This is a genomic window from Cryobacterium sp. BB307 (assembly GCF_012274275.1).
Classification (GTDB): Bacteria; Actinomycetota; Actinomycetes; order Actinomycetales; family Microbacteriaceae; genus Terrimesophilobacter.
In genome coordinates, this window is the sequence record NZ_JAANZA010000003.1 from 226,979 (window position 1) to 284,156 (window position 57,178).

General features: G+C 68.3%; 50 protein-coding genes and 1 tRNA gene (2 of these 51 cut by a window edge). 20 read left to right on the plus strand and 31 right to left on the minus strand.

Going from position 1 to position 57,178, the window contains the following annotated elements; genetic code table 11:
• From HGK58_RS12635 to HGK58_RS12645, 3 genes are all read right to left on the minus strand, one after another.
• Positions 1-395: the 5' portion of a trypsin-like peptidase domain-containing protein gene (locus tag HGK58_RS12635; protein ID WP_168627969.1), read on the minus strand. The gene continues 1,099 nt to the left of window position 1, outside the view; the window shows 395 of its 1,494 coding nt (coding positions 1-395); the start codon lies at positions 393-395; the stop codon falls past the left edge of the window.
• A 105-nt stretch (positions 396-500) separates the two neighbouring features.
• Positions 501-1,289 carry a hypothetical protein gene (locus HGK58_RS12640; protein WP_168627970.1) on the minus strand — a complete coding sequence of 263 codons (789 nt, stop codon included), beginning with the start codon at positions 1,287-1,289 and terminating at the stop codon, positions 501-503.
• Entirely contained in the window at positions 1,265-1,807 is a 543-nt protein-coding gene (locus HGK58_RS12645; RefSeq protein ID WP_168627971.1) for a hypothetical protein, read from the minus strand. Before HGK58_RS12645 ends, HGK58_RS12640 begins: the two co-directional genes overlap by 25 nt.
• 146 nt (positions 1,808-1,953) lie before the next feature.
• Between HGK58_RS12645 and HGK58_RS12650 the strand changes: the two genes are divergently transcribed.
• Positions 1,954-3,150, plus strand: coding sequence for an aminotransferase class I/II-fold pyridoxal phosphate-dependent enzyme (locus tag HGK58_RS12650; protein WP_168627972.1), 1,197 nt, complete (start codon positions 1,954-1,956; stop codon positions 3,148-3,150).
• Positions 3,151-3,164: 14 nt separating this feature from the next.
• Positions 3,165-3,884, plus strand: a complete 720-nt coding sequence (locus HGK58_RS12655) for a maleylpyruvate isomerase family mycothiol-dependent enzyme (protein WP_168627973.1) — start codon at positions 3,165-3,167, stop codon at positions 3,882-3,884.
• Between the two features lie 6 nt (positions 3,885-3,890).
• Here HGK58_RS12655 and HGK58_RS12660 read toward each other — a convergent pair whose 3' ends face one another.
• From HGK58_RS12660 to HGK58_RS12675, 4 genes are all read right to left on the minus strand, one after another.
• Positions 3,891-4,706, minus strand: a complete 816-nt coding sequence (locus tag HGK58_RS12660) for a carbon-nitrogen hydrolase family protein (RefSeq protein ID WP_168627974.1) — start codon at positions 4,704-4,706, stop codon at positions 3,891-3,893.
• 68 nt (positions 4,707-4,774) lie between these two features.
• Positions 4,775-4,851: transfer RNA gene (locus HGK58_RS12665), tRNA-Met, on the minus strand.
• A gap of 130 nt (positions 4,852-4,981) precedes the next feature.
• Entirely contained in the window at positions 4,982-7,819 is a 2,838-nt protein-coding gene (locus HGK58_RS12670) for a UPF0182 family protein (protein WP_349236221.1), read from the minus strand.
• A 122-nt stretch (positions 7,820-7,941) separates the two neighbouring features.
• On the minus strand, positions 7,942-9,042 hold the full coding sequence (locus HGK58_RS12675; RefSeq protein ID WP_168627975.1) for a PDZ domain-containing protein: 1,101 nt from the start codon (positions 9,040-9,042) through the stop codon (positions 7,942-7,944).
• A 102-nt stretch (positions 9,043-9,144) separates the two neighbouring features.
• On the opposite strand from HGK58_RS12675, the gene HGK58_RS12680 reads away from it, so the two are divergent.
• Together HGK58_RS12680 and HGK58_RS12685 are read left to right on the plus strand one after the other, a co-directional pair.
• Entirely contained in the window at positions 9,145-10,488 is a 1,344-nt protein-coding gene (locus tag HGK58_RS12680) for a zinc-dependent metalloprotease (RefSeq protein WP_168627976.1), read from the plus strand.
• A 212-nt stretch (positions 10,489-10,700) separates the two neighbouring features.
• Positions 10,701-11,588: a TOMM precursor leader peptide-binding protein gene (locus HGK58_RS12685; protein WP_168627977.1), complete on the plus strand. Its 888-nt coding sequence runs from the start codon at positions 10,701-10,703 to the stop codon at positions 11,586-11,588.
• Here the strand turns inward: HGK58_RS12685 and HGK58_RS12690 are convergent.
• Both HGK58_RS12690 and nudC read right to left on the minus strand, forming a co-directional pair.
• Positions 11,494-13,155, minus strand: a complete 1,662-nt coding sequence (locus tag HGK58_RS12690) for an ATP-dependent helicase (RefSeq protein WP_168627978.1) — start codon at positions 13,153-13,155, stop codon at positions 11,494-11,496. The genes HGK58_RS12685 and HGK58_RS12690 overlap by 95 nt on opposite strands.
• A complete protein-coding gene (gene nudC, locus HGK58_RS12695; protein ID WP_168627979.1) occupies positions 13,152-14,108 on the minus strand; it encodes an NAD(+) diphosphatase in 957 nt (318 codons plus the stop codon). The genes HGK58_RS12690 and nudC overlap by 4 nt, the downstream gene beginning before the upstream one ends.
• Before the next feature lie 69 nt (positions 14,109-14,177).
• Here nudC and HGK58_RS12700 point away from each other — a divergent pair, with 69 nt between their 5' ends.
• The gene (locus HGK58_RS12700) at positions 14,178-15,170 is read left to right on the plus strand and encodes a phosphotransferase (protein WP_168627980.1); all 993 of its coding nucleotides are present in this window, start codon (positions 14,178-14,180) and stop codon (positions 15,168-15,170) included.
• 10 nt (positions 15,171-15,180) lie between these two features.
• Here HGK58_RS12700 and HGK58_RS12705 read toward each other — a convergent pair whose 3' ends face one another.
• Entirely contained in the window at positions 15,181-16,491 is a 1,311-nt protein-coding gene (locus tag HGK58_RS12705; RefSeq protein WP_168627981.1) for an MFS transporter, read from the minus strand.
• An 86-nt stretch (positions 16,492-16,577) separates the two neighbouring features.
• On the opposite strand from HGK58_RS12705, the gene HGK58_RS12710 reads away from it, so the two are divergent.
• The gene (locus tag HGK58_RS12710; RefSeq protein ID WP_168627982.1) at positions 16,578-17,420 is read left to right on the plus strand and encodes a LysR substrate-binding domain-containing protein; all 843 of its coding nucleotides are present in this window, start codon (positions 16,578-16,580) and stop codon (positions 17,418-17,420) included.
• 137 nt (positions 17,421-17,557) lie between these two features.
• Here HGK58_RS12710 and HGK58_RS12715 read toward each other — a convergent pair whose 3' ends face one another.
• Both HGK58_RS12715 and HGK58_RS12720 read right to left on the minus strand, forming a co-directional pair.
• On the minus strand, positions 17,558-20,770 hold the full coding sequence (locus tag HGK58_RS12715) for an ATP-dependent DNA helicase (protein WP_349236222.1): 3,213 nt from the start codon (positions 20,768-20,770) through the stop codon (positions 17,558-17,560).
• The gene (locus HGK58_RS12720) at positions 20,763-23,873 is read right to left on the minus strand and encodes an ATP-dependent DNA helicase (protein WP_168627983.1); all 3,111 of its coding nucleotides are present in this window, start codon (positions 23,871-23,873) and stop codon (positions 20,763-20,765) included. The genes HGK58_RS12715 and HGK58_RS12720 overlap by 8 nt, the downstream gene beginning before the upstream one ends.
• A 93-nt stretch (positions 23,874-23,966) precedes the next feature.
• On the opposite strand from HGK58_RS12720, the gene HGK58_RS12725 reads away from it, so the two are divergent.
• Together HGK58_RS12725 and HGK58_RS12730 are read left to right on the plus strand one after the other, a co-directional pair.
• Positions 23,967-24,191, plus strand: coding sequence for a DUF3107 domain-containing protein (locus tag HGK58_RS12725; protein WP_168627984.1), 225 nt, complete (start codon positions 23,967-23,969; stop codon positions 24,189-24,191).
• A gap of 1 nt (position 24,192) precedes the next feature.
• Complete coding sequence (locus HGK58_RS12730) at positions 24,193-24,483, plus strand: hypothetical protein (RefSeq protein ID WP_168627985.1); 291 nt, start codon at positions 24,193-24,195, stop codon at positions 24,481-24,483.
• 126 nt (positions 24,484-24,609) lie between these two features.
• Here HGK58_RS12730 and HGK58_RS12735 read toward each other — a convergent pair whose 3' ends face one another.
• On the minus strand, positions 24,610-25,329 hold the full coding sequence (locus HGK58_RS12735) for a ferritin-like fold-containing protein (RefSeq protein ID WP_168627986.1): 720 nt from the start codon (positions 25,327-25,329) through the stop codon (positions 24,610-24,612).
• A 117-nt stretch (positions 25,330-25,446) separates the two neighbouring features.
• On the opposite strand from HGK58_RS12735, the gene HGK58_RS12740 reads away from it, so the two are divergent.
• A complete protein-coding gene (locus HGK58_RS12740; RefSeq protein ID WP_168627987.1) occupies positions 25,447-26,862 on the plus strand; it encodes a DEAD/DEAH box helicase in 1,416 nt (471 codons plus the stop codon).
• A gap of 156 nt (positions 26,863-27,018) precedes the next feature.
• Here the strand turns inward: HGK58_RS12740 and HGK58_RS12745 are convergent, their stop codons facing one another.
• On the minus strand, positions 27,019-27,867 hold the full coding sequence (locus HGK58_RS12745) for a PHP domain-containing protein (protein WP_168627988.1): 849 nt from the start codon (positions 27,865-27,867) through the stop codon (positions 27,019-27,021).
• 41 nt (positions 27,868-27,908) lie between these two features.
• Between HGK58_RS12745 and HGK58_RS12750 the strand changes: the two genes are divergently transcribed.
• Positions 27,909-28,928 carry an endonuclease/exonuclease/phosphatase family protein gene (locus HGK58_RS12750; protein WP_168627989.1) on the plus strand — a complete coding sequence of 340 codons (1,020 nt, stop codon included), beginning with the start codon at positions 27,909-27,911 and terminating at the stop codon, positions 28,926-28,928.
• 3 nt (positions 28,929-28,931) lie between these two features.
• Positions 28,932-30,404 (plus strand): aminopeptidase P family protein, encoded by a 1,473-nt coding sequence (locus tag HGK58_RS12755; RefSeq protein ID WP_168627990.1) that lies wholly within the window; start codon positions 28,932-28,934, stop codon positions 30,402-30,404.
• Between the two features lie 101 nt (positions 30,405-30,505).
• Here HGK58_RS12755 and HGK58_RS12760 read toward each other — a convergent pair whose 3' ends face one another.
• On the minus strand, positions 30,506-31,006 hold the full coding sequence (locus tag HGK58_RS12760; protein WP_227411683.1) for a general stress protein: 501 nt from the start codon (positions 31,004-31,006) through the stop codon (positions 30,506-30,508).
• A 28-nt stretch (positions 31,007-31,034) separates the two neighbouring features.
• Here HGK58_RS12760 and HGK58_RS12765 point away from each other — a divergent pair, with 28 nt between their 5' ends.
• From HGK58_RS12765 to HGK58_RS12775, 3 genes are read left to right on the plus strand one after another with little or no spacing between them, the layout of a single operon-like run.
• Positions 31,035-32,354, plus strand: a complete 1,320-nt coding sequence (locus HGK58_RS12765) for a CBS domain-containing protein (protein ID WP_168627991.1) — start codon at positions 31,035-31,037, stop codon at positions 32,352-32,354.
• Entirely contained in the window at positions 32,344-32,859 is a 516-nt protein-coding gene (locus HGK58_RS12770; RefSeq protein WP_168627992.1) for a DUF1003 domain-containing protein, read from the plus strand. The genes HGK58_RS12765 and HGK58_RS12770 overlap by 11 nt, the downstream gene beginning before the upstream one ends.
• Positions 32,856-33,956, plus strand: a complete 1,101-nt coding sequence (locus HGK58_RS12775) for a P-loop NTPase (protein ID WP_246865565.1) — start codon at positions 32,856-32,858, stop codon at positions 33,954-33,956. The genes HGK58_RS12770 and HGK58_RS12775 overlap by 4 nt, the downstream gene beginning before the upstream one ends.
• Positions 33,957-33,983: 27 nt before the next feature.
• On the opposite strand, the gene HGK58_RS12780 is transcribed toward HGK58_RS12775, so the two are convergent.
• Positions 33,984-34,634 (minus strand): DUF4386 family protein, encoded by a 651-nt coding sequence (locus tag HGK58_RS12780; RefSeq protein ID WP_168627993.1) that lies wholly within the window; start codon positions 34,632-34,634, stop codon positions 33,984-33,986.
• A 206-nt stretch (positions 34,635-34,840) separates the two neighbouring features.
• Between HGK58_RS12780 and HGK58_RS12785 the strand changes: the two genes are divergently transcribed.
• Entirely contained in the window at positions 34,841-35,986 is a 1,146-nt protein-coding gene (locus tag HGK58_RS12785; RefSeq protein WP_168627994.1) for a histidine kinase, read from the plus strand.
• Complete coding sequence (locus HGK58_RS12790; protein ID WP_168627995.1) at positions 35,983-36,642, plus strand: response regulator transcription factor; 660 nt, start codon at positions 35,983-35,985, stop codon at positions 36,640-36,642. The genes HGK58_RS12785 and HGK58_RS12790 overlap by 4 nt, the downstream gene beginning before the upstream one ends.
• Positions 36,643-36,648: 6 nt before the next feature.
• Here the strand turns inward: HGK58_RS12790 and HGK58_RS12795 are convergent, their stop codons facing one another.
• Together HGK58_RS12795 and HGK58_RS12800 are read right to left on the minus strand one after the other, a co-directional pair.
• The gene (locus tag HGK58_RS12795) at positions 36,649-38,133 is read right to left on the minus strand and encodes an aminotransferase class V-fold PLP-dependent enzyme (RefSeq protein WP_168627996.1); all 1,485 of its coding nucleotides are present in this window, start codon (positions 38,131-38,133) and stop codon (positions 36,649-36,651) included.
• A complete protein-coding gene (locus HGK58_RS12800; RefSeq protein WP_168627997.1) occupies positions 38,126-39,508 on the minus strand; it encodes an MFS transporter in 1,383 nt (460 codons plus the stop codon). The genes HGK58_RS12795 and HGK58_RS12800 overlap by 8 nt, the downstream gene beginning before the upstream one ends.
• Before the next feature lie 25 nt (positions 39,509-39,533).
• Between HGK58_RS12800 and HGK58_RS12805 the strand changes: the two genes are divergently transcribed.
• Positions 39,534-41,081 carry a succinic semialdehyde dehydrogenase gene (locus HGK58_RS12805; protein ID WP_168627998.1) on the plus strand — a complete coding sequence of 516 codons (1,548 nt, stop codon included), beginning with the start codon at positions 39,534-39,536 and terminating at the stop codon, positions 41,079-41,081.
• 90 nt (positions 41,082-41,171) lie between these two features.
• Here HGK58_RS12805 and HGK58_RS12810 read toward each other — a convergent pair whose 3' ends face one another.
• Positions 41,172-41,531 carry a Sec-independent protein translocase TatB gene (locus HGK58_RS12810; RefSeq protein ID WP_168627999.1) on the minus strand — a complete coding sequence of 120 codons (360 nt, stop codon included), beginning with the start codon at positions 41,529-41,531 and terminating at the stop codon, positions 41,172-41,174.
• Between the two features lie 63 nt (positions 41,532-41,594).
• On the opposite strand from HGK58_RS12810, the gene HGK58_RS12815 reads away from it, so the two are divergent.
• Positions 41,595-42,224 (plus strand): O-methyltransferase, encoded by a 630-nt coding sequence (locus HGK58_RS12815; protein ID WP_168628000.1) that lies wholly within the window; start codon positions 41,595-41,597, stop codon positions 42,222-42,224.
• Positions 42,225-42,322: 98 nt separating this feature from the next.
• Here the strand turns inward: HGK58_RS12815 and HGK58_RS12820 are convergent, their stop codons facing one another.
• The 3 genes from HGK58_RS12820 to dapE form a co-directional block, all read right to left on the minus strand.
• Positions 42,323-42,496 (minus strand): DUF3117 domain-containing protein, encoded by a 174-nt coding sequence (locus HGK58_RS12820; RefSeq protein WP_168628001.1) that lies wholly within the window; start codon positions 42,494-42,496, stop codon positions 42,323-42,325.
• 83 nt (positions 42,497-42,579) lie between these two features.
• The gene (locus tag HGK58_RS12825; protein ID WP_168628002.1) at positions 42,580-43,785 is read right to left on the minus strand and encodes a mannosyltransferase family protein; all 1,206 of its coding nucleotides are present in this window, start codon (positions 43,783-43,785) and stop codon (positions 42,580-42,582) included.
• Positions 43,767-44,831 carry a succinyl-diaminopimelate desuccinylase gene (dapE, locus tag HGK58_RS12830; RefSeq protein ID WP_168628003.1) on the minus strand — a complete coding sequence of 355 codons (1,065 nt, stop codon included), beginning with the start codon at positions 44,829-44,831 and terminating at the stop codon, positions 43,767-43,769. The genes HGK58_RS12825 and dapE overlap by 19 nt, the downstream gene beginning before the upstream one ends.
• A gap of 32 nt (positions 44,832-44,863) precedes the next feature.
• On the opposite strand from dapE, the gene dapD reads away from it, so the two are divergent.
• Positions 44,864-45,817 (plus strand): 2,3,4,5-tetrahydropyridine-2,6-dicarboxylate N-succinyltransferase, encoded by a 954-nt coding sequence (gene dapD / locus HGK58_RS12835; protein ID WP_168628004.1) that lies wholly within the window; start codon positions 44,864-44,866, stop codon positions 45,815-45,817.
• 192 nt (positions 45,818-46,009) lie between these two features.
• Here dapD and HGK58_RS12840 read toward each other — a convergent pair whose 3' ends face one another.
• From HGK58_RS12840 to HGK58_RS12875, 8 genes are all read right to left on the minus strand, one after another.
• The gene (locus HGK58_RS12840; protein WP_168628005.1) at positions 46,010-47,302 is read right to left on the minus strand and encodes a citrate synthase; all 1,293 of its coding nucleotides are present in this window, start codon (positions 47,300-47,302) and stop codon (positions 46,010-46,012) included.
• Positions 47,303-47,385: 83 nt separating this feature from the next.
• Entirely contained in the window at positions 47,386-48,480 is a 1,095-nt protein-coding gene (dapC, locus tag HGK58_RS12845; RefSeq protein ID WP_168628006.1) for a succinyldiaminopimelate transaminase, read from the minus strand.
• Positions 48,481-48,484: 4 nt separating this feature from the next.
• Positions 48,485-48,811 (minus strand): ferredoxin, encoded by a 327-nt coding sequence (gene fdxA, locus HGK58_RS12850; protein WP_168628007.1) that lies wholly within the window; start codon positions 48,809-48,811, stop codon positions 48,485-48,487.
• Entirely contained in the window at positions 48,808-49,998 is a 1,191-nt protein-coding gene (locus HGK58_RS12855; protein WP_168628008.1) for a PIG-L family deacetylase, read from the minus strand. The genes fdxA and HGK58_RS12855 overlap by 4 nt, the downstream gene beginning before the upstream one ends.
• Positions 49,999-50,026: 28 nt before the next feature.
• Positions 50,027-50,482, minus strand: coding sequence for a hypothetical protein (locus tag HGK58_RS12860; protein WP_168628009.1), 456 nt, complete (start codon positions 50,480-50,482; stop codon positions 50,027-50,029).
• Between the two features lie 110 nt (positions 50,483-50,592).
• Positions 50,593-52,500 (minus strand): translational GTPase TypA, encoded by a 1,908-nt coding sequence (typA, locus tag HGK58_RS12865; RefSeq protein WP_168628010.1) that lies wholly within the window; start codon positions 52,498-52,500, stop codon positions 50,593-50,595.
• Between the two features lie 70 nt (positions 52,501-52,570).
• Positions 52,571-54,313, minus strand: a complete 1,743-nt coding sequence (locus HGK58_RS12870) for an ABC transporter family substrate-binding protein (protein WP_168628011.1) — start codon at positions 54,311-54,313, stop codon at positions 52,571-52,573.
• 97 nt (positions 54,314-54,410) lie between these two features.
• A complete protein-coding gene (locus tag HGK58_RS12875) occupies positions 54,411-56,186 on the minus strand; it encodes an ABC transporter ATP-binding protein (protein ID WP_168628012.1) in 1,776 nt (591 codons plus the stop codon).
• Between the two features lie 31 nt (positions 56,187-56,217).
• Between HGK58_RS12875 and HGK58_RS12880 the strand changes: the two genes are divergently transcribed.
• Positions 56,218-56,823: a PH domain-containing protein gene (locus HGK58_RS12880; protein ID WP_168628013.1), complete on the plus strand. Its 606-nt coding sequence runs from the start codon at positions 56,218-56,220 to the stop codon at positions 56,821-56,823.
• An 11-nt stretch (positions 56,824-56,834) separates the two neighbouring features.
• Here the strand turns inward: HGK58_RS12880 and HGK58_RS12885 are convergent, their stop codons facing one another.
• Positions 56,835-57,178, minus strand: partial view of an ABC transporter permease gene (locus HGK58_RS12885; RefSeq protein WP_227411684.1) — the 3' portion only. 847 nt of this gene lie beyond the right edge of the window; the window shows 344 of its 1,191 coding nt (coding positions 848-1,191); the start codon falls outside the window, past its right edge; it ends in the stop codon at positions 56,835-56,837.

The window sequence follows — 57,178 nt, forward strand, 5'->3', positions numbered from 1 at the left end:
CACGTCGCGACGCCGGCACCGGATACGCCTCCGACGAGCGCGCCGATCACGAGGGCCGCGACCGTGCCGATGTTGCTGCGCTTCTTCTCGGGCGCAGTGGTCGCCCCAACCGGCGGGTTCAGCCCGTCAGCGCCGTACGGCAGTCCCGGGGGGATCGGCTCGGTGCGCTGCCGTTCCGTAGGCTGCGGCTGGGCGGCGCTGGGCTGAGCGGTCGGGTCGTACTGAGCGGTCGGCTCGGGCTGAGCGATTGGCTCGGGCCCCGACCCTGGGTCGTGCTGCGGTGTACGCGCGTTCTCGATTGGTTCGTGGGGACCTTGGGGAGCCCTGTTCTCCGGCGTAGCGTCGGATGGCTGCCGCGGCCCATCGGGCGTGCCGGGCACAGGGGTGTCGGTCATGAGGAGGCTCCTTCAGCGGACGTGGTGTCCGCAACGAGTCTCAATTTTATTGGGAGGACTCTGTGAGCGCGCCTTTGCTGGCTTGAGGGTCTGCTGAGCGCTGTCTCAACAGCCCGGTCCGGAGGGGTTGGCCGCGCAGTGATGCTCGACCAGCACGGTCTTGGCGTGACCCGCCACCGCGACCAGCCGGTTCGCCGGCACAGGGAGAACACCAGCGATGGGGACCCACTGGGTACTCGCTCCGTAGTGGTACTCGGCCGCGAAATCGATGGTGAGATCGATGACGTAGGTTCCGGGCGACCGGTAGCTGTGGCTGGTCGCGGTCGGCTCGAACTCGCCCAGACCTTGCGCCTGCCAGGTCGCCCCGGGCGTCGCTGTCGACCTGGCGCTGCCATCGCCGTAGGTCCAGTGGTAACGCACCGGTGTGAAGCGCACCGTGGCTGCTTGGCCGAGAAGTTGACCGGATTGCACCTGGACGGATGCTTGCGCGTAGAAGTTCGTGTGGAGCCCGACGACCATCCAGCCGTTCGGCTGCATGCTGTCGGTGCCCGGCGTCGGGCGGAAGTTGACCAGATCCGCGAGCGTGACAGGCGCAGTTGCCGTGTAGTTGTCGCGGCAGACGGCGAAGCCGCAGGTCGTTGTCCCCGTGCCTGAGCCCGTGCCCTGGCCGTTTACGGAGTTCGTTCCGGGTGTGCCGGTTCCGGAACCGCCGCTCGAGTTGCCCGGACTGTTCTGCTCACCGCGGACGACGACCCCGTCACCCTCGATGCCGGCGGAGATGTATGGGCACTCTCCGATCAGCCAGTCAGTGCTTGTGCAGTCCGGTGCAACACCAGCAAGGCCGCTTGGAAATGCGACCAATGCGGCGATCAGCAGGGTTGTGACTGATCCCATGGCGCGCTCCTCGCAAGCAACAAGTGTTTTTCGTTGGTCAAGTCAGACTCGAAGGTGAGCTCAAATAGTTGGCGAGTTGGATTCGGTCTTGAAACACTCCCCACGGAGTCAACGACCTCAATTCCCGAAGCGTCGTAGCAAGCGTAAATCGTCACTGCGATCCCGCCCTTGGCCGGTGCCATCGATTGGAGTTCGGCAGAGTCGAACATCGACAAGCCCCTCGTGATAAGACCGAGTTCACGTAGCCGTTCAAACGATTCCAGTTCGTCCGGTAGTTGATTGGTCGTTACAACCGAAGAGATTCGGTCTGCATCGGCACCACCATCAGCCCGCACTTCATCGGCGACAGCCAGATACCGCTCGTACGCCTCGACCGCTGCGGCGAGCGCCTCTTCGTCCGAGGCGAAGACCGGGTCCACCGCCGGCGGCCGGGCGGTGACCGTCGGTTCATTCGGCACGCAGCCCGCCAGGAGCAACGCCACAGCGGTGAGCGCGACGGCACGCATCCGAAACCCCATGGAGTCACGGTAAATGACACGTCGTCGCGGGCGCGCGAATTCTCCACAGCCGCGATGAACTAGCGAGGGGCCAGAAAAAGGCCCTCCCGGCTCCGGGAAGGGCAGTTTGCGACCCCGAGGGCAGCTCTGGGGCTAGTTTGGTCAGCATGACGGTGCACGGCGCGTGGGAGCGCACTGCCAGAGGAGCAATGCTCCTCGGGGCGGATGGGGAATTGCGTCCGACGATCTTTGCCGAGATGTCCGCCTTGGCCGCCTCGACGGGCGCGATCAACCTCGGTCAGGGTTTCCCGGATGAGGACGGCCCGCCCGAGGTGCTCGAAGCGGCCCGACAGGCGATCAGCGACGGGATCAACCAGTACCCGCCAGGAATCGGCCTGCCCGTACTCCGCAACGCGATAGCCGCCCACCAGAAGCGCTTCTACGGCCTGCCCGTAGACGCGGACCACGAGGTGCTGGTCACCGCCGGCGCAACCGAGGCGCTCACCGCGACCATCCTCGCGCTCACCGACGACGGCGACGAACTCGTCACCCTCGAGCCCTTCTACGACTCATACGCCGCGATCGCGGGCCTCAACCGCCTCAAACACGTCACGGTGCCGCTGCGCGGCGAACACTTCCAGCCGGACCACGACGAACTCCGCGCTGCCGTCACCGACCGCACCCGCATCATCCTGATCAACGACCCACACAACCCGACCGGCAGCATCCTGAAGCGCGAGACCCTCGAACTGATTGTCGAACTCGCGCACCAGCACGACGCCATCATCGTCACCGACGAGGTCTACGAGCACCTGACCTTCGACGAGCCCCATGTGCCGATCACGACGCTGCCCGGCGCGTGGGAGCGGACCGTGACGATCTCGTCCGGCGGGAAGACCTTCAACACGACCGGCTGGAAGATCGGCTGGGTCACCGGCCCGCGCGACTACGTCGAGGCGATTCTCGCGGTGAAGCAGTACCTGACCTTCGTCAATGGGGCACCGTTCCAGCCTGCGATCGCGGTCGGGCTCGGGCTGCCGGACTCCTATTTCGCGGGTGCCGCAGCGGCGCTCAAGGCGAAAAGCGAGCTGCTGTCCGCCGGCCTCGAGAAGGCCGGGTTCACGGTAAGCAGACCGCAGGGCGGGTACTTCGTCATCGCTGACGCCGCTCCACTCGGGTTCACGGATGCCGAGGCCGCTGCCCGAGAGTTGCCGCACCTCGCCGGCGTGGTCGCGATCCCGCTCACCGCATTCGTGCGTCCAGAGAACCGGGGGCCGTACGCATCCAAACTCCGCTTCGCGTTCTGCAAGCGCGCTGACGTGCTCGAACGCGCCGCCGCGCAACTCGCCGAGCTGCGGCGCTGACCTAGGCTCAGCCCATGGACCACCTCCAGCAGTTGCGCGTCGTGACCGCAGCGTTCGAGGCGGATGCCCGCGCCCTCGATCTCAGCCACCCCACCGCCGCGTTGCGCTGGACCGGACACGATCTGGTGGCGCATCTCGGGGAGATCCACCGCTGGGCGGCCGCGATCGTAGCAACCGGCAAGCGCCAGACGCGAACGAACGTGCCCGAACTCACCGAGCCGGCCGCCGACTGGTACGCCGGTGGTCGCCGGATGCTGTTGAACTCACTCGAGTCCCGCCCAGCCAGCGACGCGGTGTGGACACTCAAGCGCTCCGACCGCACAGCCGGCTTCTGGCATCGACGCCAACTGCACGAGACGATCGTGCACCTCTGGGACCTGCGCAGCACCGCAGATCCGGATGCGGCCCCTCCGCCTGAGGTCGACGCCGAAACGCATGCCGAGGGCATCGACGAGCTGTTCGATGTGTTCGTGCCGAAAGCAGCAGAACAGAACCAGGCGTCGCTGCCTGCACCGTTGACGTTGCGCGCGACCGACACCGACCGATTCTGGACCGTGCACCGCGACCTCAGTTGCGACTTCGAGACCTTGTCCCGCTCGACGGTGGTGTCCGGGCCGGCTGGAGCCCTGCTGCTGTTCGCGTGGAACCGCTACACGCCCGCTTCTTCTGCGCTCACGATCACCGGCAACGCCAAAGTGGTCGAGGAGTTCAGGCGCGCGCGCATCCGTCCCTGATCGCGGCTACCAGCGCTCGCTCACCGCATACCGGCGCACCGCGAGCGCGGGGTTGATGCGCCGCACCTCGCCGATGCGCTCCTTAGAGACCCACGCGAGCGCGACATCCGTCGTCTCACCGATCGTAGCCAGCTCGACCCCCATCGGATCGATGATCATGCTGTTGCCCGCCGCGATCGGCGGCGCCTGGTCGGCGGCAGCGACATAAACCGTGTTCTCCAGCGCGCGAGCGGTCACGAGGGTGCGCCAGTGGTGCTCCTTGAGCGGCCCGCGCACCCACTCTGCGGGCACCGCGAGCAGGTCGGCACCGGCGTCAACCAGCCGGCGCGACACTTCGGGAAACCGGATGTCGTAGCAGGTCTGCAAACCGACCGTCAGGTCGTCGACGGCGAACGTCTGGGGCTCCCCCAACTCTCCCGGCGCGATCCAGTCACTCTCCTTCTGCCCGAACGCGTCGTACAGGTGCTGCTTCCGGTAGGTCGCCACCAGCGCTCCAGCCGGATCGACCGCGACGACCATGTTGTGGGCGCGGCCGCCGCCGGCCTCCTCGACCATGCCGGCCACCAGGTGAACGTCGAGCGAATCGGCGAGCTCCGAGAGCGCGGTGACGAAGGCTCCACCCTCGACCGGCTCTGCGGCAGCGACCAGCTCGGGGCCGAGCTCCGGCAGGAAGAACGACGAGTACTCCGGGAAAACGACCAGCCGCGCGCCGCGATCGACAGCGAGTGAGGCCATCCGGCTCACCTGAGCCAGGTTTGCGTCACGATCATTGGTTGGGGCGAACTGGGCGACCGCGACCGCGGTGCCGGGAACATCCGTCATGCAGGCCAGCCTACGAGCAGAAGCCGACATAAGAAAAAGGCCCGGAACCTTGCGATTCCGGGCCTTCGTGGTTGCGGGGAGAGGATTTGAACCTCTGACCTCCGGGTTATGAGCCCGGCGAGCTACCGAACTGCTCCACCCCGCGGCACAAGAGTCAACCCTAGCACACTCGTGGAGACCGCTGATCGGATCGACCACGCGAGCGAGCGCCGCCGAAGTGTGCGAGCGCACGGGATCTAGCCCGCGCGCTCGCACAAATGCGCGGCGGTCGCTGCTTACTGGGCGCCGGCGTCCGATGCCGCGATCGCCCGTCCGAGAGCATCCTGCAGGCGCTGGTCGGCCTGCGCTGCCGCTACCAGGTCGTTGGCGGCGTAGGCGGCTTCGCGGTCACGGAGCGCCTGCACGGCGTCCTGAAGCGCCTGCTGCAGCTCGGGGTTGTCAGCGGTCGGCGGCTGAGGCGTCGGCTGCTCCGGCGCATTCGGATCCGTCGGCGGAGCCTCGTTCTCGTCGACATTCTCGTCACCGGCCGGCGCACCCGAGTCGCCGCCGAACAGCGCGTCGAGGGCCTGGTCGAGGGTGTCCTCGAACGCGATCTCCGAACCGAAGGCAACGAGGATCTTCCGCAGCAGCGGGTAGCTGGTGTCACCGGTCGACTCGACGTACACCGGCTGCACGTACAGCAGGCCGCCACCGACTGGCAGCGTCAGCAGGTTTCCGCTGATGACGTCGGTCTGGCCCTGTCGCAGCAGGTTCAGCTGCTGGCCGACCACGTCGTCAGAGTCGAACTGGGCCTGCACCTGACCCGGTCCAGGCACGGTGTCCTGGCTCGGCAGCGTGAGCAGAGTGAGCTTGCCGTAGTCCGGTCCCGGATCCGCGTTCGCGGTCAGATAGCCGGTGAGCACGTTCCTGGCCTGCTCCCCCGCATCCGGGATGTAGGTGGAGTAGATCGTGAACGCCGGAGCATCGCTGCCTGGCACCTGCATGGTGAGGTAGTACGGCGGCTGCAGGGTCGGCGCCTGCGGGTCCGAGATCGGGTCGTTCGGCGTGATCCACGCGTCGTCACCCGAGTAGAAGGTGTCGCTGTTGGTGACGTGGTAGGTGCCGAGCACGGCGCGCTGCATCTTGAAGAGGTCCGCCGGGTAGCGCACGTGCGACAGAAGTTCGTCGCTCATGTTCTCCATCGGCTCGAGCGTGTTCGGGAAGATCTTCTGCCAGGTCTGCAGGATCGGGTCCTCGGTGTCCCACGCGTAGAGCGTCACCGAACCGTCGTAGGCGTCGACCGTGGCCTTCACCGAGTTCCGGATGTAGTTCACGTCATCGATCGGGAAAACCGGCTGCGGCGTGTAAGTGTCCGCGATCGACTCGCTGAGCGACCGGATGTCCGAGTACGGGTACTGGTCGCTGGTCGTGTAGCCGTCGACGATCCAGACGATCCTGCCGTCGACGATCGCCGGGTACGGGTCGTTGTCGAGGTCCAGATATGGGGCGACCTTCTGCACGCGCGTCTTAGGGTCGCGGTCATAGAGGATCTGCGATTCGTCGTTCACCGCGGAGGACAGGAACACCTGCTCCGACTGGAACTTGATGGCGTATACCAGCTTGTTCAGGATGCCGCCGAGCTGCGGACCGCCGTCACCCTCGAACGTGTTGGTGGCGTTCTGGGTGCCGTTCTCGCCGCCCGACGGGAAGTCAAGCTCGAGCGGTGTCGCGCCATCCGGCGCCCCCACGATCGAGTAGGTAGGCGAGTGCTCGCCGAAGTAGATGCGCTCTTCGAAGTCGCCCAGCTCACCGACACTCGGGATGCCCGACTCGAGGAACACCGGCAGGCCGTTGCCCGCGCGTTGGTTGCCGTAGGCCGCGACGACTCCGAAGCCGTGGGTGTAGACGATCGTGTCGTTGTACCAGCCGCGCGAGCTCTGGCCGCTCTGGTCGAGCTCGCGGAGGGCGATCACGGTGTCCTGGGTCTGCCCGTCGATCGTGTAGCGGTCGACGTCGAGGTGCTCGGAGAACTGGTAGAACTGCCGCACCTGCTCGAACTGGCGGAACGTGTCGGAGATCAGCGCGGGGTCGATGATGCGAATGTTGGCGGTCGTCGCCGCATCCTCGCGCAGGGCGCCCGGCGTGGCATCCGTCTCGGCTGGATAGTGGATCTCTTCGACGTTGTCGACACCGTACGCGGCGCGGGTCGCTTCGATGTTGCGCTGCAGGTACTCGGCCTCGAGGGAACGCGCGCTCGGCTCGACCTGGAAGCGCTGGATGATCGTCGGGTAGGCGGTGCCGATCAGGATGCCGCTGACGATCAGCAGTGCAGTGCCGACGATCGGCAGGCGCCAGCGTCCGATGACCGCGGTGACGATGAAGAGCACGGCTACCAGGGCGGCGATGCCGGCGAGGATCGCCCGGCCGGGAATGACAGCGTTGACGTCAGCGTAGGACGCACCGGTCATCAGGTCGGTGGAGGTGCTGGTGACAAGAGTCTGGTACTGGTCAAGCCAGATGCTGAGCGCCTGCAGCGCGAGGTAGATCGCGCCCAGGACGGCGAGCTGGATGCGCGCGGTGCGGGAAATGCGCACCTCGCGGCCGTTGAAGCTGATCGCCCCGTAGAGGTAGCTGGTGGCCAGCGCCGCGATGACGCTGATCAGCACCACTGCGGAGGCGAACGCGAGCACCGCGCTGTAGAACGGCAGCTCGAACAGGTAGAAGGAGACGTCGAGGCCGAACTGCGGATCGGTCGTCCCGGTGGGCGTGCGGTTGAGCCACAGCAGCGCCAGTTCCCAGCGCGACGAGGTGGAGACGCCGGCGAAGATGCCGAGCACGATCGGGATGCCGTACATCGCAAGCCGGCGCAGCGGCTCGATCACCTGCTGGTAGCGGTCGAGCTGGGAGTTCAGCTTCGCGTAGATGGGCCGCCAGCGGTAGGCGATCTCGATGCTCGCCCAGACCGGCACGGCCATGGCGAGGAACCCGATGACGAACATGACACCGGCTGCGATCCACTGGGTGGTCAGCACGTTGAGGAAGCCCAGCTGCTGGAACCACAGCCAGTCGGCGTAGATGCCCGCGAAGATGAAGAACGCGATCACCAGCGCTGCGATGATGACGATGGACACCACCAGGGGTGTTCTCGACCGGCGGGCAGACGGGCGCCTGGCTTGCGTTGCTGTCAATGCATCTCCTGGGTGAAGGGGGTACAGCTATCGTACCCGCCGGGAGCGAGCGCGATTCAGCCTCTGGGCTACGAACAGCTGGGAAGTGCGGCGGTGTCTCCGGATGCGATTGCCTCCAGGGCGGCGACGGAATCCTTGAGCGTGTCCACCGCGACGACGGTCAGCCCGTCCGGAATGTTCCCTACGACCTCGTCGCAGTTCTCCACCGGTGCCAGGAACCAGTTCGCCCCGGCCTGCTGGGCGCCGTGCATCTTCTGACGAATGCCGCCGATCTGCCCGACGTCACCATCCGCATCGATCGTTCCTGTGCCGGCGATCTCCTCGCCGCCGGTCAGCTCGCCAGGGGTGAGCTTGTCGATGATCCCCAGGGCGAACATCTGTCCGCCGCTCGGACCGCCGACGTTCTCGAGCTGGATGTCGACATCGAACGGGAAGTCGTACTCGATGGAGAGGAAGACCCCGATGACCGGTGTCTTCTCGTCATCCGGGCTCGCCTCGGGAGTGACGGTGACCTCTTTGGTCTCCACGTCGCGCACGATGGTCAGCTCCAGCGGGTTGCCGCTGCCGACGTCGGCGATGACCTCGCGCAGCGCATCGACATCGCGCACCGGTTCACCGTCGACCAGGATGATCTGGTCGCCGTTCTCGAGGATGCCCTCGGATGGCGAGTCGTCAGAGAAGCCGGCCACGACAATGCGGGACGGCAATTCGTGGCCCAGGTAGGTGAGCGCTGCGGCGACGGCGTTCTTCTGCGAGTTCTCCATCTGGATGCGGCCGCTCTCGTTGGAATCCTCGACCGAGAATCCGGGCGGATAGACCTCATTGACCGGCTTCACTGCGCGACTGGGGTCGAACCAGGAGGTGACCACCTCGAACCAGTTGGGCAGCGCATCCGGGCTCCCATGCGTGCGCACCGTCAACAGGCTGAGCGAACCGTCGGTCGGGTAGGTCTGCTGTTCCGGGATCTCGATCATCGACGTCTCTTCGCCGCCGATGCTGACGTCGCCGAGCGTGTCGTAGACCGGCCCCGGCTGCTCGATCACGTACGGGGCGGGAACCAGGCCGAGCAGGAAGGTGCCGAACACTGCGGCTCCGATCAGCCACGAGCCGATCCGACCGCTTCGTCGGCTGCGCCCGGGGACGTAACCGTCGTCGGCGAAGAGGGCCACAGGTTTCCTTTCACGCGGATGTTCGCCACGGGCGCACAACTGGACGTCAAGCCTAGGTCAAATCTCAGACGCGTCCGCGGACCGGGGACTAGCGTAGTTTTCATGCCTGAGATACCGGATCAGAATCCGGAAGACGAGTTCCGTGACCTCCTCCGCCAGTTCTTGAGCGGCGGTTCGGAGATCGACCCGCGCGAGCTGGCGCGCGCCGCCGGATTGGGCGACGACCCTGCGGTGGTGCAGCAGCTGCTGAGCCAGTTCCAGAGCGCACTCGACTTGAGCGGCGACGGCATCAACTGGTCGCTCTCGCTAGAGCAGGGCAAGGCCGTCGCCGAACGCGGCCGCCAGCCGTCGCTGCCGGATGAGCGGGACCGCCTGCTGCAGGCCTTCCACATCGCCGCGCTATGGCTCGACGAAGCGACCTCGATCTCCGAGCTCTCCGTCACCCCGAAGCTGCTGAGCCGCACCGAATGGGTCGTGGCGACCATGCCGGTCTGGACCCAGCTCGCCGAACCGGTCGCGAACAGCATCGCGGATGCGCTCACCGAGGTGCTGCAGGAGCAGGCGCCAGAGGACATGGGCGAGATGATCGCCGGGGCGAGCAAGATGTTCCGCAGCGTCGGCGGCACCCTGTTCGCGATGCAGCTCGGCCAGGTCGTCGGGCAGCTCTCGACCGAGGCCGTGTCCGGAGGCGACATCGGCATCCCGCTGCTCGGCGGAACCGACACGTCGGAGCAGGCGGCGATCCTCCCGCAGAACGCGAAGGCGTTCGGGGAAGGGCTCGATGTCGAGCCCGAGGAGGTTTCCATCTACCTCGCGGTGCGCGAACTCGCCCACGCGCGGCTGTTCCGGCACGCGCGCTGGCTGCGGCTTCAGGTGCTGACGTCGATCACCGAGATCGTCCGCGGCAACCGGATCAACCAGGACATGATGGAGCGCATCGCCGAGAACTTCGACCCGACCAGCCCGGAAGCGCTTCAGGACGCGGTGCGCAGCGGCGAACTGCTGGAGCCGCGCAGCGAGTCGCAGCTGGCCGCGGCGGCACGGCTGGAGACCACGCTCGCCCTCGTCGAGGGCTGGGTCGACGTCGTCACTGCAACCGCGACCAGCCGCCTGCCGAAGTCCGGCGCGATCGCGGAGATGGTGCGCCGGCGGCGCGCATCCGGTGGCCCCGCCGAGTCAGCGTTCTCGACCCTCATCGGGCTGGAACTGCGGCCGCGGCGGCTGCGGGAGGCGGCCGCGATGTGGCAGCAGCTCACCGACGCGGTCGGCGAGGAGAAGCGTGACGAATTGTGGTCGCACCCTGACCTGATTCCCACCGCGGAAGACATCGACGACCCCGCCGCACTGATCGCGCGCATCACGGGCCCCGCCCCAGAGCCCGACGATGTCGATCAGGCGATCGCCGACCTGCTCGGCGACGACAACCCGGACCGTCCGAAGGAGTAGCCCTCATCGAGTCGGGACGTATGCCCGCTAACTAGCGCGCAAAGCGGGCGAAACTCCCGACCCGAAGAGCACGCCGGAGCATCCGGATGCGCGGAGCATCGAGTCGGGAGTAGATGCCCAAATATGGTCACCCATAAGGGCAACTATTCCCGACCCGACGAGTGTGTGGATGGATTCGGATGGGCGACGCGGCGCGCGGGGATCATGGCCGCATGACATTACGACTGGATCCCCGCTTCCCCCTCGTCTGGCGCAGCCCCGACAGCGCCCAGCTCGGCATCGACCGGCCGGTGGTCACGTTCGAGCATGTGCCGCTCGCCGAGGAGCGCATGCTCTACTCGCTCACGCTCGGCGCCACCCGCGGTGGCATCAGCGTCGTCGCCGCTGAAGCCGGGTACACCGAACTGCGAATTGAGCGGTTCCTCAGCGCCGTCCAACCGGCGCTGCTGCCCAAGCCACAACCGTCCGTCACGCGGTCGATCACCGTGCTCGGAACCGGCCCGACCGCCAATGCCATCGCTACGCTGATCGCCGAGTCCGGGCATCGCCCCCGAGTGGCCGGCAGCGATGTCGGCCTCGCCGCGCGCAAGGCCGACGCCGCCATCGCGCTCGCTCACTTCGTGCTCGAGCCGGAGCTCCACGGGCTGTGGCTCCGGCGCGATATCCCGCACCTGCCGGTCGTCTTCGGCGACACCAGCGTGCGCGTCGGCCCGCTGATCGAACCCGGCTTAGGTCCGTGCCTGCACTGCCTCGAGCGTCACCGCGCTGATGCCGATCCCGCCTGGCCTGCGATCGCCTCCCAGCTGCTCGGCCAACGCGGCCTCGCCGAAACGGCGATGCTGGCGGCCGAAGCCGCGAGCACCGCGGCCCGGCTGGTGCTGAACCGCTTCGCCGCGGGCCGACCCGGCACCGCCACCTCGGTGACCATCGACGCCGCCACCGGCGAGCGTCACTATCAGGCCTGGTCCAGGCATCCGGACTGCGGATGCGCCGGTGTGGACGCGATCAGCGCAACTCGGCGAGGAACCGGGACGGCTGCCGCTCGCGGCGCCGTTCCCCGCGCGCCCAGGAGAGGTGCAGCCGCCTCCGTGCCCGCGTGATGCCGACGTAGAGCAGCCGGCGCTCCTCGTCGATCGCATCCTCGGTGGACGCATAGCTGATCGGCACGAGCCCCTCGGTGAGCCCGGCAATGTAGACCGTGTCCCACTCGAGGCCCTTGGCCGAGTGCAGTGTCGCGAGGGTCACCGCCTCCCGGGTCGGCTCGTGCTGCCCGGCCGCCCGCTCGAACAGCTCGTCCGCGAACGCGCGCAGGCTGGTGCCCTTCGGCTTGCCATCGGCGAGGGTCATGAGCGCGTTCAGCGCCTCCCAGCGGTCGCGCACGGCTCGCGCCTCGGGCGGCACCTGCGTCCAGCCGAGCGAGCGCAGCACATCGCTGACCGTCTTGAACAGCGGCTCAGGGCTGCCCGCCACGGCCGAGGCGCGCAGCATCATGAGCGCCTGCTTGATCTCCGGCAGGTCGAAGAATCGCGCGCCACCGCGCAAGTGGTAGCTGATGCCGGCGTCGTCGAGCGCCGTTCCGATCATGGAGGCCTGCACGTTGATGCGGTACAGCACCGCGATGTCCTGCGCCCGCTCGCCCGCATCCAACTGCTGCCGGATGCTCGCGGCGATCGCCCGCGCTTCCGCGGCATCCGACTGGAACGACTCGACAGTCGGCTCCACCGCGCCGGCCGGGTCGGCGACGCTGTGCAGCTCGAGCGAACCGGGACGGCCGTGCATCAGCCGGTTGGCGGTGGCGACGATCGCGGTGCTCGACCGGTAGTTGCGCTCGAGACGCACCACGGTGGCATCCGGATGCTTGCGCTGGAAGCCGAGCAAGAACGACGGGCTTGCGCCCGCGAACGAGTAGATCGTCTGGCTGGCGTCGCCGACCACGCACAGGTCGCGGCGGTCACCGAGCCAGAGGTCAAGCAGCTTCTGCTGCAGCGGCGAGACGTCCTGGTACTCGTCGACGACGAAGAACCGGTACTGCTCGCGCACCTGCTGCGCCACGCGCGGCTCCGAGTCGATCATCCCGGCACAGGCCAGCAGCACGTCTTCGAAATCGAGCTGACGGCGGTCGTCCTTGATGCGCTCGTAGGTGCGCTGCAGCTCGACCGCGCCGTCCGGGCCGACGGATGGCGGCAGCGCCCTGCCGCGCGCGGCCTCCGCGTACTGGTCGAGGGTCAGACCGCTGACCTTGCGCCACTCGATCTCCGCGGCGAGGTCGCGCAGCGCCGCGGTGTCGACCTTCAGCTTCAGCGTCTCCGCTGCCTGACCGAGCAGGCGAGCCTTGCCCTCCAGGATGCGCGGCATGGTGCCGCCCACGACATCCGGCCAGAAGAAGTTGAGCTGGGCAAGCGCCGCCGAGTGGAACGTGCGTGTCGACACTTCGCCCGCGCCCAGGTGCCGGAGCCTGCCGCGCAACTCGGCTGCGGCGCGGTTGGTGAAGGTCAGCGCCATCACCCGCTTGGGCGAGTACACGCCGGTCGAAACTCCGTGCGCGATGCGGTGGGTGATCGCGCGGGTCTTGCCGGTGCCCGCTCCGGCCAGCAGCACGACCGGCCCGAGCAGGGCCTCGGCCGCGGCCCGCTGATCGTCGTCGAGACCGGTGAGCGCGGCGCTCACCGGTCGTCCCCGAGCGGCTCGCCGAGCCAGTGCTCGATGATCGAGCGGGCGATCGAGGTGCGGCCGGGCAGGATGATGTCGCGCGCGTCCCGCAGCTGGTCCCGCGTGAACCAGCGCAGGTCGAGGATCTCGATGCCGTCCGCCGTTGTCTCCCAGTCCTGGTTCGGGTCGGCGAGTGCCTGGAAGCCGATCATCAGCGACTGCGGAAACGGCCACGGCTGCGATCCCAAGTAGACAGGATCGATGACGCGCACGCCAGACTCCTCGAACACCTCGCGGGCGACCGCTGCCTCAAGCGACTCGCCCGGTTCGACGTAGCCCGCGAGCAGGGAGTACCGGTTCACCTCCCAGAGCGCGTTCGAGCCGAGCAGCAGGCGGTTGTCGGCATCCGTCACCGCAACGATCACCGCCGGATCGGTGCGCGGGAAGATTTCGATCGTGTCGTCTGCGCTGCGCAGCACCCAGCCCGCCTGCTCGGGCGTGAGCGGCTGTCCGGTCAGCGGCGAAAAGCGGTGGCTGCTGTGCCAGTGCGCCATGGCGACGGCCTCGACCAGCAGCCCGGCGTCGCGGTGGTCGAGCTCCGCGCCGACCGCGCGCAAGCTGCCCCAGCGCTCGTCCGGGGCGAAGTCGGCGGCGATCTCGTCGGCGAGGACTGCCGCCACGAGCGGTGTGCCGGATGGGTCGCCATCCCTCTCGGCGATCGAGCGGCCCAGGTAGACCAGCACCGCGGCATCCGGAATCTCGGCGGGAGGCAAGAGCTGCAGCCTCGGCCCATCCTCGGCGATCAGACCGCGTGCGCGCGAGATGGCGAGAACCCTGGTGCGCTCATCCGCCATGAGCTGGCCGAGCAGCTCCGGGTTGCTCCGAGACGGGTTGTCACGATCGATGTCGCCGCGCGCGAGCGGGAGGTTCGTCAGACGCGGCGTCGGTGGGAGCAATTCGGTGTGACCCATCGTGTGAAAGCTGGTAACTGCGTGGCGTTGGGCCGCGGCCAGCGGGCTACGACCTACCCTGAAGTGACTATGGCCAGATCACATCTCACTCTAGCCGCGCTCGCGACGGCGGCGGTGCCCGGCCTTGAGGTCTCTGGTGCCCGCGCGGTCGGTTCTGGAGTGCACGGTGACTACGAGTCGGCGCTCATCTCGGGTGCCGACGGCCGGTACTGGATGATCCGGTTGCCCACGTCGGAACGGGCCGAAGCGGAGCAATCCGCCGACCTCGTGGCGTTGCGCGCGCTGAGCGCCGGGGTTCGCGGGCGGCTGCCTTTCGATGTGACGACCTACGCCGGCCAGACGCCGATCAGCGGCACCCGGGCCGTGGTCTACGAGTTCGTGCGGGGCCGCAAGATCGGGCTCGGCGACATTCCGGCCGGTGAGGGCCTCGCCGAATCGATCGGACGCGCGATCGCAGCCATCCATGCGCTCCCCACAAGCTTTGTGGCGGATGCCGGACTTCCCGTGCTGACCCCGGCCGACGCGCTACGCACCGTGACGACGATCATGGACCGCGCCTCGGCAACCGGGCTGGTGCCGGCGGCGCTCCTCTCCCGCTGGGAGACCGCAACAGAGGACAGCGCGCTCTGGCAGTACGCCCCGGCGGTGGTCAACGGCGCGCTCACCGCCGATTCCTTCTTGGTTGAGGGGTCGACGGTCACGGGGCTCCTCGGCTGGCAGGCGCTCAGCGTCGGCGATCCGGCCCGCGACCTGTTCTGGCTGCTCGGCTCACCGCATCCGGGAGTCGCCGACAGCGCGATCGACGCCTACCAGCTGGCGCGGGGCACTCGTGATCGCCAACTCGGGATGCGCGCGATGCTCTACGCCGAGCTCGAGCTCGCGAAGTGGCTGTTGCACGGCACCCAGGTGCGCAGCACCGAGATCGTCGACGACGCCGTCGGGATGCTGCACAACCTCCTCGACCGGGTGCAGGGCGACATGAGCCAGAAACTCACGCACGAGACCATGCCGGTGCTGGCGGTCGACGAGGTGGAGCGGCTGCTGGACAGCCGGCAGGCGTAGCGCCCGCCAATCAGCGGGGCTGAATTGTCAGCGACCCGGCGCTGAAGCGCAGCGCCAGGCGACCCGACCGGGCCAGCACCGCGGCGATGACGATCGCAGCGATGGTGGGGACGAGTCCGCCCACGAGCGTCGCCGCGCGCACACCCCACTCGCTCGCGATCCACCCCGTGACAGGACCGCCGATGGCCTGCCCACCGAGAAGCACCATCGCGTAGAGAGACGTGACACGGCCCCGGATGGCGCGGTTCGACGACAACTGGACCACCGACTCCGCAGTGGTGGCGAACAAGAGCCTGCAGACGCCGATGCCGACCAGGAAGAACACGAAGAAGAGCTGCGTCGGTGAGATCGCCGCACCGACGAGCATGATGCCGAACACGCCCGCGGCGAGCATGATCATCCGGAGCCGGTAGCCGGTGCGCCGGGTGGAGAGCAGCGCCCCGGCGAATGCGCCGAGGGCCGCGGCCGAGCTGAACAGCCCGTACCCGGGCGCGCCGGAATCGAACACGTCGTCCGCGAACGCGACGAGAAGCACTGGGAGGTTCATGCCGAACGTCGCCACGAACGCGAGCATCAGAATCGGCCAGATGATGGTCGGCTTGCGCTTCGCGTAGCGAATCGCTTCACGGATCTGACCCTTGGCCCTCTTCGCAACCACGGTCGGCAGCAGTTCGGAGCCGCGCATGCTCAGCAGGGTGATCACGACCACCGCCGCGGCAAGCACGTTGACGCCGATCGACCAGCCGGCGCCGACCAGGGCGATCAGCACACCGCTGATCGCCGGGCCGAGCATCCCGCCGAGGTGGAAGATCGATGCGTTGACGCTGATCGCGTTGCCGAGCCGCTGGTTGCCGACCATTTCGGTGACGAACACGGCCCTGGCCGGCCCTTCAACCACCGCGAGCAGGCCGAGCACGAGCGTGATCGCAAACACGTGCACGACCGTGACGACCTCGAGGAGCGTCAGCGCCGCGAGGACGCCGCTCGCGACAGCCGTGCTGGACTGGGTGATCACGAGCAGCCGCCGCTTCGGAAAGCGGTCGGCGATGAGCCCGCCCAGCGGGCCGAAGAGCAGGGTCGGTCCGAACTGCAGGGCGACGACGAGACCGACGAGCAGCACGCTGCCGGTGAGTTCGAAGACGAGCCAGTCGATGGCGATTCGCATCGCCCAGCCGGATGTCGTCGAGATGGCGTGGGCCGTCACGTAGAGCCGGTAGTTGTGGATGCGCAGCGAACTGAACGTGTCCCGCCATTGCGGGCGCTGGGTCAGCACAGGGATCGGCGCGGTCGCGGCCTCGTCGAGGTCGTGATCCGGTGCCATCACCCCACCGTATGCTGGCCGCGATCATTGATCATCGTTATCGTGGTTATAAGTCGCATTGTGTTTCGTAATGAGGGGGGACGCGCGTGTTCGATCCCGTGCTGCTTAAGACGTTCATCTCCGTTGCGGAGACCCTCAGCTTCACCAACGCCGGCGCGCTGCTCGGCCTGAGTCAGCCCACCGTGAGCCAGCACATCCGGAAGCTGGAGAAGGCCGCAGGCCGGCACCTGATCACGCGGGACACCCGCGACGTCCGGCTCACCGACAACGGCGACGCTCTGCTCGGGTTCGCGCGCACGATCCTCGCCGCGCACGACGATGCCGCGAGTTACTTCACCGGCTCGGCGATGCGCGGGCGGCTCCGGTTCGGCTCGGCCGACGACCTCGCGCTCACCCAACTCCCCCAGGTGCTGCGAGAGTTCCGGCAGCTCTACCCGCACATCAACCTGGAGCTCACGGTGAGTCAGAGCTCAGCACTCATGCGCCGGCTGCAGGCCGGCCAGCTGGACCTGGTCTTCGTCAAGCAGGAACCGGGCAGCACGGTCGGCCGGCTGGTGAGGCGAGACCGGATGGTGTGGGTCATGCATCCGAGCGTGACAATCGACCCGGATGCGCCGCTGCCGCTCATCGTGTACCAGTCGCCGAGTCTCAGCAGGCAGCTGTCCATTCAGGCGCTCGAGGACAACGGCCGCACCTGGCGCATCACCTGCAACGTCAAGGAAGTCAACGGCGCGCTCGCTGCCACCAGGGCCGGCATCGGCATCGCGGTGTTTCCGCAGTCGCTCATCCCGTCGGACCTGGTCCAGGTGCCGAGCGGCGCGGACTTGCCGCAGCTGGGTGATATCGACTTCGCGCTGGTGGCGGGCCCGAAGGCGGCCACCGACGCGGTGGAGGCGCTGACCGCGGCGATCATGCGCGCTGGCGCCTAGGGGACGCCCTGTGCAGGACATTCCTCGTTGTGCAGGACATCCAGCCATGTCGCAGGGCGTTTGTTGAGGCCTGGGCTCAGATTGGGTAGAAAGTCCTGCATAACGAGGGAGGATCTCGGCAGGCTCGATCACCGGGGTCAGCGAGGCGGCTGGGTGGTGCGCCGCCAGAGGGCGCGCAGCTCTTCCTCGTCGAAAAGGCGGTCCGGTTCGAGGATCAGGTCATCGGCCACGTAGTAGAACACCGCATCCACCAGCGACGGGTCGATGCCCTTCCAGCGGGCAAACGCCAGCCGGTACAGGGCGAGCTGCAGTTGCCGCAGCTCCAGCTCCTCGGCCGACTTCGGAGCCTTCCCGGTCTTCCAGTCGACAACCCGGAACCGCCCGTCCTGCTCATAGACCGCGTCGATCTTGCAGATGACGATCCGGTCCTCGAACGGGAGGTGCAGCTCGCGCTCGACCTCCACCGGCTTCAGGCTCGCGAACGGCGACCGCTCGAAAATCTCCTGCAGCCGCGCCAGCTGCTCCTGCTCGACGCCGACGTCATCCGGGTCCAGTCCAAAATCGAGCGAGTCGATGAGTTCGCTGGCCGCCCCCAGGCCGGAGCGCTCCTCCACCCACGAGTGGAAAAGGGTTCCCAGCCTGGTCGCCCTGTACGGCCGGGCGGGCATCGGTCGGCGGAGTTCCTCGGCGACGGATGCCGGGTCCGTCACATAATCCTTGAACCGCGACGCGGAGATGCGGACCGGCAGCTCGGTGAGCCCACCCGCCTGCTCCAGCCGGCGTCGCTCCTCGAGCAGCAGGTCCAGGTACGACTCCCATTGGCCGGCGGCGCCCGGCCGTGCCGCGCGCACCAGGTCGGCGGCACGCTCGAGCGTCGGTCGCCGGCCGCCGAGCGGGTCGAGCGGCCACACCATCAGGTTGATCTCGTCGCCGAGCGGGTTCTCGTCGTTCTCCGGCGCGTCGGGCAACTGCCCGATTGTCCCGCGCTCGGCGAGTTCGCACAGGAACCGGCTCGGCTCGCACTTCTTCGAGCCGGTCGACCAGAACGAACCGGTCAGCAGCAACGTGTGCCGCGCGCGGGTGACAGCAACGTACGCGAGCCGGCGCTCCTCGAGGCCGCTGTGCTCGCGAACATCGGCGTTGAACGCCTTGCACGCGTCGCTGATCTCCTTGCGGGTCGTCGCGGTGCGCCAGTCGAGCATCGGCAGCTCCGCCGCGTCACCCCGGAACTCATACGGAAGGTTTCCGAACGCGAGCCAGCCGTTGTAGCCATCCTTGGACCGGGAGGGAAGGTCGCCCTCGACCAGTCGCGGCACGACCACGTGGTCCCACTCGAGTCCCTTCGCACCGTGGATGGTGAGCAGCTGCACCGTTCCCGGCTCGGGCTCCTCTGGCCGAGGCGACAGGCCGTCACGCCACTCCGCCTCGCGAAGCCAGGCCAGGAAACCGGTGAGCCCGGCCACCTCGCTCACCGAAAGGTAGTCGTGCAGCGCGCCCATGAGCGCTTCCATGTTGGCGTTACCGAGCGGGCGGGTCTCGTTGGCTGTCGTCTCGATGTCGAGCATGAGTTCCTGCTCGACGAGTGTGACGAAGTCGACCAGGTCGAGGGTCGACCGCGAGCGCAACGCGGCCAGCGTTCGGCCGGCGTCGCGCAGCCGCTCCAACCCGGCCGCACTGAAGGCGGCGAGTTGGCTGTGCCCGTCGGTTGCGGTCGCGACGAAGTCGAGCGCGTCGACGATGGACCCGCCCTCCCCCTCGGCGACGGATGCGCGCAGCTTCTGGTTGGTCTCGTCGTCGTACGGCTGCTGCGCGAGGTCACGCGCGCGCAACCAGGACGCAACCCGACTGAGCGTGTGCAGGTCCTTCACCCCGATGCGCCAGCGCGCGCCGGCAAGCAGGCGGACCAGCTCGGATCCCGCGCTGGGGTCGCTGATGACCGTCAGCGCGCACACCAGGTCGGCGATCTCCGGCTCGGCCACCAGTCCCCCTATGCCCAGCACGTGGAACGGGACACCGCGTCTGCGCAGCGCCTCGATGAAGAACCGCTGGGTCGCGCGCGCCCGGAACAGCATCGCCGCCGTGGGTGGCCTCGCGCCGTCCGACGTCGCGAGTTTGTCCTTCAACCACAGGGCCGCCGCGTCGGCTTCCTGCCTGACGTCCTCGACGAACAGCGACTCGATCGGAAAGTACGTTGCCACCGGGCTCGGCGTCAGCGGCTCGACCCGCACCCGGGTGGCCGCCACGAGCGGTTCGACCAGCGTGTTCGCCGCGGAGAGGATGCGGTGCCCGTTGCGCCAGCTCGTGCTGAGCGCGAACTGGCCGAAACTGGCATCGCCGGTGAACTGCTCACCGAACGACTCGAGGTTCGCGGCGCTGGCACCGCGCCATCCGTAGATCGACTGGTTGGGGTCGCCGACCGCCATCACGGCGTGCCCGGCGAACAGTTCGGACAGCAGCCAGGTCTGCACCGTGCTCGTGTCCTGGTACTCATCGAGCAGCACGACCTTGAAGCGCCCGCGCAGTTCGTCGCGCACCTTCGGCACCCGGCGGACGATCTCCAGCGCGAGCGCCACCTGGTCGGAGTACTGCACGAAGCCGCGCTCGAGCTTCACCTCTGCGAACCGCTTCGCCAGGTCGAGCAGGACGGGCAGCGCGCCGACATTGCGGATGAACTTCACCGCATCCTTGTAGTCGAAGCGTGTCCCGTTGGGCAGTTCCTCGAGGGCGGCGAACCGCTCGGCGAACGCGCGAACCTCGTCGGGGTCGGCGATGTTCTCGCTCAGCGCGCTGCTGAGGGCGAGCACCGCCTTGGTCACAGGGTCGACGTTGCGCTCGAGATCAGGCAGGCGCTCGTCGTCACTGCCCAGCACCACCGACCGGGCGAGCTGCCACGCCGACGCCTCACCGAGCACCGCGCTGTCCGCTTCCCGGCCGATCAGCACCGCGTGGTCGCTGTAGATCGAGTTCGCGAATGCGTTGTAGGTGGCGACCACCGGCGGGTCGAGCGGGTCGAAGCTGTGCGGGACGAGACCCTTGTCGGCGAGTTGCCCGATGCGGGTGCGGATGCGCGCGGCCAGTTCCCCCGCTGCCTTGCGCGTGAAGGTGAGGCCGAGCACCTCCCCCGCCTGCACCTTGCCGTTGGCCAGCAGCCAGAGCACACGATTGGACATCGTCTCGGTCTTGCCGCTGCCTGCCCCCGCGATCACCAGCGCAGGCTCGAGCGGTGACTCGATGATGGCGCGCTGCTGGGCGGTCGGGCGCGGCTGGCCGAGCGCGTCGGCGATCTGGTCGGCGGAGAGCGCCACCGGATGCTGGCCGTCGGCCACGATGGTCACGTCAATATCAGTCACTGGTCACCGCCCTGACCCGGTGCAGCCGCTGGGCCGGCGAGCTTCGGTACTCGTCGAGCTCCACCAGACCCTCGAACTCGGCTGCCGTCATGCCTATCGCGGCCAGCCGGATCCGCTCCCGGAAGCCCTCAAGCTGCTCCTCGGTGAGCGGCGCCTGAATGCCCTCCCGATACGACTTGCCGCCCTTGCCGTCCTTCACGTACAGCAGCTTCGCGCCGCCGCTGGTGTGCGCACCGAACCCGGCCAGCGCGTCGTCCAATTGCCCGGACAGGTAGGCCAGCTGGTATGCGCCGAGCTGCGGATGCGCGTCGATCTTGGTCTGGGACGTCTCCGGGCTGCCGGTCTTGAGGTCGACGATCACTACACTCCCATCCGACGCCCGCTCGACCCGGTCGATGGTCCCGCTGACCAGCGCCCGGTCGATGTGCAGGGTGAAGCTCTTCTCGGCACCGACGAGCTGCTTGCCGTCGCGGTCGAAGTCGCCGAGGTACTCGGCGACGGCGGAGGCGAGGTCGCGGGCCAGGCGCTTCTGCCGCTGGGCGAGCCACGGCGCCTCGAATAGCAGCTCGTTCCAGCGACTCTCGATCGCCGACCACACCGATTCAGTGGTCGAGTTGGCGGTGGTCTCCATCGCCCAGTGCACGATCGTTCCCATCGCCATCGCGGTGCTCGGCTCCGAGCCGGAGATGGAGTCGATGAACCAGTCCAGCGGAGACTGCTCGAACGCCTCCAAGCGGGACGGCGACACTCGGACGTATTCGTCGTCGGCGAACAGGGCCTCGGTCGTGGACGGCTCGAGCAGACCCTGCCACTGATCTGGATGCGCGCCGGGCACACCCTCCGCCGCGAGTCGCGCGAGCGCGGATGCTGCCTCGGCCTGCACCCGCGGGTCGAGCCCCGAGGTCAGCTCACGGCGAAGCCTGCCGGTCATGCCACGCAGCGTGAGCGGCGGCATGGCCCGGATGTCCGCGAGCCCCGCGTCGCTCGGCGCTAGGGAGAGGAACGCGCTCGCCGACTCGTCCTCGTTCGCCACGGCCGAGAGCACGACCCTGTTGCGGGCGCGGGAGACGGCGAGCGCAAACATCCGCAACTCGTCATCGAGCACGGCCCGACGCTCGTCGATGGTCACGCCGTCGAGCCCGGTGAGCGCGCGAAGGAATTCCTGTTGGTGCAGCAGCGAGCCTCGGATGCGCAGGTTCGGCCATCCGCCATCCTGCAGCTCGGTGACCACGACGATCTCGAATTCGAGGCCGACAGCGCCCGACGGGGTCGTGACCAGCACCGAATCGGCGGCCGCCTGCGGGGACAGGGTGTCTTCTGGCACCTCGGCGTCGAGCACACCGTCGAGGAAGGTGGACGGGCCGAGCTCCGGATGCCGCTCGACAAACCGGCGCGCGGCGGTGAACAAGGCGAGAAGCCCGTCGAGGTTCCGGTTCGCCTCGGCTGCGATGACCCCCGCCCCGAGCGCCTGGGCACGCCAGCCGTCGGCGAGGCCGCTGCGCTCCCAGACATGCCACAGCAGCTCTTCGATCGACGCGCCCTCCGCGGCCTGAGTGCGCACGTCGTCGAGGGTTTTCGCCATCCGCTCCGCCCGGCGCGCGATGCGGTGGTCGATGGTCGCGAATCGCCCGGGCGCCGACAGCGCCTCGATGAGCAGCTCGTCGCTCGAGCGGCGACCGTCACCGGCGAGTTCCTCCGCCCGCAGCGCCAAGCGAAGCCGGCGGAGGGTGATCCGATCGAGGCCGCCGAACGGGCCGAGCAGCAGGTCGGATGCCACCTGGGCGTCGAGCGGCGACCTGCCGATGCCGATGTCGACGACCGCGATCAGGCTGCGAGCGGTCGGGTCGTCGCGCAGCGGCGTGCCGCCTACCGCGGTGCGGGTGGGCACGCTCGCGAGCGCGAGAGCTCGCGCCAGACCGGGGACGGCCGCTCCGGATCGGGTGATGACGGCCATGTCGCTCCACGGCGTGCCGTGCAGGAGGTGCTGCTCCCGGAGGATGCGGGCGATGGTCGCCTGTTCCCGCCCGGAGGTCGGCGCCTCGAGTTTCACGACCGGTTCTGGCGAGTCCGCCCCGGCCGCCTGGGCCTTGCGCTGCGCGAAGCTGCCTGCACTGCCGATGCGCTCGGTGATGGCGCTCGTGAAGGATCGGAGGGCACCACCCTGGCGATGCACCGTGGACAGAGTGAGCGTGCTGAACTCGTCCACAGCGAGCAGCGGCTGCAGTCGGGCGAGAACGGTCGGGTCGCTGCCGCGGAACGCGCTGGTCGCGACATCCGGGTCTCCGAACGCGATGATGGCGATGTTGCGCGCGGCGAGCGCGGCCAGCAGGTTGATCGTCGAGCGGGTCGCCTCCTGCAGGTCGTCGACCAGCACCAGCCGCAGCCCGGATGCGAGCTCCCCCGGGTCGTCTGCCGCGAGGATCGCGCTCGCGGCGCTCGCGAGTTCGGCCGAGTCGAGCTGGTCTGGGCGCGCGCCGCCCATCACCTGGGCGTACTCGTGCATGAACTCGGCGACCGCAGCCCACTCCGGCCGCTCGAGCGCCGCCGCCATCGCGCGCAGTCGGCTCGGCGGCACGCCGTACTCGGTCGCGCGCATCATGAACTCGCGCAGCTCGGTGCGGAAGGCCCTCAGACGCCGCACCGGCTGGCCGAGGAGCTCGGGCCAATCGGGGCCGGTGCCGTCTTCCAGGTGGCCGTCGAGCAGAGTGGCGATGTCGCTGTCCTGGTCGCCACCGGTCAGCAGCCGAGGCGGTTCGAGCCCGGCTGCGCGGCGAGAGCTCGCCACGATGTCGTACGCCAGCGAGTTGACGGTGCGTGCGAGCGGACCGCGGGTCGGCACCGCGAGTCGTACTCCGAGGCGGTCGCGCAGGGCGGTCGCGGCCGTGCGGTTCGAGGCGAGCGCGAGCACCTGCGACGGGTCCCAGCCGCGGTTCAGCACGCGGTCGGCCACCACTTCGACGAGCGTCGTGGTCTTGCCGCTGCCCGGCGCCCCGAGGATCGCGGCGGATGCGGCATCCGGCAGCCCGACCACGGCTCGCTGGCTGTCATCCAACTCCGGCACGACGGGTCGGGAAACCGAGCGCACGAAGCCAGTGACCGTCATGCAGGCAACGGTAACGGACACCGGCGACACGACCGGTTCAGCCGACAACGAACGGCGAGCCGGGCGGATGCGAATCTGTCGTACTCTGGGCGAGTGGAGATTCGCATTGGCATCATCAACAGCGCCCGAGAGTTGAACTTCGAGTCGAACCAGCCCGCGGCCGAGATCGAATCGATCGTGCGGACCGCGCTCGACACCGACGCCAAGTACTTCAAGCTGGCCGATGACAGGGGGCGCGAGTTCCTGATCCCGGTGGCCGGACTGGCCTACGTCGAGGTCGGTTCCGAGGCGTCACGTCGCGTCGGATTCGTCGCCTGACATGGAACTCCTGTTCGTCATGGTGATCGGGGCGTCGATCGGCGGCATCCTGCGTTACCTGCTGCCCGGACGTGACACGTACGGCATCCTGCTGCTCCCGGCGATCGGCTCGGCCGTCTCCGGCGCGGTCTGGGCGGCGCTCACCTGGGTCGGGCTGACCTTCGACGGCGGCTGGATCTGGGTGGCGAGCCTCGCGGCCGGCACCATCGCCTCTGTGCTCGTCGCGCTCTGGCTTCCGAAGGCGCGCGAGCGGGGCGACGCTGCCCTCTACGAGCGCCTCAGCCGCCCGTAACGCTTCCCCCCAACGTATGGGGCTCGCGCGGGTGCACCTTCCACGCGCGCGTCAAATTCGACCAGCGCGTGGGTGTTCGACCCGCGCGTGGAATTCCGGATGCGCGGACGAACCCGCGCGAGGCGCTCAGGCCGTGAGGCCGAGGTCATCCATCCGGCGCGTGTGATCGGCGATGAGTTCGGTGAACACCGGCTCGAGGCGCTCGTCGGTCGTCAGGGTGTTCTCCGGCAGCGCGAGGGCGGAGCGCGCGATGAGCAGCGTGTCACCCACGAGCCTGCGGCCCCACAACGCCAACCGCGACGCGAGCTTCGGATCGGTGTCGATGGCGGCCGACAGTTCGGTGGCGAGCAGCTCCTGGTCCTCCTGCCCGCCAAGGATGGTGCGCATCCGCTGCGGGTAGTCGCCGTGCAGTCCCTCGGCGAGCCGCACGAAGCAGTCGTCGAGTATGCCCGCCGAGACATATGCGGTCATGAGCATCTCGTACCAGTCGCTGCCCAGGGTGCGGTTGTGGAAGTGGTCGACGGATGTGGCGTACGGCTCCATCGCTTCGCCCGCATCGACGCCGAGTCGCTCCAGTTCGACGACGATCGCCTGCTGACGCTGCAGGATCAGCGATGTCGCCCGGCTCACCGCCTCTTTGGCCTTGGTCGTCGGCGCTGAAGCGACCGCCTTGCCGAGGGTTTGGAATACCGAGAGCTGGATATATGCCGCGTGAGCGAGGTAGCGCTCGAGCGGTGGCGTCAGTTCGCTGATGTCAACCCGGTTGACCGGAAGATCGCTGTGGCGACGGGGCCGAAGTCGCGACGTCGGTTTGCGCCTGCCAAGCCACGGGAATCGTTTCGCCACTCGCCACAGCCTACCGGCAGTGTGCAGAGTAGACTGTCCTCCGGCCCCAATTAGGACGGGGCCATTGTGCCCCACGAGAAAACGGGCGCAACTTTCGACCCAGACGGGGCATATAACTTGACATTCTCAGCACTCGGCGTTGACCAGGACATGGTTGACGCCCTTGCCGCACGCGGCATCACCGAACCCTTCCCCATCCAGACGCAGACCATTCCCATGGGTCTCGGCGGTCAGGACATCATCGGGCAGGCCAAGACCGGCACCGGCAAGACCCTCGGGTTCGGCCTGCCGCTCCTGCAGGAGCTCGGCCCCGACCCGGAGCCCGGCGTGCAGGCGCTCGTCGTGGTCCCGACGCGCGAACTGTGCGTACAGGTCGCCGAAGACCTGGTCACCGCCGCATCGAATCGGCCCACCAAGGTCGTCGCGATCTACGGCGGCAAGGCCTACGAGGGCCAGATCGAGCAGCTCAAGGACGGCGCACAGGTCGTCGTCGGCACGCCGGGTCGCCTGCTCGACCTCGCCAGCCAGCGCATGCTGAGCCTGAAGAACGTCAAGGTGATGGTGCTCGACGAGGCCGACAAGATGCTCGACCTTGGCTTCCTCGGCGACATCGAGAAGCTGTTCGCGCAGACCGACCCGACCCGCCACACCATGCTGTTCTCGGCAACCATGCCCGGCCCGATCGTCGCGCTCGCGCGTCGTTTCATGAACCGGCCCATTCACATCCGTCACACCGATCCGGATGAGGGACTCACACAGGCGAACATCCGCCACATCGTCTACCGCGCGCACTCGCTGGACAAGGACGAGGTGATCGGCCGCATTCTGCAGGCCGAGGGACGCGGCAAGACCGTCGTCTTCACGCGCACCAAGCGCGCCGCCGCGAAGCTGGTCGAGGAACTCAACGACCGCGGCTTCAACGCTGCGGCGGTGCACGGCGACCTCAACCAGGAGCAGCGCGAACGGGCGATGGCCGCCTTCAAGGCCGGCAAGAAGGACATCCTGATCGCAACGGATGTCGCGGCGCGCGGCATCGACGTCGACGACGTCACGCACGTGATCAACCACACGGTTCCGGATGACCCTGACACCTACCTGCACCGTGCCGGCCGCACCGGACGCGCGGGCAAGACCGGCATCGCCGTCACCTTCGTCGACTGGGACGACCTGCACAAGTGGTCGCTCATCAACCGCGGCCTGGACATGGGCATGCCGGAGCCGGTGGAGACCTACTCGTCGTCTCCGCACCTGTTCGAGGACCTGAACATCCCGGCCGGCTCGAAGGGCCGCCTCAAGCACACGCCGCCGGCGCGGCGCGAGGAGGGTGAGCGCCAGCCCCGCGAGCACGCGGAGGGCGGCGAGCGCCCGGCACGGTCGCGCCAGCGCAACCGCACCCGCGGCGGACGCCCGGCCGAGCAGCAGCCCGCCGCCAAGGAGCCGGGTGCCGGAACGCATGACGGCACGACGCCAGCGCGTCGCCGTCAGCGCCGCCGCCGCCCGTCCGGCGACAAGTCCACTCCGCCGGCCGCGTAGGCGGCCGCGTCAACCGCGCCAGTTCCGGACGGGCGCGCAGTTCCGGACGCGCGCGCAGTTCCGGACAGGGGCGCGTGTTCGCCCAGGCGCTGCACCTCCGGACGCACGCACCCGGTGCGCCGGGCGCGGATGTCCGGTACGGGCGCGAATTACGGATCAGGCGAACGGGGCCGACCCGGTGCCCTCGGCGATGATCCGCTCCAGCACCTCCGGCTCTGTGGTGTTCTCCGCGAGCCGGTTCGGCTTGCCGTCGCCGTGGTAGTCGCTTGACCCGGTCACCGCGAGCCCGAACTTCTCGGCGAAGCGCGCGAGCTTCCGCTTGCCGGACTCGGTGTTCTCCCGGTGGTGCAGCTCGAGCCCGAACAGTCCGGCGTCGACCAGCTCAGCGAGGCTGCGTTCGTCAAGGACCGACAGGGCTCCCCGCGTCCCCGGATGCGCGAGCACCGGCACCCCGCCTGCCGCGCGCACCATCCGCACCGCCTCGAGCGGGTCCGGCGCGTAGTGCGGCACCGAGTAGCCATGCCGGGGGTGCAGGATGCCTTCGAACGCGGCACTGCGATCCAGCGCGTGCCCGCGCGCGACCAGCGCGTCGGCGATGTGCGGGCGTCCCACCGTCGCCCCGTCCGTGGTCTGGGCGACGACATCCGCCCACTCGATCGCGAAGTCGGCGGCCAGCCGGGAGACGATCGTCTCGGCGCGCTTCAGCCGCGACTCCCGGATGCGCAGCGTCTCCTCCCGCAGGTCGACGTCCTCCGGATCGATGAGATAGCCGAGCAGGTGAATGCTCATCCAATCTCGCCGGGTGCTGAACTCCATCCCCGGGATCACGGTCAGCCCGGTGCCGGATGCCGCAGCGGCCGCTTCCTCCCACCCGGCGGTCGAATCGTGGTCGGTGATGGCGACCACGCCCAGCCCGGCGTCGATCGCGGCTCGCACCAACTCGGCAGGCGTCTCAGTGCCGTCTGAGACGTTGCTGTGAGTATGCAGATCGATCGGTTGCCGCATTCAGCAACTCTACGTCGCCGTACCGGTACTCTCATGAGGCCATGATTCGCCGTGTTCTCGCCGCCGTTGTGCTCGCAGTGGTCGGCCTGGTGCTGCTCGGTTTCGCGTGGCCACAGCTGTTCGGCCTGCAGGATGCGCCGTTCTTCGCCCAGGTCGTCTCGCTGCGCGCGCTGGCTGGGCTGTGCGCTGTTCTCGGTCTGGCGGTGCTGCTCCTGGTCGCGCTCCTCGTGCCCGCCGCCCGCCGGTTCTGCATGGCCTTGTCGGCGCTGCTCGCCCTCTTCATCGGCATCTCGGCGGCGGTGCTCGGCACCCGCGGCTTCGGCGACACCGCCTTCGAGGAGAAGCAGCCCGGCGACGTCACCGTGCTCGCCTGGAACACCCTCGGCGACGCCCCCGGCGCCGAGGAGATCGCACGAGTCGCGCTGGAAACCGGCGCCGACATCGTCTCACTGCCGGAAACCACCGCGCAGACCGCGGTCGCGGTCGCCGAACTCATGCGCGACAGCGGCAGGCCGATGTGGGTGCACTCGCTCGCCTACGACCTCATCTCGAAGGCCCGGTCGACGTCGCTGTTGACCAGCGTGGAGCTGGGCCAATACACGTCCGATCCGCATGCGCGCACGACGAGCGTGCTGCCGACCCTGGTTGCAACCCCGCTGAACGGCGACGGCCCGACGATCGTCGCGGTGCACGCCGTGTCCCCCACCACCATCCAGTTGCAGAACTGGCGCGAAGACCTGCAGTTGATCGCCGACCTCTGCAACGGCAGCAACGTCATCATGGCGGGCGACTTCAACGCGACCCTGGACCACTTCAGCAACTATGGGCATCCGGATGGCGGCGACCTCGGCGCGTGCTACAACGGCGCCGACGCCACCGGCAACGCCGCCGTCGGAACCTGGCCGACCACGCTTCCCGCGCTGGTCGGCGCGCCCATCGACCACGTGATGGCCACCGACAATTGGCGGGCGACCGGCGGTGCCGTGATCCAAACGGTCGACAATGCCGGCAGCGACCACCGCCCCATCGTGGTGCAGCTCAGTCGCACTGAGGGAGAATAGAGCATGGCCGAATCCAAGAACCCCGCTCCCCGCGCGACCAGCAACCGCTCCACGACGCCCGGCAGCGACGTCTTCAAGAGCTACATCTCGCAGCACTGGGCCGACCGGGAGGACAGCGTTCCGTCACCGCGCGAGCACGCGCTGTTCGCGGCGAAGCGGCGCGCCCGGATTTCCGAGTTGTACCCGGGCAAGCGGCTGATCATCCCGGCCGGGGCCGCGAAGGTGCGGTCCAACGACACCGACTACGCCTACCGCGCGCACTCCGCGTTCGCCCACCTGACCGGCTGGGGCTCCGATTCCGAGCCGGGCTCTGTGCTCGTGCTCGAGCCGACCGGCTACGGCCACGAGGCGACCCTCTACTTCCGGGAGCGGGCCGGCCGCGACTCCGACGAGTTCTACGCCAATCCGGACATCGGCGAGTTCTGGATCGGGGCGCGCCCGTCGCTCGCGCAGGTCGCCGGTGACCTCGGCATCGAGTCACGCGGCATCGCCGACTTGGAGAGCGTGATCGACAGCGTCGACGCGGACACGCTCATCGTGCGTGAGGCCGATCGTGACCTCACCGACCAGATCGACGGGCGTCGGCTGTTGGCGGCGGATGCCGAGTCGGTCGACAACGATGGGGATGCGCAGCTCGCACGTGACCTCTCCGAGTTGCGTCTGGTCAAGGACGAGTTCGAGGTCGAGCAGATGCGCCTCGCCGTCGCCGCGACGAAGAAGGGCTTCGACGATGTCATCGCCGACCGTCCGGAGATCATCGCGCACCCGCGCGGTGAGCGGCTGGTCGAGGGGACCTTCAACCGGCGCGCACGCGCGGAGGGCAACACGGTCGGCTACGACACGATTGCGGCATCCGGCGCGCACGCGTGCATCCTGCACTGGACCCGCAACGACGGCCCGGTGCGTGAGGGCGACCTGATCCTGCTGGACGCGGGCATCGAATTGGACAGCTACTACACCGCCGACATCACCCGCACCCTGCCGATCAACGGCACCTTCACCGACGTGCAGCGCACGGTGTACGAGGCCGTGCTGGAGGCGGCGGATGCAGCGTTCGCGATCGTGCGTCCCGGCATCCGGTTCCGGGAGATCCACCAGACGGCGATGGCGGTCATCGCGCGCAAGACGGCCGAGTGGGGGCTGCTGCCGGTGTCGGCCGAGGAGTCGATCGAGCCGGATGCGCAGTACCACCGCCGGTACATGGTGCACGGCACCAGCCACCACCTGGGGATGGACGTGCACGACTGCGCGCAGGCGCGACGCGACATGTACCTGGACGGCGTGCTCGAGCCGGGCATGGTGTTCACCATCGAGCCCGGCCTGTACTTCCAGCCGGATGACCTGACGGTGCCAGAGGAGTTCCGCGGCATCGGGGTGCGGATCGAGGACAACATCCTGGTGACCGCCGACGGCGCCGAGAACCTGTCCATCGGGATCCCGCGCACCGTCGACGACGTCGAAGCGTGGCTGCGCTGAGACCCCGCCAGTTCATCGAGTCGGGAGTTGTGGCCCTTATCCGCGCGTCAAAACGGCAACAACTCCCGACTCAATGACGGGCCCACTCAAATGACGCGGCACTACGGCGCGGCGCGGGTCAGGAGTTCCTGAGCCCGGATGGTGAACGCCGGGTCCACGATGACCTCATAGCGGCTGGCGACCACCTGGTTGGTGGAGGTGAAGTCGCGCCGACGGCGGTTCAGCGAGTAGCTGACGAGGCCGAACATCATCCCGAAGCCCGCTCCGATGAGCACCGCCGCACCGATGTAGAGCACCGCGTTCGGGGTCGGCGTGAAGATGAACAGCAGCAAACCGAAGAACAGCCCGAGCCACGCGCCGCTCGCGGCGCCGGCCAGCGCCGCCCTGCCGTACGACATCGAACCGGTCACCCGCTCTACCGACCTCAGGTCGCTGCCGACGATGGAAATGTGCTTCACCGGGAATTCGGCCTTCACCAGACGATCGACGACCGCCTGCGCCTCCTCATAGCTGTCGAAACCGCCGAGCACGTCCCCTTTGGGAACCGTGGGCAAAAGCCGCCCACGACGCGGCACACCACTCTGACTCGTCACCTCAGTCATTCTTCCATGCGGCGGGTACGGTTATAGCGTGAACGCCACCAGAGTCTTCGTCGCCAGGCTCGCCGGCAGCGCGGTCTTCGACCCGGCCGGCGACAAGGTCGGGCGCGTGCTCGACGTGCTCGTCGTGTACCGCCGAAAGCTGGCTCCGCGCGTGGTCGGTTTCGTCGTTGAAGTCCCCGGACGTCGTCGCATCTTCCTCTCCATCGGCCGGGTGACGAGCATCGGCAGCGGGCAGGTCATCACCACTGGGCTGATCAACCTGCGCCGCTTCGAGCAGCGCGGCGGCGAGGTGCGTGTGATCGCGGAGATGCTCGGCCGCAATGTGACCCTCGCCGATGGGTCGGGCACCGCGACCATCGAGGACATCGCGATCGAAGAGGCGGCGCCCGGCGAATGGGCGATCGGCGAGCTGTTCCTGCGCCGGCCGAAGACCAGCCCATCGCCGTTCGCCAAGGGCTCGACCGTGTTCGCCCGCTGGGAGGAGGTCCGCGAGCGCACTCACCCAGGCGAGGCCCAGTCGTCCAGCCAGCTGCTGGCCACCTACGAAGACCTGCTGCCGGCCGACCTCGCCAATGCACTCCTCGACCTGCCAGAACAGCGGATGCTCGAGATTGCCGAGGAACTCAGCGACGACCGACTGGCCGACGTGCTCGAGGAGATGCCGGAGACAGAGCAGGTCGAGATCCTGAACAACCTTCCGGATGCCCGTGCAGCGGACGTCCTCGACCAGATGCAGCCGGATGACGCCGCCGACCTGATCGCCCAGCTGAGCGAGGAACGCGGCGAGACCCTCCTCGAGCTCATGGAGCCGGAGGAGGCGGAGGACGTCCGGATGCTCCTCGCCTACGCCCCGGACACCGCCGGCGGTCTGATGACGACCGAGCCGGTGATCGTCTCGGCCGACACGACCGTTGCGGAGGGCCTCGCCCTCATCCGGCGCGCCGACCTGGCCCCCACCCTCGGTGCCGCCATCTGCGTGACCCTGCCGCCGTACGAACCGCCGACCGGGCGCTTCCTCGGTGTCGTCCACTTCCAGCGGATGCTGCGCTACCCGCCCATGGAACGGCTGGGCACCATCCTGGACCAGAAGCTCGACCCCGTGCGCGCCGATACGTCGGCGGCGGAGGTCAGCCGCATCCTCGCCAGCTACGACCTGGTCTCCGTGCCGGTCGTCGATGATCAGCACCACCTCGTGGGCGTCGTCACCATCGACGACGTGCTCGACTACCTGCTGCCTGAGGACTGGCGAAGTCACGACGAGGATGAGCCCGCGAAGCTCATCCGCGCGGATACCAGCCCGATCAGTGTGGTGAACAGGCCGAAGAGGAGGACGACCGATGGCACGTGACAACCGTGACGACCTCTCCTCGCCGAAGGGTCTGCGCGGTCCCTTCGTGCACCGGCTCGGCCAGCCCAGCGATCGGTTCGGCCGGTTCACCGAGTCCGTCGCGCGCGCAATGGGCACCCCCTGGTTCCTGCTCGCGCTCACCCTGTTCTGCGGCGCGTGGCTCCTCTACAACGTGATCGCCCCGGTGCAGTGGCGCTTCGACTCCGCCGCGCTCGGGTTCACCGCGCTCACCCTGATCCTGTCGCTGCAGGCGTCCTACGCTGCACCGCTCATCCTGCTCGCGCAGAACCGGCAGGACGACCGCGACCGAGTGCAGATCGAACAGGACCGGCAGCGCGCAGAGCGCAACCTTGCCGACACCGAGTACCTGGCGCGTGAGGTCGTCGCCCTCCGGCTCATGGTGCGCGACCTGGCGAGCAAGGACTTCATCCGCGCCGAGCTGCGTGCCCTGCTCGAGGAGTTGGAGCGCGACAAAGACACCGAGAAGGCGGAGACCGACGGTTGACTGACCTGGTCGCATCCGTCCGCTCCGCCCTCACCCGGGTCATCGATCCCGAGATTCGCAAGCCGATTGCCGAGCTCGGGATGATCGGTGGCGTCGCGGTCAGCGATTCGCATGCGACGGTCGACATCAAGCTGACGATCGTCGGATGCCCGGCGGCCGACACGATCGAACGCGATGTGCGTGAGGCGGCGGGCTCGGTCGCGGGGATCACGGCTGTCACGGTGAACGTGTCCGTCATGTCCCCGGAGGAGCGCACCGCGCTCACCGAGCGGCTGCACGGCGCACGCCGCGGCAGTCAGTTCCCGCCCGACTCGCTGACCCGCATCTACGCGATCACGAGCGGCAAGGGCGGTGTCGGCAAGTCGACACTCACCGCGAACCTCGGCGTCGCGCTCGCGGCCCGCGGACTGCGCGTCGGCATCGTCGACGCCGACGTGTTCGGCTTCTCGATCCCCGGCATCCTGGGCCTCGCCAACGCCAAGCCGACCAAGGTCGGCGACATGATCCTGCCGCCGATCGCGCACGACGTGAAGGTCATCTCGATCGGGATGTTCGTCGATGGCTCCGGCACCGCCGTCGCCTGGCGCGGGCCGATGCTGCACCGCACGATCAACCAGTTCCTCACCGACGTGTATTTCGGCGACCTGGACGTGCTGCTGCTCGACCTGCCGCCGGGCACCGGCGACGTGGCGATCTCGATCGGGCAGCTGCTGCCGCAGGCCGAGGTGGTCGTGGTGACCACACCGCAGGCAGCCGCAGCTGACGTTGCCGAGCGCAGCGGCGTCGTCGCCCGCAAGACAGGGCAGCAGGTGATCGGCGTTGTGGAGAACATGGCCGGGCTGGTGCAACCGGATGGCACGGTGCTCGACCTGTTCGGAACCGGCGGCGGTGCGGCGACAGCGGAGCGCCTCGGGGTGCCGCTGCTCACGTCGGTGCCACTCAGCGTGCCGCTGCGCGAGGGAGGCGACACGGGCGCTCCCGTGGTGCTGACGCATTCGGATGACCCGGCCGCCCGAGCGATCACCGACCTGGCCGCAACGCTCGCGGTGCGCCCGCGCGGCCTCGCCGGCCGGAAACTCGGCCTACGCGTCACCTGACCGCGGCTGCCCCTGCCGGCCCGCCCGTCAGGCGTTGGCCGCCTCGGAGGGCAACGCGTCGGGTGCGGGCACCTGCGGCATCGCCAGCAGCCGGAGCGCGATCCCGCCGAAGCCGACCGTGAGGAGCGCGTACAGCGCGATGCCATCGAACGGCGTTGGTGCGACGAACTCGGAAACCAGTCCGAGGATCACCACGATGCTCGCCCACAGCGGCGCCAAGCCGGCGCGCCAGAGCGCGATGACCAGCAGAATCGTGCCGATCTCGGTGAGCACCAGCATCGGCAGCAGGACCGCCGTGAACCCAACGCCCTCGAACAGCGCCTCGGAGAGCGCCCCCGCGCCGGCACGATCCTCGGCCTGCGCCATCGGAAGCTGCGACATCACCATGCCGACGATGGCATTGTGCATGACCCAGCCGACGGCTGCCGCGAGTGCCGCCGCGGCGCCCCACCGGGATCCGCGCTCGGCAAGCCGCCTTCGCAACGCGAGCACCGCAAGCACGAACAACGTGAACGACACCAGCAGCAGCAGGTTGGCGACGAGGAACCTGGTCGACTCAGCCTCGATCACCCCCAGTCGCGCTGCGCCGTCAGCCGGCAGCTCCGGAAGCGTCAGGGTGGCGGCGAGGCCGAAGATCGGTGCAGCGATGAGGGCGATAGCGCCCGCGCGGTGCGACATGGAAACTCCTTTGTCGAGGTGAATCGGAACACCTCACGGTACGGACGGCCCGGAACGCTGTCGTCGGCTGACGCGGCGAACCCGGTACGACCCTGGTCGTACACGCTCTACCCCCACGGTCGATGGCCCGGTGGCGCATCCGTTGGTACGGTGATCGAATGTCGCAGCCGGGTCGAGGATTCAGCCGGCTTCCGCGTGGGCGTTCGATGCCCCGCATTCGCCCGTGGATTGTCGATCTCGTGCTGGCCGGCCTGCTTGTGGCGGCGGGATTCGTCCAACTCGCCAGCGACGGCTCTCTGACTGAATTCGGCGTGCTCGGAATGCTGGGAATGACACTTCCGGTGGCCTGGCGGCACACCGCCCCGTTCACCGCCGTCACGGTCGGCTGGAGCGTCCTGCTCCTAGAGGAGGGCTTCGGCGGGGACATCACCAGTCAGGGCTACGGCGCGGTGATCGCGCTCATCCTGACGCTCTACACAGCCGCGGCGCACACCGAACGACGGCGCGCTCTCGCCGCCCTCGCTGTCGCACTGCTCTGCGACTGGCTCGCCGTCGCACTCGCCGACGAACCGTCCGTCGCCAGCTTCGCATTCACCACCCTCATCGTGATCGCTCCCTGGGGCGCAGGCCGCATCATCCGGGATCGCCAGCAGCACATCGACGAATTGCGCTCGCTGTCCGCCGCACTCGAGCGAGAGCGCGAGGAACGCGTGCGCGAGGCGACGATCGCCGAGCGCGAGCGGATGGGGCGGGAGATGCACGACGTGCTCACGCACACGCTGAGCGTGATGGTCGTGCAACTGGGTGCCGTCACCCGGATCCTGGAACGCGACCCGATCGCGGCTCGGTCGACCATCGAGTCGGTGCGTTCTACCGGCAAGGATGCGCTGGCCGAGCTGCGCTTCCTGCTCGGTCTGAAGTCCACCGGGTCGGGGCCGGGGAGCGCGCCGAATCCGGGCCTGGCGCGGATCGAAGAACTTGCAGAGGCGATGCGCCGCTCCGGTCTTCCCACCGACATTTGCCTCGACATTCGAGACGGTTGTGTCGAGCGGCTGCCCCAGCCGATCGACCTCGCGGCGTACCGGATCGTGCAAGAGGCGCTCACCAACACGCTCCGTCATGCCCCTGGCGCCAGCGCAACCGTGACGATCGGCATCACCGGCGATCGCCTCGACGTGCTGGTCTCCGACACCGGCGGGCAACCGCGCCAGCCGTCGGCAACCGGGGGCGGTCACGGCATCGACGGCATGCGAGCACGAGCGCGACTCTGCGGCGGCGAGCTGACGGCAGCGCCGGATCCGACCGGCGGGTTCACGGTGCGCGCACTGTTGCCGACCGGAGCGACGGCGTGATCCGCGTCCTCGTGGCCGACGACCACCCGCTCGTCCGCAGCGGATTCCGCATGATCCTCGAATCGGAGCCCGACCTCGAGGTCGTCGGCGAGGCGGCGCACGGCGGCGAGGTGATCGATTATCTGCGCAGCCACAGCGTCGACGTCGTGCTCATGGACATCCGGATGCCGCAGGTCGACGGTCTGGAGGCGATCCGCACCCTAGCGGCGCAGGGCATTGCGGCCAAGGTGCTGGTGCTGACGACCTTCGACGCCGACGAGTACGTGCACGAGGCGCTGCGCGCCGGAGCGAGCGGATTCCTGCTGAAGGATGTCGATCCGGTCGACCTGGTGCACGCCGTACGCACTGTTGCCCGGGGCGGTGCGCTCCTGGCGCCCGGGGTGACGCGCAGGCTTGTTGAGCGGTTCACCCGCGGGCCGGCGCCCGGCGCACTGGACCCCTCGCTGCGCGTGCTGACCGAGCGGGAGCTCGAGGTCTTCACCCTGGTGGCGCGCGGGCTCTCGAACGCCCAGTGCGCCGCGCGCCTCTCGATCAGCGCGGCCACCGTGAAGACCCATGTGACGCGCATCTTCGCGAAGCTGAATCTGCGCGACCGGGCACAGGCGGTGGTGCTCGGCTACGAGTCCGGGCTGGTTCGGCCCGGCGACCCGGTGTGACCAGGCTCAGGCGGCGGGTTCGACCAGCCGCGCGAGCAGTTCGGTCAACAGCCGCTCGGTGAGGGCAGCAGGCAACGCCTCGATGAGCGCCATGAACGGCGCCATCCGGTCGGGCAGCGCCCCACCGTCCGCGCCGAGGCCGATCGCCTGGAGGATCGCGCCGGCGGCATCCGAATCCAGCGGCAGCAGGTCGGCGGCACCGAGACCGGCGACCCCGACCAGCCCGGCCGGCAGCGACGCCAGCACCTGCTCCGCTGACACCGGCGGCACACCCCGCACCTCAGCCGCGGCCGCGATCAGGGCGGCACTCAGCTCAGGCAGCACTTCGGCGGTCACCGGGGTGATGGTCAGGTGGGTGGTGCGCGGCAGCCTGCTGCCATCCGGCTGCTGGAATCCCGGCTGCAGCTGCAGCAGAAACCCGTGCTGGCGGACCCGGTCGGCCCAGTGGTGCGGGTCGACCCGCCGGTCGGCATCCACCGACTCGTCGGTCGCGACGGCGAACAGCGGCCCGACCGGATCGCCGACCACCCGCAACCCCTCGGTGCCCTCAACCACCGCGACCAGCGCGGCGGTCGACGCCGCCGTCGACGCGGCCAGCTCGGCGAAGCCCGACCGTCCGAGCGCGCCGATGATCGCCCACGCCGCGGCGAGCGCGCCGGCCGACTTCGACCCGAGCATCGTCGGGTTGACGACCGGATATCCCGGCCAGAGCGTGGTCGCGAAGTACTGGGCCCGATGCCGGTCGCGTCCGCGATGCAGCAGCACGGATGCACCCTTCGGTGCGTAACCGTACTTGTGCAGGTCGGCGCTGATGCTCGTGACACCGGGCACCAGGAAGTCCCACGGCTCGGGCGTGTCCAGCCAGGGCAGCACCCACCCGCCGATGCAGGCGTCGACGTGGCAGGAGATGCCGCGCTCGGCAGCGGCGGCCGCCACCCGCCCGACCGGGTCAAGCCCGGCGAACGGATAATTCGGCGCCGACACCACCACAAGCGCGACATCCGGGCCGAGCCGATCGATCAGGTCGTCGGCGGACACCACCCCGTCGGCATCGACTGGAACCAGGTCCAGCTTGAGCCCGAAGTAGTGCGCCGCCTTTTGGAATGCCGCGTGGGCGGTCACCGGCGCAACCAGGCGACCCCGGGCATCCGGATGCTCCCGCTGCCACAAGTCGCGCGCGGTCTTCACCGCGAGCAGGCAGCTCTCGGTGCCGCCGCTCGTAACGTTGCCGACGACGTCGTCGTCACCGTGCAGCATGGTACGCGCGAAGGCGATGACCTCGCGCTCCATCGTCGCGACCGAGGTGAAGGTGGTCGGGTCGAGCCCATTGACCGGCTGGACCAGGCGCATCGCGTCGGCCGCGAGCTCGTCCAGCTCGGCCAGCCCGGAGTCGTAGACGTAGGACAGCACGCGCCCGCCGTGCGTCGGCGCGTCAAGAGCGCGCAGCTCGCCGAGCCGGGCCAGCAGGTCGGATGGCCGCCGTTCAAGCATCCTGCGTCTCCTCCGCCGCCGGCTGCTCGATGAACGCGCGGCGCAGCCCATACCGGGACAGCGACACCAGGCTGACGGCGATGATCGCCGCGGGCACGACGCTGAAGCTCAGCACGATACCGGCGACCGCGCGCGGCGTCTGTTCGATGTCGACACCGGCGACCGACTCGGCGTATCCGGTGAGGGCGAGCACGATGGTCAGCACGGTCGCGCCGAGCGCCATGCCCGCGGTCTCCCCGGCGGTCCACACGCCGCTGAAGGCGCCGGCCTTGCCCTCGCCGGCGCGGCGGGCGTCGTGCGAGATGACATCCGGCAGCATCGCCATCGGCAGCGACTGCATGCCCGCGTAAGCGGCACCGGCGACCGCGACCGGCACGTATACCCAAACGCCGGGCTCCCACAACATCCCGGTGAGGCTGAGCGCGGCCAGCCCGAACAGGATGCTCGCGAACATGAACGCGCGCTCCTTGCCGATGCCGCGCGCGATGAGACCCCACACCGGGGCGGCGAGCAGCGCCGGGGCGATCAGCGCTACGAACAGCAGCGTCACCGCCCGCTCACTGTCGAGCACCCAGGTCGCGACGTACTGCGCGCCGGCGAGCATGAGCCCGGTTGCCAGGCCCTGCAGCACGAAGGTGAGCAGCAGCGCCCGGAACGGCTGACTGCGCTGCAGCGCCCGGATGCCGCTGCGATAGTTCTCGGCGATCGACACCTTCGGCGCCGGGCCGGCCAGGTCGACGCCGCGCGGCGCGACCGAGCTGGACACGTACATGCCGGCACCGATTACCAGACCGGCCACGACCGCCATCAGCAGGTAGCCGAGGTGCTCGCCACCGCCGAGCGCGCGCAGTTCTGGGCCACCAGCGCCGAACAGCAGGATCGCGAATGTGAGCACAACAACCCGCCAGGTCAGTAGGCGTGTCCGGTCGTCGTAGCTGCTGGTCAACTCGGCGGGAAGGGCGATGTAGGGCACCTGGAACAGGCTGAACGAGGTGGCAGTCAGTATGAAAGCCAGCAGCACCCACACGCCGGAGACCACCGGGTCCAGCCCGGCCGGCACCGCGAAGGTGAGCGCGAAGAACACCGGGAGCGTGACCGCGCCGATCACCATGAAGCGGCGCCTGGACCCGGTGTGTGCGAGGCTGCGGTCGCTTTGCGCGCCGAGGATCGGGTCGATGATGACGTCCCAGATCTTCGCGGCGGTCACCAGCACGCCGGCGAGCAGCGCCGCGACCCCGAGGGTGTCGGTCAGGTAGTAGACAAGCACCAGCCCTGGCAGGGTGCCGAAGCCGCCGGTGCCGATCGACCCGATCGCATACCTCGCGATGGTCTTCTTCGGCAGCGTCGATTGGGCGGAGCGCGACGGTGCGGTCATGCGAAGAAAGTGTAGCGTTACCCTCATGTCGGCCTTGCCCGTTACCCGCGCCGCGACCGAGGGTCACCGCGGCCTCACCGCAACCAGCGGCGAAACCGCCGCGGTCAACCAGCCGTTCACCGGCGAGCTGCTGCACGAGCTTCCGCTCAGTTCCCTCGACGACGTCGCGGATGCCGCGGCGCGGGCCCGCCTCGCCCAGTTGTCCTGGAGCCACGCCGGCTTCGAGCACCGCCGTGAGGTTCTGCTGCGGGCCCACGACCTGCTGCTCGAGCGTCGCGAGGAGCTGCTCGACATCCTGCAGGCGGAGACCGGCAAGGCCCGCCTGCACGCCTTCGAGGATCTCGGCATGGGCGTCACCGCGACGCGCTATTACGCCATCATCGCGCGCGACACCCTCCGCACCCGCGCCCGCCGCGGTCTCGTCCCGCTCGCCTACCGGACCAGGGTCGGCTACCGCGCCAAGGGCCTGATCGGCGTGATCACGCCCTGGAACTACCCCATCGCACTGGCGCTGATGGATGTCGTGCCCGCACTCGCATCCGGCAACGGCGTGCTGCAGAAGGCGGACAACCAGGGTGCTCTCACGACTCTGGCGGTGCGGCAGGCGTTCATCGACGCCGGGCTCCCGTCGGACTTGTGGGGTGTTGTCGCCGGGCCGGGAACTGAGATCGGCGGTGCGGTGATCGACGCCGCCGACTACGTCGCCTTCACAGGGTCCACCGCCACCGGCATTCGGGTCGGCACCCAGGCGGCAGCGGCGCTCAAGGGCGCGTCGCTCGAGCTGGGCGGGAAGAACCCGATGATCGTGCTCGACGACGTCAACGTGACTTCGGCGGCGAAGGATGCGGTGAACGCGTGCTTCTCGTCGATGGGCCAGTTGTGCGTGTCGATCGAGCGCATCTACGTGCAGCGGCCGATAGCTGCGGAGTTCATCGCCGAGTTCGTTGCGCGCACCGAAAGCCTCACGCTGGGAGCGGCGTATGACAACTCGGTGGATCTCGGCTCCCTGACGCTGCCGAGCCAGCTCGAACACGTCGAGGCGCACGTTCAGGATGCGGTCGCGAAGGGAGCGACCGTGCTCACCGGTGGCAAGCGTCGGCCGGAGCTGGGCCCGCTGTTCTACGAGCCGACGGTGCTGACCGGCGTCACCGAGCAGATGGAGTGCTTCGCCGCCGAGACCTTCGGGCCGGTTGTCGCGATCAGCGTCGTCGACTCGGAGGAGGAAGCGATTGTCGCGGCCAACGACTCGGAATTCGGGCTGAACGCGTCGATCTTCAGCGGGTCGCGGGCGCGGGCCCGCCGCCTGGCCGATGGGCTGCAGGCGGGGACGATCAACATCAACGAGGGCTTCCGGGCGACCTTCTCCTCTGTCGACGCGCCGATGGGTGGAGTGAAGCGCTCCGGACTGGGCCGCCGCAACGGTCCCGAGGGGCTGCTGCGCTACGTCGATGCGCGCACCGTGTCCGAGGCGACCGGGCTGTTCACCCTGCCCCGGACGGGCGCCGAAGCTGCGCGTCTGGGCGGGCTGACGCTCGCGGCGCTCAGGGCGCTGAAGTTCCTGCGCGCCCGCTGACCGCCCGTTCCCGCTCGCGCGGGTGCATCTTCCACTCTCGCGTCCAATTTGACCCGCGCGCGGGTGTTCGACCCGCGCGAGCCGCTCCGGCTAGGTGGCCTCCATGTCGAACGGAGCCTGCTTGCCCTGCTCCTCGAGGCGACGCTTGCGCTTCGCGTAAGCCGATTCCATCCGGGGCATGGCCGGGGCGGGCTCCGGTTCCTCGATGAGGGCTTCCCGGATGATGCGGCGCGGGTCGTACTGGCGCGGATCCAGTTTCTTCCAGTCGACGTCGTCGAAGTCGGGGCCGAGCTCGTCTCGCATCCGGTCCTTGGCGCCATCGGCCATTCGCTTGAGCGATTTCACCAGCCGGGCGAGCTGCGACGCGTAGTGCGGGAGGCGGTCCGGGCCGAGCAGGAAGACCGCAAGCACGCCGATGAGCAGCAGCTTCTCGAAGGTCAACCCGAACACTCCACCAGACTAACCGTTGCGGGCCTCCGGCGGCCGTAGAGTGGTGGGCGACAAGGAGCGCATGTGACCGACAAAGTGTCCGATTGGAAGTTCGCCGAGGATCTCGTGCTTGAGCACGAGGACATCATGCACGCGCGCGCGCAGTCGATCGAGCTCGGCGTCGAAGCTGTCTCCCCTGCCACCGGTGCGCAGCTGGCGGTGATCGCCGCGGCCACGAACGCCGAAAACATCATCGAGATCGGCACCGGTGTCGGCGTGAGCGGACTGTGGCTGCTGGCCGGCGCCCCGAACGCGGTCCTGACCTCCATCGACATCGAAGCCGAGCACCAGCAGACGGCGCGCAAGAACTTTCTCGACGCGGGCATCCCGGCGAATCGGCTGAGGCTCATCACCGGTCGCGCGCGCGAGGTGCTGCCGCGCATGAATGAGCAGGCCTACGACATCGTCCTGGTGGACGCCGACCCCGCCTCGGTCATCGAGTACGTCGAGCACGGTCTCCGCCTGGTGCGGATGGGCGGCACGGTGCTGGTCGCACACGCGCTCTGGCGCGGGCACGTCGCGGACCCGGTGCGGCGCGACGACACGGTCGCAGCGTTCCGCACGCTGCTGCGCGAGACATCCGCGTCGGATGCCGTGATCAGCGCGCTCACGCCGGTCGGCGACGGGCTGCTCCAACTCGTGCGGGTCGAATAGCACCGCCGGCCAGCGCCCGGAATGGACTAGCCGCCCGGAATTACTGCGGCGCGCCAGTCCATGGACCGGCGCGCCGAAGAGGTATCGACTTGTCGAGGTCAGCTTGCGGTGACAACGCCCGCGAGCGCGTCGTGAAGCTCCTTGGCCTCTGCGTCGTTGACTGAAACCACCAAGCGGCCACCGCCCTCGAGCGGCACTCGGACGATGATGAGCCGACCCTCGCGAACAGCCTCCATCGGTCCGTCACCGGTCCTCGGCTTCATGGCTGCCATGAATGGTCCCCTTTCGTGGATTTGTAGTCTCCATTATCTCGCATTCTGGGCGGGTCATGAAACGGACCCTCAAAAACGGCCGATCACGGTGGTGTCCAGTCGCGTCCGTCGATCCACCAGCAGTAGTACAACCACACCCACTGGCCGATGATGAAGACGATCAGGATGGCGACCCGGTAGACGCGCGAGCGCGGCTGGGCAAGCGCCCCGACAAGCGGGAACATCGGCATCAGCAGGCGGAACGTGCTCGACTGCGGGAAGAACACCGCGAGCAGGTAGATGCCGTAGCTGGCTACCCACAACCGCAGGTCGACGCCGATGCGCTTCGCCCACGGCGTGAACAGGAAGGCGAAGAACGCCACGACAACCAGTCCGAGAACGATGAACCCCATCGGTCCGGTCATCCACCATCCGGCGCTCTGGATCCACGGGGTGAACGGCACCAGCTCGCTGTAGCCGATGTACGGCGCGCGCCACGCCAGTTCGGTGTCGGTGTACGCGGTGAACGAGCCGGTGACCGACCAGGCGATGATCAGCCACATGAACCCCATCACCGCGCTGAACGCCGTGGCGACGACGGATGCGATCCGCTCGTGTGCCGGGAACGGGTCGCGGTACCGGATCCACCAGCGGTGCATCACGTGCAGCCCCAGGAACAGCGCGAACGCCAGCCCACTCGGCCGGGTGAGCGCCATCACGGCAACGATCGGCAGCAGCGCGAGGTAGCGTCGCTGCACCAGGAGGGTCAGGGCGACGATGAGCAGGAAGAGGTGCATCGCCTCGGCGTAGCCGACCTGCAGCAGCGGCGACAGCGGCGCGAAGCAGAACAGCGCAACCGAGAACAGCGCGGTGCCGGCCTGCAGGCCGACGATTCGCATGAGCCGATGGAAGGCGAGGGCGGCCGCGAGCGAGAACGCCACCGACACCACAACCGACCAGAACGACCATGGCAGCCCGGTGAGCAGCATGAGCGCGCGCACCAGGAACGGGTAGACCGGCATGAACGCCCACGAGTTCTCGCGGACCTGCCCGTCGTCGGTGAGCGGCAACTCGGTCGGGTAGCCCGCGACGGCGACGTAGTGGTACCAGGTGGCGTCCCACAGCTGGGCGAAGGAGAAGTAGTCCGGATGCGCATCCGTCCACGCGTTCGCCGGCTGCCTGGCGGCGAACCAGAGCAGCAGGCTCGTGCTGACGACCCGCGACAGCGCCCAGATGACGACCACCTTGACCCATGCCGGGGTCAGTCGGTAGCGGACCCGGGCGGCGGTCGTCAGGCGCCGGTCAGCCACGCTCGCAGTCCCCGCTCGACCTCCGTCACCTGCGCGAGTTCGACCCGCTCATCGTCGGTATGGGCGAGGAGCGGGTCGCCGGGACCATAGTTCACGGCTGGGATGCCGAGCGCGGCGAATCGTGCGACGTCGGTCCAGCCGTACTTCGGTTTCGGCTCTCCACCGACCGCGGCGAGGAATTCCTGCGCGAGCGCATCGGTGAGCCCGGGGCGTGCACCGTCGGCCGCGTCCACCAGGGTCAGCTCGAACCCGGCGAACACCCCGCGCACATGCGCGAACGCGTCATCGATGCTGCGGCTCGGCGCGAAGCGGTAGTTGACCGACACGACGCACTCGTCCGGGATGACGTTGCCCGCGACACCGCCGCTGATGCCGACGGCGTTGAGACCCTCCCGGTAGACGAGCCCGTCGACCTCGATCTCCTGCGGCTCGTACGCGGCGAGCGCCGCCAGGATGGGCGCGGCAGCGTGGATCGCGTTCCGCCCCACCCACGCGCGCGCCGAGTGGGCACGCACCCCGGTGGTGCGGATGTCGACCCGCATGGTTCCGTTGCAGCCGCCCTCGATGAGCCCGCTGGTGGGTTCACCGAGGATGGCGAAGTCGCCAGCGAGCAGGTCCGGCCGGTTGGCCGCCAGACGCCCGAGCCCGTTGAGGTCGGCGGCAACCTCCTCGTTGTCGTACCAGATCCAGGTCACGTCGACGCTGGGGTCGGTGAGCTCGGCGGCGAGCTTCAACTGCACCGCGACCCCTCCCTTCATGTCGACGGTGCCCCTGCCCCAGAGCACGTCGCCCTCCAGCCGGGTCGGCAGGTTGTCGTTCACCGGCACAGTGTCCATGTGGCCGGCAATGACGACACGACGCTCACGACCCAGCCGCGTGCGGGCGACCACCGCGTCGCCGTCCCGGATGACCTCGAGATGGGCGAGTGGCCCGAGTGCCTGCTCGATCGCATCCGCCAGCGCTCGCTCGTTGCCGGACACCGACTCGATGTCGCACACCGCCCTGATGATCTCGGTGGAGGCTGCGGACAGGTCAAGGCGGGTCATCCGGCCAGTTTATTGGTCGCTAGCCTTGAGGTATGGCCGAACGAAATGCGTGGGGATACGGGATTGCGACAATCGCTGGCGACGGGACGGTGCTCGACACCTGGTTTCCCGAGCCTGCGCTCGGCACGTTTCCGGCCGACCGCGACCCGCATTTCGCGCCAGCCGAGCTGGAGGCGCTGACCGGCCCGGACGAGCGCCGCGACGTGCGGCTCGAGTTCATGACCGTGCGGATCGAGCTGGACGCGCCGGCCTCGTCGACCCCAGACGCCTACCTCCGCCTGCACCTGCTCAGCCACCTGCTGGTCAGGCCGAACAGCATCAACCTCGACGGCATCTTCGGCCAGCTGCCGAGCGTCGTCTGGACGAACGCCGGCCCGGTGCATCCGGATGCCTACTCCCGGCTGCGTCCGGTGCTCTCACGCGCGGGCATCACCGCGACGAGCCTGGACAAGTTTCCGCGCCTGATCGACTACGTCGTGCCTGCGGGAGTGAGGATCGCCGACGCCAACCGCGTGCGCCTGGGCGCACACCTCTCCCCCGGGACGACCGTCATGCACGAGGGTTTCGTGAACTTCAACGCCGGGACGCTCGGCGCTTCCATGGTCGAGGGCCGGATCTCGCAGGGCGTCGTGGTCGGTGACGGCTCGGACATCGGCGGCGGGGCCTCGATCATGGGCACGCTCAGCGGCGGCGGCACCGAGCGCATCAGCATCGGCGAGCGCGCACTGCTGGGCGCGAACTCCGGGATCGGAATCTCGCTGGGCGATGATTGCGTCGTCGAGGCGGGCCTGTATGTCACCGCGGGCACCAAGGTGCAGCTGGTGGATGCCGCCCCGCGTCCGGATGGCACGCCGGCCTCGGTCAAGGCAAAGGAGCTGTCCGGTAGGCCCGGTCTGCTGTTCCGCCGCAACTCGCTCACCGGAGCGGTCGAGGTGCTGGAGCGTTCAGGCGCTGGCGTGCAGCTGAATGAGGCCCTGCACGCCTAGCCCCGCCGCAAGTCACCGAGTTGCCCACTTCCGCCCCAAATCGGCCCGAAATAGGGGCCGAAGCGGGCAACTCGCGATGACGCGTTGCACGGCCGCGGGTGCCTAGCGCGAGCGCCGCCGAAATACTCGAGTGCGCGGGGAATTGCTTGCGCGTTCGCACATTCGGTCAGCGTTCGCTCGGGAACGCCCGGGCTAGTTCGAGCGCGGGAACGGGCGCGAGCCCTTGCCTGTGTACAGCTGCTGTGGCCGACCGATGCGCGTGGTGGGGTCGTCATTCATCTCGCGCCACTGGGCGATCCAGCCGGGCAGGCGCCCGATCGCGAACAGCACCGTGAACATGCGGGCAGGGAAGCCCATCGCCTTGTAGATGACCCCGGTGTAGAAGTCGACATTCGGGTACAGCTTGCGCTCGATGAAGTAGTCATCGGCGAGCGCGACCTCTTCGAGCTGCTTGGCGATGTCGAGCAGGTCGTCCTTCACGCCGAGCGACGCGAGCACCTCGTCGGCGCTCTCCTTCACGAGCTTCGCGCGCGGGTCGAAGTTCTTGTACACCCGGTGGCCGAAGCCCATGAGCCGGATGCCCTCTTCCTTGTTCTTGACCCGCTCGACGAAGCGCTCGACGCTCTCGCCGGACTCCTTGATCTCGCGCAGCATCTTCAGCACCGCCTCGTTGGCCCCGCCGTGCAGCGGGCCGTAGAGCGCGTTGATGCCGGCGGAGACGGATGCGAATATGTTCGCCTCGGTCGAGCCGACCAGCCGCACGGTCGAGGTGGAGGCGTTCTGTTCGTGGTCCTCGTGCAGGATCAGCAAGCGGTCGAGTGCCTTGGACAGCACCGGATTCACCTCGTACGGCTCGGCCATGTTGCCGAAGTTCAGCTTGAGGAAGTTGTCGACGAAGTTGAGGCTGTTGTCCGGATAGAGGAACGCTTGGCCGAGGCTCTTCTTGTGCGCGTACGCGGCGATAACCGGGAGCTTCGCGAGCAGCCGGATGGTGGAGATCTCCACCTGCTCCGGGTCGTGCACGTCGAGTGAGTCCTCGTAGTAGGTCGACAGCGCGCCTACAGCGCTGGAGAGCACCGACATCGGGTGTGCGTTGTGCGGAAGTGCGTCGAAGAACCGACGCAGGTCCTCGTGCAGCAGCGTGTGACGGCGGATGCGGTCCTCGAAGCGGTCCAATTCCACCGCGGTAGGCAATTCGCCGTAGATGAGCAGCCAGGCCACCTCGAGATAGGTGGAGTGCTTCGCGAGGTCGGCGATGTCGTAGCCGCGGTAGCGCAGGATGCCCTGATCGCCGTCGATGTAGGTGATGCCGCTCTTGGTCGACGCCGTGTTCACAAAACCGGGATCGAATGCGGTGTAGCCGGTCTGCTTCGTGAAGGTCGAGATGTCAATCGATCCCTTGCCGTCATTGGCAGCGAGGATCGGGAACTCTGCGGATCCTCCGGGGAAGTGGAGGGTCGCTGTGGCGTCGTTGGCTTCTGTCACGCGTACAGCCTAATTGGACGAACAGGCCATCATGGACTCCACCAATAGTTCACCCTTTTGGTTGGCGGTTGTCACCAAACGGCTCAGCGAACGGATGCCGCCAACCGCCGCACGGCATCCGCGACCGCGTCATCGGTGGCCGTTACCGCGATGCGGACGTGCCGGTCGTCGCCGTAGAAGGTCCCCGGCGTGACCAGGATGCCGAGGTCAGCGAACCGCTGGACCAGCCGCCACGCGTCGGAGCCGTCGCCGGCCCACAGGTACAGGCCGGCGTCGCTGTGGTCGATGCGCAGCCCGGCACCAGTCAATGCGCCGATGAGCACCTCGCGACGCTTCCGGTAACGCTCGCGCTGCTCGGCGACGTGGGCGTCGTCGCCCAGCACCGCCGCCATCGCGGCCTGGATCGGGGCGGGCGGGTTGAGCCCCAGGTGTTTGCGGACGGTCAGCACCCGCTCGAGCACATCGCCGCATCCGGCAGCGAACGCTGCACGATACCCGGCGAGGTTCGACTGCTTGCTGAGTGAGTACACCGCGAGGATGTTGGTCCGGCTGCCATCGATGACCCGGTCGTCGAGGATGCACGGTGTCGACGGCTCGGAACCCCAGCCGAGTTCCGCGTAGCACTCGTCGTTCACGATGACCGCACCCAGTTCGCGCGCGCGCCGCACGGCCGCGCGCAGTTCGTCGATGCCGAGCACCCGGCCGTCCGGGTTCCCGGGGCTGTTCAGCCAGATCAGCTTGGTGTCGTCGGGCCAGCTACTCGGGTCGTCGCCCGTGAACAGCTTCGCGCCGGCCAGGCGCGCTCCGACCGCGTAGGTCGGATAGGCGACGGATGGCTGCACCACGGTGTCGTCTGGCCCGAGTCCGAGCCACAGCGCCAAGCCCGCGATGAACTCCTTGGAGCCGACGAGGGGCAGCACGTGCCGGTCCTGCAGCTCGAAGACGTTGCGGCGGCGGGCGTGCCAGTCGATGATGGCGCGCCGCAGCTCGGCGGTTCCGGCCGTCGACGGGTAGCCGGGGGCGTCCGCCGCGGCGGCGAGGGCTGCACGCGCGATCTCGGGGGTCGGGTCCACCGGGGAGCCGACCGACAGGTCGACGATGCCGGACGGATGCGATCGGGCCTTCTCAGCGAACGGCGCGAGCGCATCCCACGGGAAGTCGGGTAGGTCGAGCGTCACCGTGCTACGCGCCGACGCCCTGCGGCGGAAGCGCGGCGACGACCGCGTGATCCTTGTGGATGACCCCCACCTTGGCGGCCCCACCCGGTGACCCGACGTCGTCGAAGAACTCCACGTTCACGCGGTAGTAGTCGGCCCACTCGCTGGGCACGTCGTCTTCGTAGTAGATCGCCTCGACCGGGCAGACGGGCTCGCACGCACCGCAGTCGACGCATTCGTCGGGGTGGATGTAAAGCATCCGGTCGCCCTCGTAGATGCAGTCGACCGGGCACTCGTCGACGCACGCGCGATCCTTCACATCGACGCAGGGCAACGCGATCACGTACGTCACTGTGGGTCGCTCTCCTTCGACTTGGGGCTGCCACCCATGCTACCCCTCGCCGGAAACGACAATCGGGGCCAGCCGATCACGAGCGCGACGATCACGATCGGCCCGTATGCCCACAACCAGCCGGCGAAGTTCGCGGGAATCAGCACCGACCCGCCCGGCCCGACCATCGCGAACAGCCCGATGGTCAGCAGCATGGCGGCCGCGCTGATGGCGACCGGGATGCGGCTGCCGAAGTACAGGCGCATCCCGACCAGCAGCGCGCTGATCACCAGCAGCGATGCGGCGACGCCGACCCAGAGCGGTCCGCTCGGCAGTGTGAGCGCGAGCTGGTGGTTCACGGTCGCGATCGCGCCGATCGCGGCGCCGAGCACGGCGGCGATGACCCCGGTTGTCACCTTTCCGCTGCGGGTGAGACCGGCCCAGCCCGGTGTGGGCGGCACGTGCCTTCCCCGGCGTTCGAACGACTCGAGGGTCGTGACGACCTCGGTCTGCCCGCCGGGATGCGTGATGGTGTCGCCGTCCAGGCGCAGTTGCGACCGGTAGGCGCGAAGGGCGGCCCTCTTGGTGTCGACCACCGGCCGCACATCGACGCGGCGGGCGGTGTTGGATGTGCCGGCATCCGGCACGATCACCCAGAACGGCACGCCGAGGACCGCGGTGGCCTGCGCGGTCGCCTCGTGCACGCGGACGTGGTCCGGATGCCCATATCCGCCGTCCGCGTCGTAACTGACGACCGCGGTGGGCTGAACCGTTGCGATCGCGGTCGCGATGTCGGCGACCACATCACCGAACTCTGCCGCGCACAGGCTGTCATCGGCGACATCCGGAAGGGGAAGCGGCCGGCCGTCGTCGCCCCAGACCATGCCGGAGTCGGTGTACCGACGCGGGGCGCGACCGGCCAGCCTGGCGCCCGCATCCCCGAGGAACCAGTGGTCGCCGACGCCGAGGGTCGTGAGCGCTGCCCGCAGTTCGGATTCGCGCTGCCGGGTGAGTGCATCCGCGCTCAGACCCGCGAGCTCCGGATCGATGATCTCGCCGAGCTCGCCGCGCGTGCAGGTGAGAACGGCGACGGCGGCACCATTGGCGACGAGTGTCGCGATAGTGCCGCCGGTCGTGATCGATTCGTCATCCGGATGCGCGTGCACGAAAAGAACACGCTCGCCCGGCTGCCTATCGACTGGATTCACAGTGCTCAGGATAGGCGAGTGGGGAGCCTCACTCCGTCTTGCCACCCTCGGTGACCAGGTAGGAGACCTGCCAGCCGCCGTCAGCGTTCTCGACGGTGAACATCACACCGTAGTCGTCGTTGCCGAAGACGCCTGACGCAGCCTTGTCGTCCTGGATCAGCATGCCGTCGATCCCGGCTGCCTTCAGGTCAGCCTCGATCTTCGCGCCGGCCTCAAGGCCGCTCACTCCGATGACGACCGTCCACGTCTTCACATCGCCCATCTTCAGCGACGAGCCCTCTTTCACCGGCCCGTCATACAGCGGCACAGCCTTCGGGAAGTCGCCCGGGATGGACGAACCGCTGTCCTCGACGTTGACGCCGAGGCCGTCCTCTACGAGGTTCTCGAGCGGGTTGCTGAAGCAGCCGCTGAGGCTGAAGACCATGCCGCCGCTCAGGAGGATCGCGGCGGTGACTGTGGTGAGCTTGCGGGCAGGCTTGAACATGACTTCCTTAGGTGGGCTGGGCCGAACGGAGCAATGATTCCAGAACTCGGGCGATCGCACCTACCTGAGGACACCCCAGAACTCGAAAGTCTCGGGTGACCCCGCCCACGTCAGGCGTTGTTTGCTCGCTTGACCGCCGCCGCGGAACGCGCACGCGCGTTGGAATCCAGCTCAACCTTGCGGATGCGCACGAAATCGGGCGTGACCTCGACGCACTCGTCCTCGCGCGCGAACTCGAGGCTCTCCTCGAGGCTCAGCTGGCGCGATGGAGTCATCGACTCGAATGACTCTGCGGTCGACGAGCGGATGTTATTGAGCTTCTTCTCCTTGGTGATGTTCACGTCCATGTCGTCGGCGCGCGAGTTCTCGCCGATGACCATGCCCTCGTAGACCTCCTCGCCGGGGTTGACGAAGAACGACATCCGCTCTTGCAACGCGATGATCGCGAACGGCGTCACGACGCCGGTCCGGTCGGCCACAATGGAGCCGGTGTTGCGCGTGACGATCGAGCCGGCCCACTCGCCGTAGCCGTGGGAGATTGCGTTGGCGATCCCGGTTCCGCGAGTGAGCGTCATGAACTCGGTGCGGAAGCCGATGAGTCCGCGCGAAGGCACGATGAAGTCCATCCGGACCCAGCCTGTGCCGTGGTTCGCCATGTTCTCCATGCGTCCCTTGCGTGCGGCAAGGAGTTGCGTGATCGCGCCGAGGTACTCCTCGGGCACGTCGATGGTGAGCTCTTCGAACGGCTCGTGCACCTTGCCGTCGACCATTCTGGTGACGACCTGGGGCTTGCCCACGGTGAGCTCGAAGCCTTCGCGGCGCATCTGCTCGACCAGAATGGCCAGAGCCAGTTCCCCGCGGCCCTGCACCTCCCAAGCATCCGGGCGCCCGATATCGAGCACGCGGAGCGAGACGTTGCCGACCAGTTCGCGGTCGAGTCGGTCCTTGACCATGCGCGCGGTGAGCTTGTGCCCCTTGACCTTGCCGACGAGCGGGCTGGTGTTGGTGCCGATGGTCATCGAGATGGCGGGGTCGTCGATGTGGATCGCCGGCAGCGCCCGGACGTCCTCAGGGTCGGTGAGGGTGTCGCCGATCGTGATGTCGGCGAAGCCGGCGACGGCGACGATGTCGCCAGGGCCGGCGCTCTCGGCCGGGTAGCGGTCGAGAGCCTTGGTCATCATCAGTTCGGTGACCCGCACGTTGTGGATCTCACCGTCCTGGCGGACCCAAGCGACCGTCTGCCCCTTCTTCAGCGTGCCGTTGAAGATGCGCAGCAGGGCGAGGCGGCCGAGGAAGGGGCTCGCGTCGAGGTTGGTGACGTGGGCCTGCAGCGGGTGTGCGTCGTCGTAGGTCGGTGCTGGGATGTGCTTCAGGATCGCCTCGAACAGCGGCTCCAGGTCGGGGCTGTCCGGCAGGCTGCCGTTGGCCGGCTTGTTGACGCTGGCCATGCCGTTGCGACCGGATGCGTAGACGACGGGGACGTCGAGCACCGAGTCGAGGTCGAGGTCGGGCACGTCCTCGGCCAGGTCGCTTGCGAGGCCGAGCAGCAGGTCGCTGGCTTCGCTCACCACCTCGTCGATGCGCGCATCCGGTCGGTCCGTCTTGTTGACCAGGAGGATCACCGGCAGCTTCGCCTCGAGCGCCTTGCGCAGCACGAAGCGGGTCTGCGGAAGCGGGCCCTCGCTCGCGTCGACCAGCAGCACGACGCCGTCGACCATGCTGAGGCCGCGTTCGACCTCGCCGCCGAAGTCAGCGTGGCCGGGGGTGTCGATCACGTTGATGGTGATCGGGCTGGTGGCGTGGGCGCCGCTGTACGAGATGGCCGTGTTCTTGGCCAGGATCGTGATGCCCTTCTCCCGCTCCAGGTCGCCGGAGTCCATGGCCCGCTCCTCGACGTGCGCGTGCGAGTCGAAGGAGTTCGTCTGGCGCAGCATGGCGTCGACGAGTGTCGTCTTGCCGTGGTCGACGTGGGCGACGATCGCTACGTTTCTCACGTCGTTACGAGTGGCAATGGCCATGGGGGTGCGTCCTAAGGTTTTTTTGGGGGGCAGTCAATACTACTTGGAACCCGCTGGGCGCTCTGCGGGGTCAGTCGGCGGCGTCGGCCGGTGCCCAGTCCCACACGTTCCAGAGCACGCCGGCCGCCAGCGGCGCCGGGGCAATACCGGTCACCGAGTCGTCGAACGCCACGGTCGCGGGGTACTGGTAGAGCGGCACCCCGTACGCGTCGGCGAACAGGGCCTCGTCCAATCGGATGCGCAACTCGAGTTGCTCGTCATCCTCGGGCGTCACCGAGAGTTGCAGGATGAGCTCGTCCACCGTCTCGTTCGAGTAGCCGTTCAGGTTGCCCTTCTCGCCGGTACCGAAGATCGACCGCACCGCCGTCACCGACAGGTTCGAGTAGTCCCACGCGAAGAGCGCCGCGTCGTAACTGGCGGTGCCCAACAGGCCAAGCCAGTCCGGGCTCGAGCAATCGGTGACCCGGAACCCAGCCTCAGCCGCGCTGTCCCGGATCAGCTGGAACTCGAGCAGGCGGCGCGGATTGCTCGGGTCGTAGAGCAGGCACACCGTCGGAGCCGACACCCCGGCCTCGGCCAGCAGCTCCCGCGCACCTTCGATGTCGGGCCGGGCATATTCCTCGGACCCGTTCTGCTCGACCGCACCCGAGTAGCCGGGCGCACCGGGCAGGAACAGCTGGGAGTCGCGCCGCACCGGCTCCGACGTCAGGTCGCCGATCGTCTGCTCCACCAGTTCGTCCCTGGGCACGGTCATCAGGAAGGCCGATCGGATGCGCGGGTCGGTGAAGACGCCGTTGGGGCTCGCGCCGAACGTGAGGTCGAGGTGCTCGTAACTGCCGTTGACCGTGTTCGCGATGGTTATGCCGTCGAGCCGGTCCAGCGTCGCCGCGACATCGGCGCTCAGTTGCGGGCTAATCACGTCGACGTCGCCCTCCTCCAGCGCCTGCACCTGCGCGAGCGGGTCGGCGATGGTGCGCACCACGACCGTCTCGTAGGTGGGCTGCTTCTCGCCGCGGTAGCGCGGGTTGGCGGTGAGGGTCACCTCGTCCCCGGGCACCAGGTTGCTGATGACGTACGGCCCGTTCGAGACCAGCAGGTCGGAGTCCTGGGCCGGGGCCTCCGCGAAGTTGTAGGCGCTGTTCCACACCCCGGCGATCGCGGCCAGGTCCTCCTCGTCGGCTGACTCAACCGCGTCGACGAGAGCCTGCTTCGCCGCATCCGGCTCGTCAATGCTCAACGCCCGCCCCGCGACGACGTGAGCGGGCACGCCGACGTCGAGCACGAGCTGCCAGTCGATGAAGTAGTGGTCGTAAGTCAGGGTCAGCGAGCGCCCGTCATCCCCGAGCTCCGGGATCTCGTTCGCGTACTGCAGCCCGGAGGTGATCGCGCCGTCGAAGTGCACCACGCCGTCCGGGAACTCCTTCGTGTACTCCCCCGTCGCCGGATCGACGTACGCGTCGTCATCGAAGTCCGGAGTGTTGAGCGCGCCAGAGTTCGCGACCCAGGCCAGCAACAGGTCGGATGCGTCCACCGCCACGCCATCGGACCAGACCGCGTCTTGCGCCAGCTCGTAATGCACCCTGAACGGGTCGTTGGAGATGACCTCCATGCGGCCGAAGGACTCATCAAGCACGAGCTCGGACTCATCGTTGTAGTAGGCGAAGGACGAGTTGACGGTCTGTGCGATGGCGCGGTTCGCGGGCGTGTTGCCGTAGCCGGAGTGGTCGTTGAGGGAGAAGAACGAGCCGCTCGTGGCGACGGTGACGCGACTGTCCTCGAGAACACTCTGACCGGTGCATCCGGAAAGCAGCACGAGGACACTGGCGACGACGAGCGCCGTACTGACCCTGTTGATGCTGTGACTCCCCTCACTCGGCGGGGTTCAAATTACCCCACTTCGCCGAGTGCCTCTAACGCTGCGACGCGCGGTACTCGCGCCGCTCACGCTGCACGACCGGGTCGGGCACAGGGACGGCCGCGATCAGTCGCTGAGTGTACGGGTCCTGCGGGTTGCGCAGGATGTCATCGCGAGAGCCCTGCTCGACGAGCTTGCCGTTGTGCATCACCGTGATGCGGTGGGCGAGCACGTCGACGACCGCGAGGTCGTGGCTGATGAACAGGCACGCGAACTGCAACCGGCCCTGCAGTTCCTGCAGCAGGTCGAGGAAGCGCGCCTGAACCGACACGTCGAGGGCCGACGTCGGCTCGTCGGCGACGAGCAGCTCCGGGGCGAGCGCGAGCGCGCGTGCGATACCGACGCGCTGACGCTGACCACCGGACAGCTCGTGCGGGAACCGGTTCCGGTAGCTCGTGGGCAGCTCGACCTGGTCCAGCAGCGTCTCGACGCGCTTGTCGAGCTCTGCGCCCTTCGCCTCGCCGGCGAGGAAGATCGGCTCACCGATTGACTGGCCGATCGGCAGACGAGGGTTGAGCGACGATGCCGGGTCCTGGAACACGATGCCCGTGCGCCGCCGGATGGGGCGCAGGTCCTTCGGCTTGGCGCGGGAGATGTCGGTGCCGACAACGGTGAGGGTGCCCTCGGCGATCGGCAGCAGCCCGACCGCAGCGCGACCCAGCGTGGTCTTGCCGGAGCCGGACTCACCGACGAGACCCATGATCTCGCCGGGGAAGATCTGCAGGTTGATGTCGTCCGCTGCGCGGAACGCGGGAATTCGTCCGCGCTTCGGGTATTCGATCGCCACGTGTTCGAAGCTGAGGATCGGCGTTCCGGTCGGTGTTGCCTGGTGCGGCTCCCGCGGCTTGACGACGAGGTCGACCGGGGACCCGATCGCCTCGTGATGCTCGGCCGCGATCGGGTCGACGATGGGCGCGTTCTCGATGCCGACGCCGAGGTGGGGCACGGATGCGAGCAGCTGCTGCGTGTATGGGTGCTGCGGGCGGTGGAACACGTCGAGCACGGTGCCGGTCTCAACGACGACACCGTTCTTCATGACCATGATCCGGTCGGCGAGGTCGGCGACGACACCCATGTCGTGGGTGATCAGCACGATCGCGCTGTCGAGGCGCTTGTGCAGGTTGCGCAACAGGTCCAGGATCTCGGCCTGCACAGTGACGTCCAGCGCTGTCGTCGGCTCGTCGGCGAGGAGCAGCACGGGGTCACAGGAGATCGACTGGGCGATCATCGCGCGCTGGCGCTGGCCGCCGGAGAGTTGGTGCGGGTACTTGTGGAACGACTGCTCCGGGTTCGGCATCTCGACCATGGCGAGAAGTTCGACGGCACGCTTCCTTGCCTCCTGCGGGCCGAGCAGCGGGTCGTGCGAGCGCAACGCCTCGACAATCTGGAAGCCGACGGTGTAGACAGGGTTGAGAGCCGTCATCGGCTCCTGGAAGATCACTGCGATGTCGTTCCCGCGGATGCGCCTGGCGGTCGCCGGGTCGACACCCCGCAACTGCTTGCCGAGCAGCTTGATCGAGCCACCCACCTTGGCGTTGTCGGGCAGGAGACCGAGCAGCGACATTGCGCTCGTGCTCTTGCCGGAGCCGGACTCGCCCACGATGGCGAGAACCTCACCGCGACGGACCTCGAAGTCCATCCCGATGACCGCGGGGTAGAACTCCCCGTCGACCCAGAAGTCGACATCCAGATCCTTCACCTCGAGGATCGTCTCTGGCAGCCCGCTGGCCGCTTCGCCCTCGTGGGGCTGGAGTGTGGCCTGATCAGTCATGGGTTTCGTTCCTATCTGCAAAGCTTGAGTCATGGAGACCGTGCGATTCCGCCCACTGTTCGGACGCGTGCTCGCGGTGATCGTCTGTGTGATTGCGGTGCTCGGCGTTGCCGGGTTCTTCATCGCCGGAGACCTGGCTGGCGCCGCCCGCTACGCGTGGCCCGTGCTGCTGGTCGGCGTGTTGGCCTGGGCGCTGTACTTGCGACCCGAGCTCATCATCGAAGAGCACGGCATCACTGTTGTGAACGTCTTCCGCACTTACTTCGTGCCGTGGCCGGCCATCCAGCACATCGAGACGCGCTTCGCCGTGACACTGCACACGTCCGACGGCAAGGTGAGCGTGTGGGCGTCGCCCGCTCCCGGTCGCCACGGCGCCACCAGGGTGACGCGAAGCGACTTCACGGGCATCAGCGGCTCCGCCTACGGAAAGGCCGGCAGCCTGCGCCCGGGCGATGCGCTGACCACCGAATCGGGCGCGGCCGCCCACATCCTTCGCCTGCACTGGGAGAAGCTGCGCGACGCCGGCATGTTCGAGCACGGCGTGGAGCCCGGCAGCGTGCGCGTGACGTGGCACAGCGCGACGATCGCTGCGATGATCGCGTTGCTCGTCGCATCGCTCGTCGGCCTGCTGCTGTAGCACCATTCCGGTCAGCCCTTCGGATCGCGCGGCTTGTCCGCGTGGTATCCGCGCGCGGTGCTGCCGCCGTCCTGCATGTGCTGGCCTCGCGTTGTGACCATCGCGGCAGCGCCGTCGAGGTCACCGGCAGCGGCCAGACTGCCCGGCTTCGGGCCATTGGTGCGCTGAGCACGGCGCATCGCGCGGTCGCTCGGCATCTTCTTCTGGCGCGGGTCGAACGCGTCACGCAGACCATCGCCGATGAAGTTGACGCACAGCGCGATCGCGATGATGAAGATACCGGGCCACCAGAACAGCCATGGACGCGTCGCGAAGGCGGCCTGGTTGTCGGACACGATCTTGCCGAGCGACGTGT

Excerpts from the sequence above, each read along its gene's own strand:
- HGK58_RS12860 (WP_168628009.1), bottom strand. The coding sequence starts at position 50,482 with ATGTTCAAGCCTGCCCGCAAGCTCACCACAGTCACCGCCGCGATCCTC.
- HGK58_RS12720 (WP_168627983.1), bottom strand. The coding sequence starts at position 23,873 with ATGACGGTCACTGGCTTCGTGCGCTCGGTTTCCCGACCCGTCGTGCCG.
- HGK58_RS12880 (WP_168628013.1), top strand. The coding sequence starts at position 56,218 with ATGGAGACCGTGCGATTCCGCCCACTGTTCGGACGCGTGCTCGCGGTG.
- HGK58_RS12730 (WP_168627985.1), top strand. The coding sequence starts at position 24,193 with ATGGAACTCCTGTTCGTCATGGTGATCGGGGCGTCGATCGGCGGCATC.
- HGK58_RS12660 (WP_168627974.1), bottom strand. The coding sequence starts at position 4,706 with ATGACGGATGTTCCCGGCACCGCGGTCGCGGTCGCCCAGTTCGCCCCA.
- HGK58_RS12655 (WP_168627973.1), top strand. The coding sequence starts at position 3,165 with ATGGACCACCTCCAGCAGTTGCGCGTCGTGACCGCAGCGTTCGAGGCG.
- HGK58_RS12650 (WP_168627972.1), top strand. The coding sequence starts at position 1,954 with ATGACGGTGCACGGCGCGTGGGAGCGCACTGCCAGAGGAGCAATGCTC.
- HGK58_RS12685 (WP_168627977.1), top strand. The coding sequence starts at position 10,701 with ATGACATTACGACTGGATCCCCGCTTCCCCCTCGTCTGGCGCAGCCCC.
- HGK58_RS12795 (WP_168627996.1), bottom strand. The coding sequence starts at position 38,133 with ATGCTTGAACGGCGGCCATCCGACCTGCTGGCCCGGCTCGGCGAGCTG.
- nudC (WP_168627979.1), bottom strand. The coding sequence starts at position 14,108 with ATGGGTCACACCGAATTGCTCCCACCGACGCCGCGTCTGACGAACCTC.
- dapD (WP_168628004.1), top strand. The coding sequence starts at position 44,864 with ATGGCCGAACGAAATGCGTGGGGATACGGGATTGCGACAATCGCTGGC.
- typA (WP_168628010.1), bottom strand. The coding sequence starts at position 52,500 with ATGGCCATTGCCACTCGTAACGACGTGAGAAACGTAGCGATCGTCGCC.
- HGK58_RS12755 (WP_168627990.1), top strand. The coding sequence starts at position 28,932 with ATGGCCGAATCCAAGAACCCCGCTCCCCGCGCGACCAGCAACCGCTCC.
- HGK58_RS12805 (WP_168627998.1), top strand. The coding sequence starts at position 39,534 with ATGTCGGCCTTGCCCGTTACCCGCGCCGCGACCGAGGGTCACCGCGGC.
- HGK58_RS12705 (WP_168627981.1), bottom strand. The coding sequence starts at position 16,491 with ATGGCACCGGATCACGACCTCGACGAGGCCGCGACCGCGCCGATCCCT.
- HGK58_RS12645 (WP_168627971.1), bottom strand. The coding sequence starts at position 1,807 with ATGGGGTTTCGGATGCGTGCCGTCGCGCTCACCGCTGTGGCGTTGCTC.
- dapE (WP_168628003.1), bottom strand. The coding sequence starts at position 44,831 with ATGACCCGCCTTGACCTGTCCGCAGCCTCCACCGAGATCATCAGGGCG.
- HGK58_RS12750 (WP_168627989.1), top strand. The coding sequence starts at position 27,909 with ATGATTCGCCGTGTTCTCGCCGCCGTTGTGCTCGCAGTGGTCGGCCTG.
- HGK58_RS12780 (WP_168627993.1), bottom strand. The coding sequence starts at position 34,634 with ATGTCGCACCGCGCGGGCGCTATCGCCCTCATCGCTGCACCGATCTTC.
- HGK58_RS12745 (WP_168627988.1), bottom strand. The coding sequence starts at position 27,867 with ATGCGGCAACCGATCGATCTGCATACTCACAGCAACGTCTCAGACGGC.
- HGK58_RS12760 (WP_227411683.1), bottom strand. The coding sequence starts at position 31,006 with ATGACTGAGGTGACGAGTCAGAGTGGTGTGCCGCGTCGTGGGCGGCTT.
- HGK58_RS12700 (WP_168627980.1), top strand. The coding sequence starts at position 14,178 with ATGGCCAGATCACATCTCACTCTAGCCGCGCTCGCGACGGCGGCGGTG.
- HGK58_RS12770 (WP_168627992.1), top strand. The coding sequence starts at position 32,344 with ATGGCACGTGACAACCGTGACGACCTCTCCTCGCCGAAGGGTCTGCGC.
- HGK58_RS12875 (WP_168628012.1), bottom strand. The coding sequence starts at position 56,186 with ATGACTGATCAGGCCACACTCCAGCCCCACGAGGGCGAAGCGGCCAGC.
- HGK58_RS12785 (WP_168627994.1), top strand. The coding sequence starts at position 34,841 with ATGCCCCGCATTCGCCCGTGGATTGTCGATCTCGTGCTGGCCGGCCTG.
- HGK58_RS12820 (WP_168628001.1), bottom strand. The coding sequence starts at position 42,496 with ATGGCAGCCATGAAGCCGAGGACCGGTGACGGACCGATGGAGGCTGTT.
- HGK58_RS12640 (WP_168627970.1), bottom strand. The coding sequence starts at position 1,289 with ATGGGATCAGTCACAACCCTGCTGATCGCCGCATTGGTCGCATTTCCA.
- HGK58_RS12800 (WP_168627997.1), bottom strand. The coding sequence starts at position 39,508 with ATGACCGCACCGTCGCGCTCCGCCCAATCGACGCTGCCGAAGAAGACC.
- HGK58_RS12680 (WP_168627976.1), top strand. The coding sequence starts at position 9,145 with ATGCCTGAGATACCGGATCAGAATCCGGAAGACGAGTTCCGTGACCTC.